Genomic DNA, 56,431 nt, shown 5'->3' on the forward strand with positions numbered 1-56,431 from the left:
CTCTTTGTATTGTAGGCTTAGGTCTACACTTTAAATCATAACCATGATGATGAGTTTTGAACATGAGACGACTGCTGTTATTAGGATTGATGTTCATCTGTAGTGTCGCCGCCGCAGAGCCAGTTCGTATTTGTGTTGGTGATGCGAATGTTTGGCCGCCATTTACCTATTGGCAGGGGAGTTCGCATCAAGAAAAAACCGATTCCTTAACTGGCTCAGCGACAACGCTGGTGTTGGACGCATTAAAATCTCATAACATCGATTACCAGTTTTATTTTATGCCTTGGGCGCGGGTCCAACATGAACTGACGCAAGAGCGCGGTCGCTGCGATCTGACATGGGATGCAAGTTATCGCGCAGAAAGGGCTGAGTACAGCTATTTTTCGGTGCCGCTTTATACGATTCAACTCGGTTATTTTACGCTGCCAGACAACTATGAAAATTTGCAAGACCCATCCGTTGATGGCGTATTATGCGGAGTTAATGGCTTTAATTATGAGAATTTTGCACTGTCTAGAGAGCCCTCTCTCTATTTAAATTCCGTACAGCAAGCGCTGAATATGCTGCAAAAAGAGCGCTGTGACTGGTTTGTGAGTGAAATTGAACCCATTTATGGTGGAATTCAGTTGGGTCTATATCAAATTGATCGGCCAATCGTTCACCATTTGCTCGCTAAAAACAAGCAGTATCATGTGCAAGTTCGTCGCAGTTTAGAAAATTCGATGCCGCTGCTAAATCAGCTCAATGACTATTTTCTCGATGCGCAAAAAACCGGTCGCGCCCAGGCAGTCTTTGATCGCTACCTCTCTTTTAGCCAGCCACAATAATCAAACTAAGGTGTTTGTCGTGTATGGAGCACCTTGTTTGCTTTTCTTTTTAGAAAAATAAGACTTTTCACCTCACTGCAATATCACTGTCGAAAACCCCCTTTACCTTCTTTGTTGAAAGTTTGCGCTTAGTTCAAGTATTTGCTCTAGCTATGCGATGTTGATCTCGATATGAATGGTGAATGTTTTTATCTTTCATTTAAAAACACAACACTGTACGCGCAAATGGAACCAATCCCCTTTATAAACGTGATTTACAACACCTTGCTTACCACTTCGGTTACAGAGCAGGGAAAGAGGTGAACAATGGAATCGACACGAATTAAACCCTTTGGCCGAACATTACTCGCTGCGGCGATAAGCTCCACATTGGCTGTATCAGCTCAAGCTGAGATTATTATTTCTCAGTATGTAGAAGGCAGCAGCTTCAATAAGGCCATCGAAATTGCTAACACTAGCAATGCATCCGTCAGTTTAGACAATTTCATTTTAGCGAAATCAAGCAATGGCGGTGGGAACTGGGATACACAGTTGCCCCTGACTGGGCGAGTAATTGCCGCGAACGATGTGTTAGTGATTTCTCATGCCAGCGCCAATAGTGCTATCCAAGCGGTGAGTGATGAAAATGATGTCTCGGTGATTAATTTTAACGGTGATGATCCGGTGGCGCTGCTAAACAGTGATGGTAGCGTACATGATGTGTTGGGAGTGATGGGCGGCATTAACTGGGGCAAGGACACCACTTTAGTGCGTAATAGCGATAGCCTCACGCCCTCAGCGGCTTATCAAGCTGCGCAGTGGAGCGCGTTAGGCAAGGATAATATTGAAGGGTTAGGCGCACTCGATGCCGTTGAGCCACCGGCTGAATTTACCTGTACTCAAGAGGGATCTGAGCCCGCCTTTACCTCTATTCAAGCGATCCAAGGCGAAGGGCAAACCTCTCCTCTTATTAGTGGCTACCCTTACATCACCGACCAAGAATATTTTGTCAAAGGTGTCGTGAGTGCCATTACCACAGGATTGACTAAAGGTTTTTATCTGCAAGCGTTGGAAGATGATTACAACTTAAATACCTCTGAAGGTTTGTTTGTTTTTACCGATCAATCAAGCTCAAGTTTAAAACCGGGGGATGTGGTTTGTGTGAAAGGTAAAGTACAGGAGTATTACAACCTCACACAGCTTAAAGTCGAAAACAACCAATGGCTAAAACGAGGTGAACAAGAGGCACCACAAGCGACCGCGATAGAGATTTTGCCCACCGATGAGAACTTTGAACACACATTAGAGCGTTATGAAGGCATGTTGGTAAAAACCACACCAGAGCTGGATATGCGTGTGACGCGTACCTTTGGTTATGACTATGCTTCTCGTCGCAATAACATGGTGTTAGCGCAAGGTCGTATTAACATGCAACCGAACCAGCTTTTCGCTGCGGGCTCTGAGCAAGCCAAACAACAGAGCATCGAAAACGCGCAGCGCCGCTTGTTTATTGAATCAGATGCGAAAGCCGCCGATGGCCAAATTCCGTACTACCCAGAGTTTGGTCGCAGTGATATTGATCAAAATGGTTCGACTGAAGATTACATCCGCATTGATGACAGCATCATAGGTTTAGAAGGTGTGCTCTCATACGGTTACAACGAATATCGTCTGATTGTGACCAATTCGCTCAACCAAGAGAATTTCGTGCGCAATGATCCTCGCAGCGAGAAACCGGATATCGATGAAGGCGATCTGCGCATTGCCACATTCAACGTGCTTAACTATTTCAACTCGCCGTTTGGCGGTGATGCAAATCAGCATGGTGATAATCGTGGTGCTAATAACCTTGCAGAATTTGAATTGCAGCAAGCGAAGATCGTTAATGCGATTGTACGTTTGGATGCCGATATTGTCGGTTTGATGGAAATTGAGAATAACGGTTTCGGTGCAGGTTCGGCGATTGCGCAATTGGTCAATCAGATCAACAGCCAGATCTCGGATAAGAAAAAGCATTACCGTTTTGTCGCGATTGACTCAAATAATGATGGTGTGACCGATGAACTTGATTCTATTGGCACGGATGTGATCACCACAGGAGTGATTTATCGTGAAAAAGTAGTGAAGTTGACAGAGAATCGTGTAATTCCAATGCCAAGCCAACAAGCACCAGAAGTGTTGGATGACAAAGGTAAAGTGATTGAAGATGGTAAAAATTACCAGCGTGACACGCTTGCACCGACCTTCAAAGTTAAAGGTGGCAATGAGAAAATTACCGTCGCGGTTAACCATCTAAAATCCAAAGGCTCGGCATGTTGGGAAGATGCCGCACCAGTTGAACAAGGTGGGCAAGGCGGCAAAGATCTTGATTTTCAAGGTGCATGTGAACAATTCCGTGTCGCAGCTGCAGTTGCTTTAGGTGAAGCGTTACAAAAAATAAAAGGGCATAAAGTCATTTTGGGTGATATGAACTCTTACGGTATGGAAGACCCGATGCTCGTATTGACGGACTACAGCCCAGAGAAGTATGGCAAAACCATTCATGCGGCACGTAATACTTACATTGCAGGTACTCCTCAATTTGGTGATGATGGCGCGTTGATTACTCACAATTATGGGTACCTTAACGCCGTGGCCATAAAACACCCAGAGAGCTGGAGTTACTCATTTAATGATGAAGTTGGCGCACTGGATCATTTGCTGGTCAGCAAAAGTTTGAAAGGCAAAGTGGTGGATGCGACCGATTGGCATATCAACGGCGGTGAATCGACACTGTTTGATTACAACAGTGAATTCAAAGGTGATTTACCTAAATATCAAGATCATTTCCGCGCATCTGATCATGATCCTGCCGTGTTAGAACTGAACATCTACGGCGGTTCATTCGGCCTAGGAGCACTCTTCTCATTACTCGGCTTTGGTATGTGGCGACGTCGTCGTTAAGGCTTAAAGTGCGCCCCGTTAACTGACGGGGCGTTTTTGCTCACGCTCGGATTTTTTCAATTAAATAATCAATAAATAGCCTTACTCGTGGCGCAAGGTGGTGACGGCTCGGGTAAAGAATGTTCATGGTGTTATCTGATAGATAATAATCTGGAAAAAGCCTGACGAGGTTAGGATCATTGATTTCGTCAGCGAGAAAATTGGCAATCAAGCCGATCCCCATGCCTTGTTGTACCATTGACATCGCACCAAGCGGCGCATTGCAGATATGTTTAGGGCGGGTTTTGATGTCGCATCTCACTCCCTTTGGATTGATTAGCGTGACTTTATCTTGAGGAAGATTCAATAAAGTTAACGCAACCCATGGGTGCTGCTCTAAATCTCGTAGTTTCCTTAATAAAGGTGCACTAGCTAAGTATTTTTTACTGGCGTATATCCCCATTTTAAAAGGCATTAATTCGCGGCCAACCATTGAGCAAGATGTCAGTTCACCCATTCTGATCAGCACATCTAATTGTGTGGCTACTGGATCTTGTAAACCATCTTCGAGTTGAATATCAAACAGCACATTGGGGTAACTCTCAGAAAATGTTGAAATCAGCGGACTTAAAATATAGCTGCCGACATCAATAGTTGTACCGATCCTAATCACGCCTGCCACATCGGTAGACAAATGCTGGACGGCCCGTAGCGCGTCTTCTGCCAGCGGTAAGAGGCCATTGGTATGTTGATAAAATGCGTGCCCTTCAGTCGTTAGGCTAACTTTACGGGTAGAGCGATGCAGTAAACGTACGTTAAGATGTGATTCTAGCAAGCTAACTTGCTCGCTCACTTTCGATTTTGCTATGCCTAACGATTCACCAGCCGAGGTAAACGAACCGTATTCAACCACTTTATTAAAAATGGCAATACGTTTTAACTCACTCAACATAATTGTTCCCTTATTGGTAACCTTTCGTTCTTGTTTTGTTATCTAGTCAACCTTTGTCATTCATCAAATAATGACAGCTCTAATTAGAGAGATATAAACCATTTTGGTTTCCTTTAAATACGGGCAAATAATAAATTTCTTCTGAATGATGGCACTATTGAGATATCTATTCCTAAATAAACTGGGATTAATAATTAAATTAGCAATGTCAATCTTATAAATATCAATATTGTGTGAATATTTTTAATATTATCCAACCGAATTTTCGAAAATGATGGATGCAATGTTGTTTTATTTCTAACGTTTTATTAAAAATTAATTTAAAGGAACGGGTGATGAATTATCAGGTCACGAAGCTCCACCCTTTTGGAGTAAAAATAGAAGCAAATGGATTAAAAATTCCCATTAGCGAAGTACCAATAGCACTACTGCGTAAACTATTTATTGAGCATCAGTTGGTATTGATACGTGGATTTAAAGCCTTTGAACAGGCCGAGCAATTTGCGGAATATTGCGAGCAATGGGGAGAGATCAGTATTTGGCCATTTGGCAAAGTGTTAGATCTAATTCAAAAAGATCAGCCAAAGGACCATATTTTTGATAGTAGCTATATGCCGCTGCATTGGGATGGCATGTTCCGTCCTCAAGTGCCTGAATATCAGATATTTCAATGTGTTCAGGCGCCATTGCCAGCACAAGGCGGCCGGACGACCTTCACTCATACAACCAAGGCGCTACAGAACGCAACCGAACAGCAGCGCTCATTGTGGCGAAAAGTCACGGGGCACTACCAGCGAGAGATGGAGTTCTATTGCAGTCACACCATTTCCCCGATTATTGCTCAACATCCCTATCTCTCACACGAGGTCATTCGTTACGCCGAACCGCATTTCGCTGAACGTGGTGATCTGCTAAACCCACCAAATGTGACCTTTAGTGGCATTGATAGTGAGCAAATAGCTGAGTTCCACCGTAGCTTGCGTGACGCACTGTATGACCCTCGTCATTTTTATGCTCACGAATGGCAAAATGATGATGTGGTCATTACGGATAACTTTAACTTACTGCATGGTCGAGAAAGCTTTTTATCGCATACCCCACGTCATATCCGTCGAGTTCAGGTGCTAAGCGATCCACCGTTTGATAACCCAAGTTTGGAGTCTTACCGATGAGTGATTACCACACAGATATTATGATCGTTGGAGCCGGCCCTGTCGGGCTTATGTGCCACTATTTAGCGCAGCGCTGCGGTCTGAACTCACAAGTTATTGATAAATCTAATGGGCCACTGGTGGTCGGACGGGCCGATGCACTTAATGCTCGAACTCTGCAGTTACTTGATATAGTTGACTTATTTGAGCCACTTTACGTGCAAGGCAAACCCTGTAATACCAGTTCGGTATGGGCTGATGGTCAATTTTTGTCACGCCAGTCTCATTGGTGGACAGCGCTGCAAGGCTGCTTCTATCCTCACTTTCTGATGTTGGGGCAAGCACATATTGAAAAAGCGTTAGATAGCGCAGTCAAAGCGCAGAACGCGGCCGTGCGCCGTGGTTTATCTGTGGTCGATATCACTGTTGATGAGCAAGGCTGCGTGACGGAACTGAGCAGTGGCGAGCGAGTTCGTTCACGTTACGTGATTGGTGCAGACGGTGGGCGCTCTTTTGTACGTCAGCATTTTTCGATTCCATTTGAAATCGAGAGACCAGAAATTATCTGGGCGGTGATTGATGGTGTTATTGAGTCAGATTTTCCGAAAGTGCCAGAAATCATCGTATTTCAGGCTGAGACGTCAGATGTTGCCTGGATTCCACGTGAAGGTGATTTGGATCGTTTTTATATCCGTATGGACACCGAAGAGTTTACTCAGCAAGAGGTTATCGAGCGCATTAACCGAGCAATGTCGCCGCATTCACTGACGTTTAAGCAGGTTGAGTGGTTTTCTTATTTCTCGGTTAAGGAGTCTGTTGCAGAACGGTATGACCACCAGCAACGGGTCTTTCTAGCAGGAGATGCCTGCCATATACATTCGGTCAATGGCGGCCAAGGGCTCAATACCGGAGTTGCTGACGCGTTCAATTTGATCTGGAAGCTCAATATGGTGTTGCGTGGTCAGGCATCAACTACGCTGCTGGACAGTTATCAGGCTGAGCGCCAACCAGTGGCTCGCAGCGTGATTGAAAGCTCTGGTGCATTGGTACGTGCGACTAAATACTCAGAACGAGGAACCCATGCGGAGGACTATGTACAAATCGTTGAACAGCGAGCTGGTAACATCACAGGTATGGGCATTGGGTATGGCAATGGTGGCTTAAACGGTTCTCGAGTGTATGACTTTGAGATGCATCGTGATCAGCAGAGTTACCGCTTTTACCAATGGCTAGATTACCGCTCCTTTACGCTTCTGTTAACTGGCGATGCGGAGTTACCATCCGAAATGCCTCCGTTTGTGCGTTGCCTTCATCTGTACGATCAGGCGAAGCCTGGGCAGTATTGGAGTGAGAGTTCATTCTACCAGGGGCAGGCTTTACTGATCCGCCCTGATGGTTATATTGCGGCTTTCGCGTCGCTTGCGCACGCTGCTGAATTGTTAGCTGATCTATAAACAAACTTTTTAACCGAGAGTGAAGGCCGAGGGTTTTGCATCATTCCGTCAATGGTCTTCGCCTTTAATAAGGAAACACTATGCTTGATCATCAACAGCAGCAATGTGTGGATAATATTGCTTTTATTTTATTAGACCAATTATTAGCACAAACAGACGCCACTTTTACTGGGTATCAGAAGTTAAAAAAACAGATAGCTCAGTGTGTCATTGAAAACAAAGTCATTACATTATTACTACCTGCCTTTCCATGTAAAACGAATAACCTAGATAAGGTATTAGGTTATAAGCCTGATTTGGGTGAATATCGAGTTTTACAAAAATTTGTTAATGCCATTCGTGATATTCAATCTGTATATTCTCCAGGAGTGATGTTTTACATTTTTTCTGATTATCATACATTTTCTGATTATATTAATGTCGATTTAGAACATCATTACACTTATTCTGATGAATTACGGAATATGGTGGAAAATATGAACGCCAGTGATTGTCTCAAAATTATCAACTTTGAGCACTTCTCTGCGTTTGATGACTTAAATGAATATCAATATTTCAATGGATTAAAGCAGCGCTTTGGTGATGCGGAATATGAGCGTGATTTTGCACGTCTTAAACAGCATGATAATGCAATGCACCATACCTATCTGGGTTTGAAAAAATTCATGCATCAAGATCAGAGATATGCGCTTGCTCCGCTGAGTTATAAGAAACGACGTGAGCGACTAGCCCTTATGGCTAAAGGAATGATGGTGCAAGGACGTGCACTCGATAATTTCCTCAATACTCATTTGAGCCACGCTATCCGTCTCAGCATTCATGAACACCCAATGCAAGGCAAAAAATATTCGCTGTTTCTTTTTGATGAGCGATCGTTTAAAACACCTTGGCATACTTGTGTCTTATTTGATGCTTGCCACGGAGAATTTATTATTGATACGCAGGCCAATCACAAACAACGTGAAGGCGTGATTATTCCCGTAATGCATCAAGGAACGCTGTGGTGTTTACTGCGTTTCAATATCGAAGATGCTAACGAGGCACAGTTGATGCGTGAGGTAAAAGCCACTCTACAAACAGAGCAGTTTGGTTTGACGTTAGAATCACACCATGGATGCTCACTGACCGCGCTACCGCAGGCTCAAGTGAGCCAATTGGTAAAGGCATTCTCTGCTGTCTGTTTAAAAGGCTTTAGCCCGTTGCCTCAAGCTTCATTTTGGTCTTCGTGGTTTGCCGGAAATCATGCTCTGCTTCCGGAAGAATATGTTCGGAGTAGTACATTAGCAGAGCCCAGTTGGTACGGGCTAAAAACACCGTCAACGAGCATAGCGCGTCGCTATTCTTATGCTGACATGACTCCTGATGAATGGGCGATTTACTGTTCATCTGCTCCGCTGAAGGTTAACTTACTCGATGCCTCACTGGCTGCGTTGTGTCTTAATGGTCAAGCAAGTGGTTGGCTGAAAAATACCATTGTGCAGTACGATGATACGGCTGCTTATCCTGTGATTATGCAGGGGGATTGGGGAATGAACTTACGTTGGAGCCCCTCACTGGCGCAGCATATATCGTCGTCGACTGAAATTGACAATATCAATCAAGTAGCCAATGTTTTAACTCCTATTCTTGAATGTTCACAAGTACAGCATGTGTTTGATTTACAACTTGACGATATATTACTGGTAAATAACCACACCGTACTTCGTTATGGCGTGTTATCCGAAACAGAATTAGCGGTGCGTCAGCCTTATTCGGTAAATTCCCCTTGGCAGCCTCATAACAAACAACCAAGTAGTGAGCATTTACAAGAAAGCCCAGCTTAAATAAACGACATTTTTAGGAAATAAGCATGAAGAGCCAAGTAAGCGGATTACTTGGCTTTATTTTTATGGATCATTAACTATGGGATAGATTTATTTTATCGTTGTTTCCATTCTCTTATTCGACCATACGATGAGAAGTGTTACTTTCAAATGAGAGCAAGTAAAATAATGATCACAACCGAACTGGTTACATAATGAACGAATGTGCAAATAGTGTATTTAGTACAGAATCGATAACTTCTTGCCTTTCCAAACCAGTATTGCACAATAGCGCCTCTCGCTGACTTTTACCCAGAGCGTTTTAATTCACATGCTACTTATCATCGATAACTACGATTCCTTTACCTACAACTTGTACCAATACTTCTGTGAGCTGGGAGTTCAAGTGACGGTGGTGCGTAATGATGAAATCGATATCGCTGGCATTGAAGCGCTCAGCCCAACGCATCTGGTTATTTCCCCTGGGCCTTGCACGCCGAATGAGGCGGGAATTTCACTGGCCGCGATTGAACATTTTGCGGGTAAATTACCTATCTTAGGAGTCTGCCTTGGGCATCAAGCCATTGCGCAAGTGTTTGGCGGGCAAGTGGTGCGAGCCAAAAAGGTGATGCATGGTAAAACCTCACCGATCCAACACACCAACCGTGGCCTCTTTCTAGGGCTCAATAACCCGTTAACCGTTACTCGCTACCATTCGTTGGTGGTCAAAGCCGATTCTCTTGCGGACTGTTTTGATCTCACCGCTTGGACTCAACAGGCCGATGGTTCGATGGACGAAATCATGGGTTACCAACATAAAACACTGCCAATTGATGCCGTGCAGTTTCATCCTGAATCAATTAAAACAGAACAGGGTCATCAACTGCTCGCAAATTTTTTGCGCCGTTGAACCATTCTCAACCGGACTGCGATCACCTTTCTTAACATTTTCTTCATCATTTCTGCTGTTTTTTATCTTTGCAATATTATGCACCATACATCCTGTTGGAATGAGGGATGGCTTGTCGCCTCAAGGCCTTGTTGTGCTTATTCATATTATTTATAAAAAAGTGCTTCATAAAAGAGGTGACTTAATGCATAAATAATCATAAGTAGTGACGATTGTCGGTGGTTCTGCCGATCTAAAAGAATAAATCACTATTGAAATGGTTAATAATTTGTAAATACAATGCTGCATTAGCTAAAAAGCGAAACAATATCTTCCACTCAAGCGTTTATTAGGAAGATCGCAATCTGCTTGGCATGCGGTATCAAGAGGGAATGTGTAATGACAGTGGAAAATAATGTAGATCGCAATCTGTTTGATGAGGTGATGGTCCCTTGTTATAACCCGATGGAGATGATTCCAGTTAAAGGGCAGGGCTCTCGAGTGTGGGATCAACAAGGTCATGAATACATCGACTTTGCTGGCGGTATTGCGGTGAGTTGTTTGGGCCATTGCCATCCGGCGATGGTTGATGCGATCACCAAGCAAGCCAATAAGTTGTGGCATCTCAGTAACGTGATGACTAATGAGCCTGCTTTGCGCTTGGCGAAAAAATTAACGCAAGTCAGTTTTGCTGAAAAGGTGTTTTTTGCTAACTCCGGCGCGGAAGCTAATGAAGCGGCGCTCAAACTGGCGCGTCGCTGGGCCGCTGATGTCCATGGTGAACAAAAATCAGAAATCATCGCCTTTAACCAAGGCTTCCACGGCCGCACTTTCTTTACAGTGACGGTTGGGGGGCAAGCGACTTATTCCGATGGATTTGGTCCTAAACCTGCGGATGTTACCCACCTACCGTATAACGATATTGAAGCGTTGCAAGCACACATCTCTGATCGCACTTGTGCGGTAATGATGGAGCCCTTGCAAGGCGAGGGTGGCATTGTGTCGCCTTCGGCTGAGTTTGTCCAAGCCGTGCGTGAATTGTGCAATAAGCACAACGCCCTGTTGATCTTTGATGAAGTGCAAACCGGTAATGGCCGCACTGGTGAGTTCTATGCTTATCAAGGATTGGGCGTCACGCCGGATATTTTAAGTACCGCGAAATCATTAGGTGGCGGTTTCCCTATTGGCGCTATGCTCACCACAAACGAATTGGCCGCGCATTTTAAAGTGGGCACTCACGGCTCTACTTATGGTGGCAACCCACTGGCTTGCGCGGTAGCGGAAGCGGTAGTTAATGTGGTTAGCCAGCCAGAAACCTTGACTGGCGTGAAGGAGCGTGAAGCGCTCTTTCGTGAAGGATTGGCTAACATTAATGAGAAGTACCACATTTTTAGTGAAATCCGTGGTAAAGGTCTACTGCTTGGCGCGGCATTGAATGAGCAGTGGCAAGGTCGCGCTCGCGATATCCTACAAGCCGCGGGCAAGCAAGGTTTACTGGTGTTGGTTGCGGGTATGAACGTGGTTCGTATGACGCCTTCATTAGTGATCACCAAACAAGAAATAGAAGAAGGCTTAGCAAGATTAGATAAAGCTATTGCATCACTCATGTAGTGAAAAAGCCTAGCAGCCCAAGGTAGGATGCCTTGGGCCACTTCAAGCATCTGGAGGGAAGTATTGATGCTAGTTGTTCGCCCTATCGCAATGTCGGACTACGATGCGCTACACACATGCGCTATTGAATCCGGTCACGGGTTTACATCACTACCCGTGAATGAAAAGCTCTTAACCAACCGTATTACTCATTCTGAATACAGCTTCGCTAAACCCGACGTCTCAGAGCCAGGAGATGAAGGTTACCTGATGGTCGGTTTTGATTCTGAAACCGGTGAGGTAGCAGGGACGACTGGCGTTGAAGCATCGATTGGCCATGACGTACCATTTTATTCTTATCACATCAGCACGATAGTGCATTCGTCGCCTAAGCTGAAGGTCAACAATACCGTCAAGTTGCTTACTTTTGGCAATAACTACACTGGATGCAGTGAAATTTGTACGCTTTTTTTACGTCCAGATTTTCGTCAAGGGTTGAATGGGCGTTTGATGTCGAAATGCCGTTTTCTGATGATGGCGGAACACCCACATCGTTTTTCTAAAACCATCTTTGCTGAAATGCGTGGTGTGTCTGATGCCGAAGGCAACTCGCCCTTTTGGCAATGGCTGCAAGAGCATTTTTTCTCGATTGATTTCACTATGGCTGATTATTTAACTGGCATTGGTAAAAAAGGGTTTATTGCTGATCTGATGCCTAAACTGCCGATTTACGTCAACTTATTGAGTAAAGAGGCACAAGCGGTGATTGGTCAAGTGCATGACAATACCCGTCCAGCGTTAACGCTACTAGAGCGTGAAGGATTCACCTGCCGTAACTATGTAGACATTTTTGATGCAGGTCCAACGGTTGAGTGCGATTTGCGCAATATCGAATCCGTACGTCACTCGGTGCGAGCTAAAGTGGAACTGGCCGAGCATTCAAGCTCGCAAGATTATCTTATCTGCAATAGCTCGTTTGAAAACTTTCGTGCTACTGCTGCAAAAGGTGCTTATAACCGCGAAACGGAAACGGTGATCATCTCACCTAAAGTGGCGCAAGCTCTATTGGTTGATAGTGGTGATTTTGTTCGAATTTTGGCGCAGTAAAATAGGTACATTGGAAGGTAAGGATTAACAGATGACTCAGTGGATTGCAGGTGAATGGTTAGCTGGACAAGGCGAGGCAATGCTTTCGCTTAGCCCCTATAACAATGAGACGATTTGGCAGGGCGATAGCGCCACACCCGCGCAAGTAGAAGCTGCGGTAACGGCGGCAAGAGTCGCATTTATAGAGTGGAAAAAACGTCCTTTTGTTGAGCGTGAGCAATATGTCTTAGCCTTCGCTGAAAAAGTGAAACAGCGCAGTGAAGAGCTTGCACAGATCATCGCCAAAGAGACAGGAAAGCCACTCTGGGAAACGCGTACTGAAGCGGCAGCGGTGGCGGGTAAAATCGCTATATCAATTCGAGCTTATCATGATCGCACTGGTGAAAACACACGCGAAGCGGCGGGTAATCAACTGGTATTACGTCATCGTCCATTGGGTGTTCTTGCGGTTTTTGGTCCGTATAATTTTCCTGCCCACCTGCCGAATGGTCATATTGTGCCTGCACTTTTAGCGGGTAATACGGTTGTGTTTAAACCTTCAGAGCAGACTCCGTGGACTGGTGAGTTTGTGATGAAGTTGTGGCAAGAAGCAGGCCTACCTGCGGGTGTACTTAACCTAGTGCAGGGCGCGAAGGAAACGGGTATTGCGCTTGCTCAGGCCAAAGGCATTGATGGCCTTCTCTTTACTGGCAGCGCTAATACAGGTCATTTACTCCATCGCCAGTTTGCTGGGCAGCCGGGGAAAATGCTGGCTTTAGAAATGGGCGGCAACAACCCAATGGTTATCTCTAAGCAGTATGGTGAGCTTGATGCGGCAGTGTATACCATTATTCAATCCGCATTTTTAAGTGCAGGCCAGCGCTGTACCTGTGCGCGGCGTCTTTATGTTCCAGAGGGAAATGAAGGCGATCGATTGCTTGAAAAGCTGGTCAGTGCCACTCAAAAATTGCGTATTGATCACCCCTTTGCCGAGCCAGCACCTTTTATGGGGCCACAAATATCACAAGCGGCGGCGCAGTTCATTCTTGCTGCTCAGGACAATTTACGCGCCTTGGGTGGCGTCAGCTTGCTGGCCGCGACACCTTTGCAGGCGGCGTTTGTCACTCCGGGCATTATTGATGTCACCGCAGTTAGTCAATTGCCTGATGAAGAGTATTTCGGGCCATTGTTACAAGTCGTGCGTTACCAAAGCTTAGATCAAGCGGTGCAACTGGCTAATGAAACTCGCTTTGGTTTATCGGCAGGCTTAGTGTCGACCAATGATGCCGAATGGGATTACTTTGTCGATCATATCCGCGCTGGCATTGTAAATCGTAATCGACAATTAACCGGAGCCAGTGGTGATGCACCGTTTGGTGGGCCGGGAGCGTCGGGAAATTTAAGACCAAGCGCCTATTACGCGGCTGATTACTGCGCATACCCAATGGCATCAATGGAAGGTTGTTCGACAGAACTGCCTGCCACGCTCAGCCCTGGGGTTGAGCTATAGCAGTAAACTTTATCTAAAACCCCATGCCTACTAGCATGGTTTAAACCGAGCACAGACAAGGAGGCGTTATGACGCCAACCGTTTTATTTCAATCATTATGGAATGACTACATTCAGCGCCTTTGCCCTTCTGCCGACAAAGTCCATCACTTGCTTCAAGAAGACGAAGCCTTGATTAATGACCATATTGCGTTGCGAACCTTCAATGTTGCGCCATTAGGTATTGAAACGCTGGCTAAGCCTTTTCTTGCCTTAGGCTACCTTGCCTGTGGTGATTATGTGTTTGAAAGTAAGAAGCTGGTAGCGAAGCACTATGAACACCCTGATCCGACCCAGCCTAAAGTATTCATAAGCGAGCTGAAAGTGGAAGAGTGCTCACCTGCACTCCAAGCCATTGTGGAGAAGCTGGTACATCAAGTCGATAGCAATAAATTAAACAGCAGTGACTTTTTATATGGCGGTCGCCTGTGGCAACTAAGCTACAGCGATTATTTGCAGCTTGCCAACGAAAGTGAATACGCCGCTTGGTTGGCGGCGCATGGTTATGGCGCGAACCATTTCACTGTTAGTGTTAATCAACTGCAGGCGTTTAATGAAGTGAAAGCGGTCAATGATCACTTACGCCAAGCGGGTTTTACCATCAATGAAAATGGTGGAGAAGTGAAAGGTACACCTGATGTGCTGCTTGAGCAGTCGTCGACCATGGCCGATAAAGTATCAGTGCAATTTACGGAAGGAGTGGAGGTGATTCCCGGTGGATTCTATGAATTTGCCAAACGCTATCCAATGGCCAACGGTGAACTCTATAGCGGTTTTGTGGCGGCCTCTGCAGATAAGATATTTGAAAGCACTGACATGCAATAGCCTCTCGTCTTTTTACTTTCGTATCGAAATATCACCAAAGAAAAAGCCACCTGAGTTCCCCAAGGTGGCTTTATGCATTCAATCTCAATCATTTTGATTGAGATTAACGAGTTCCGTACACCACGATAGTTTTACCGTGGGCAGAAATTAAATTCTGCTCTTCGAGCATCTTCAAAATACGTCCCACAGTTTCACGAGAACAGCCTACAATTTGGCCGATCTCTTGACGGGTGATTTTGATTTGCATGCCATCTGGGTGCGTCATTGCATCAGGTTGTTTCGCTAGGTTGAGTAGCGTTTGTGCAATACGACCCGTCACGTCTAGGAAGGCTAAATCACCCACTTTTTGACTGGTGACTTGTAGACGTCGAGAAATTTGTGCAGACAGACGCATTAAGATGTCTGGGTTCACTTGGATAAGCTGACGGAATTTCTTAAATGAAATTTCCGCAACTTCACAAGGAGATTTTGCACGAACCCAAGCAGTACGCTCTTGGTCTTCTTCGAATAGACCAAGTTCACCGATAAAGTCACCTTGGTTTAGGTAAGAGAGGATCATCTCTTTACCTTCTTCGTCTTTAATCAATACCGCTACCGAGCCTTTGACGATGTAGTACAGCGTCTCTGCTTTTTCGCCCGCATGAATCAACGTGCTTTTCGATGGGTATTTATGAATATGACAGTGTGAAAGAAACCACTCTAGTGTTGGATCGGTTTGAGGTTTACCTAGAACCATAATATCTCACTTCCTCTGCAGGGTACGCTTGCCGCTTTCCATATTGTAGCTAAGCCTAAAATAAGCTTACTAGGATAAGAGCACTTTCCAAATGCTGCAAGCTAACTTGTGTTTCGGTTAAGGATAGTATCCTTTTTCAGAAACGATTTCTTGATTTTAATCGTGTCAGTGGCATGATTTTTTAAGCAAAACTGTGCACATGATCACGGTATGAAAAGTAACCGTCAACTTGTCCGATCACTTAGCCAATTTTGCCTGTTTCAATCAATTGCTGCAGGATCGGTCTGACGATCAATTCCATCGCAAAACTCATCTTGCCACCCGGCACCACAATGGTGTTGTGGCGCGACATAAAAGAGCCATCAATCATGGCGAGCAGATAGGGGAAATCAACATTCTTTATACCGCGCAGGCGTATCACGACGAAGCTTTCATCCAAACTAGGGATGCCCTTGGCGTTAAGTGGGTTTGAAGTATCAACCGTCGGTACCCGTTGGAAGTTGATGTGAGTTCGTGAGAATTGGGGGGTGATGTAATTGAGGTAATCATCCATCGAACGGACGATGGAATCCATCACCGCTTCACGTGAATGGCCTCGATCACGAGTATCACGCACGTACTTTTGTATCCACTCAAGGTTAACGATTGGCACCATGCCTATCAAAAAATCGACATGCTGCGCGACGTTTACATCACCATCGACTACACCGCCATGCAGACCTTCGTAAAACATCACATCCGAGTTTTCTGGTAAATCTTGCCAAGGTGTAAAGGTGCCGGGCATTTGATTGTAGGGCACAGCTTCGTCAAAAGAGTGTAGATAGCGGCGAACTTGGCCTGTGCCTAATTTCCCATATTGGCGGAAAAATTCTTCCAATGCAGGAAAATCATTGGCTTGTGGACCAAAGTAACTGATGTGCTTCCCTTGTTCGCGCGCTTTACGAATTTCCACATCCATTTCTGGCCGTGTAAAACGATGGAAGCTATCCCCTTCAACCCATGCTGGTTTAATGTTCATCATATTGAACATTTTGCGAAAGGCTTCTGAGGTCGTAGTTGTACCGGCACCGGACGAGCCGGTGACAGCGATAATTGGATGTTTTGCTGACATGACAAACCCTGTCTGTATGTAACGTACTTGTTATCGATGGCTGCAATATAGCACGAAAAGAGTAGATTGTTTTGAGCTGAAATTATTTACGCAATTGAATATCCACACTTTCATGCAACTCAGAATAGACGATGATCGCCTCCCCTGTTGCGAGCTGTTTCTTTATTTGCTCGATTTTTTGCTGCAATGGTACTTCCTGCTCTCCGTAATCAGTACCTTCGCGTAATACAAACGTTTCAATCAAATTATCCAGTGTTTCAGGCGCAATGTGCTGCCAAGGAATAAGCATGACGACCTCTTAAACTGTCATGGAGAAAAGGGTATCGATTTAAAGCGATATGTGATTAATCATGCGTTGTATTGATGGTCAATAGGGTTGCCGTGACGCAGGTTTTCGTAATAGGTTGGAAGTGCTTCTTCGAGCCAAAATTTAGGCTTAAGCGCGCTACCGCTGAGAAAACCGACATGGCCACCTTGGGTAAATAAGCGGTAATGGATGTTCTCTGGTAAGGAAAATTTGGGGATCACGGCATCCGTCATAAAGGGATCATCTTGCGCTTGAATGATTTGTAGCGGCACGCGAATTTGTGTCAGCTTTGAAAGGCCTGAGCACTGCTGGTAGTAATCCTGCGCATCTTGAAAACCATGCAAAGGCGCGGTGATGAGATCGTCAAATTCGTAAAGTTTTTTGATGTGTTTAATTTGATGGTTAGAAATACCTAACTCATTATGTAAAAGATGCTGTTTCTTTAGTGCATTTTTTTTCAATGATGTCAGTAAGTAAGCGCGATAAACCTTTGAAAATCCCTGTTCAATGCGTGTGGAACACGCTGACAGATCGAGCGGAGCGGAGACAACGGTTGCCGCGCTAACGATCGGGTCGTGATTATATTGCGCTAAGTAATTAACCAACATATTGCCGCCAAGAGAAATACCCACCGCCACGATAGGTCGATTCGGGCATTGCTTGCGTATGTATTCGAGCACAAAGCGTGCATCTTCAACTTCACCAGAATGGTAAGCACGTGCCAGATGGTTCGGTTTGCCGCTACAGCCGCGAAAATGCATCATGACCGATAACCATCCCTGCTGTGCGAAGGCGTACATTAAGCCATTGGCATAAGGGCTATGAAAACTGCCTTCTAAGCCATGAAACAAGACGAATAGGGGTTTATTTTGTACTCGCTCTGAGCGCCAATCATCACTCCAAGCAAGGTCTAAAAAATCACCATCAGGTGTAAACAGCGTTTGCCACATCGGCTCAAAACGTGCGCGTTTGCGCAATAAACGAGGAAGCAGAGTCTGAAGGTGTGGATTTGTTAGTCCAGTAGCAGCGATAAATGGAGTCATAACCATAGCGTATTATTTTTATGAATTGCGACCAGTATACACTGAGAGAGCAATTGATGTAGTTACGGTTTTTGAGAATGAGGCGCTGGGGTTTTAAAGGCGAGATGCAAATGCTCACAGCCAAGCTGGCGACAGTAACGCAGCGTTAATTGTTCACCATGGTTATTCTGCAATGCCAATGCGTTGATACATTCCACAAGGTCAGCTTGCTGCTGCTTTTCAAGCTGCAGCTCAAATTGCAGCGCCTCGCGGTACAGCGTATCTGGCACCATGCTTTTCAAACGTCGTCTTAACTCTCGGTAACTGTGCAGCAGCGCTTCTGAACGACCGATACATTGAGTGACATTTTGCCAGTCAGCATCGGCAACCGTCACTTGTTGCTCATCAAGCCATTTGAGTAGCAGCAATAAGTTGACGTTGCCGTGGAAGTTATTTTGTAAACTTAAGCACGCCTCTTTCACTTCTCGCACGCTGTAGTATTGCAAACTGAATTGCCATAAGCGTTCTAAGGTCAGTGATAATCGTACGTGCTCTTGGCTCATCTTAGCGACTGAATTCCTGCTCTAGTTGTTCGAGTGTCTCTTGTTCCGACATCCATTCCATTTCGATCGCTTCAAGTGCCGATTTACTGCGAGCTTGAAGCGCAATCACTTCGGTAAGTTTAGCTTTGTTTTCGGCTTCATACAGCGAAGTATCAGACAATTGCTCTTCAGTTTGCGCCAGTGCCGCGTTCAATGTGTCCATTTTCGCTTCGAGTTGTGTCAGTTTTTTGCGAATTGGTGCGGTTTGGATGCGAAATTCCGCTTCTCGGCGCTTTTGATCTTTTTTGGCAGCGGCACTGTTGCTGCTGTCTTTGGCAGGTTGCTGAGATTGAACTTCTCTACGTTCCGCTTTCTGTTGTTCTGTCAGCCACTTGTAGTAGTCGGTCAAATCCCCATCGAAAGGCGCGACTTGACGATCGTGCACCAAGTACAAGTCATCGGTGGTTGCGCGCAGTAGATAGCGATCATGGCTGACGATGACCATCGCGCCTTCAAAGGTTTGCAGGGCAAACGTTAGGGCTTGACGCATATCCAAGTCTAAGTGGTTGGTGGGTTCATCAAGCAGCAGCAAGTTCGGTTTTTGCCACACAATTAGCGCAAGCACTAAGCGAGCCTTTTCACCCCCGGAAAACGGAGCGATTTTTTCTAGCGCTTTGTCGCCTTGGAAACCAAAGCTACCCAGATAATTACGCAGCTCAAGTTCGTTTTTATCTGGGGCGATTTGCATCATGTGCTGCAGAGGGGTCTCTTCTGGATGCAGTGTTTCTAACTGATGCTGGGCAAAGTAACCAATTTTTACACCTTGCGAATAAGTGAGATCGCCGCCTTGCGGTTTTAACTCACCGGAGAGCAATTTAATTAATGTTGATTTACCCGCACCGTTACGCCCGAGTAATCCAATACGGCTTCCCGGTACAAGGTTGAGGCGAATTTTTTCTAAAATTAAACGTTCACCATACCCGGCGTAGACTTCGTCCATCATCATGATTGGGTTAGGCAGTGCCGAAGGCTCTCGAAATTCGAAATTAAATGGGTTATCAAATTGAGCTGGCAGCACTTTTTCCATTCGTTCCAACGCTTTGATACGACTTTGTGCTTGGCGAGCTTTGGAGGCCTTGTAGCGGAAACGGTCGATGTAGCTTTGCATGTGCACCATCTGCTTTTGCTGCTTCTGGTACATGGCTTGTTGCAAGATCAGTTTTTGCGCCCGTTGATTTTCAAACGATGAGTAGTTTCCGGTGTATTCATTCATGGTTTGATTTTCGATATGGATGATGCGTCCGACGATCGGATCAAGAAAATCGCGGTCATGGGAAATCAAGATCAAGGTGCCGGGATAGTTTTGTAACCAACGTTCAAGCCACATGACGGCGTCCAAATCCAAGTGGTTGGTTGGTTCATCAAGCAGCAGTAAATCCGAGCGGCACAACAGCGCTTGCGCTAAGTTTAAGCGCATCCGCCAACCACCCGAAAATTGCGTTAAACTCCATCCCATCTGTTCTTGGCTAAACCCCAAACCATCAAGCAGTTCAGAAGCGCGGGCGCGAATACTGTATCCGCCGATGGTTTCAATTTTTCCATGCAGCTCTGCAACCAAGGTTCCTTGGTCTGCCTCTTCAGCAACGCTGAGGCGTCGTTCTAATTCACGATATTCACGATCGCCATCGATGACATATTCAATCGCATTGCGATCAAGAGCCGGAGTTTCTTGGGCAACCCAAGCCAGTTCCCAGTGAGCTGGTTTACTGAAGGAGCCAGCGTCAATAGATAGCTCATCTTTGAGTAGGGCAAAGAGCGTTGATTTGCCACAGCCATTTTTGCCTACTAGGCCAACTTTATCGCCCGGCTGGATAGTTGCAGAGGCCTTTTCAAGGAGCGGTTTACCGCCGCGCAGTAATTGAATATCAGAGAAGGTAATCATAAAAATCTATTTTTCATATCGAGACGTTATCGCGTGGAATAGTAGGGGCAATAAGGATAAATGTCGATCATTATGCAAATTGCGTTATTATGCTTAATAACATATTGATAACTATTGGGAGCGCAGACAAAAATGTCCACCACCGTCATGCCTGACCAAATTACACCTAAAATATTGGTGATTTATGCGCATCCTGAGCCATTAAACTCCATCGCCAATCAAACCATGCTGCACAATATTGCGTCACTTTCCCACGTCACAGTGCATGACTTGTATGCAACTTATCCCGATTTTTTTATCGATGTGCACGCAGAGCAGCAAAAACTACTTGAGCATGATGTGATTGTGTTTCAACACCCTCTTTATATGTATTCCTGCCCAGCGCTACTCAAAGAGTGGTTTGATCGCGTGCTTGCCAAGGGGTTTGCCTTCGGCGGACAGACGGCGTTGCATGGTAAATACTGGCGTAGCGTCATCACCACGGGCGGAAAAAAAGAAGCGTTTGATGAGCGGGGCTACAACAAATACCCATTGGATCAAATTCTCCAACCATTTGAATTAACCGCGGCTCTGTGTTGTATGAACTGGATGGAACCGTTAGTTCTCTACTGGTCACGTAATGTGAGTGATATGGAGCGCTATCAACACGCTGAGCATTATCGACACTGGTTGCAACACCCACTGGCCACACAAGGAGAGCTTGATGGCGTTAAGCGGTGATTTTTTACAAAGCAGCGTGGTGTTTTTAACCGCGGCTGTGGTGGCCGTACCGATTGCTCAGCGTGCAGGGTTGGGTTCGGTGCTCGGCTATTTGTTAGCGGGTGTAGCCATAGGCCCTTGGGGGCTGGGTTTAATCAGTGATGTGCAAGCCATATTACACTTTGCTGAATTTGGCGTGGTGCTGCTGTTGTTTCTGATTGGGCTGGAATTAAACCCCAAAAAATTATGGCAGATGCGTGGGCCGATCCTTGGTTTGGGTGGCGCGCAGGTAGTGGTAAGTACCTTAGTCATTGCCAGTATTGCTTATCTATTAGGCGTTAACTGGCAGAGTAGTTTAGTGATTGGTATGGGCCTTGCGCTCTCTTCTACAGCAATCGCATTACGCGTAATTGAAGAGCAAGGGCTAACGCGCAGTGAAGCTGGCCAGTCTGGTTTTGCAGTACTGCTTTTTCAAGATATCGCTGTCATCCCTATGTTGGCCTTTTTGCCTTTACTGGCAGGCAACGCCGGTGGAAGCTGGTTAGATGTGATTTGGATGTTGGGTGGCATTACCGCTTTGCTGGTCGGGGGGCATTTTCTATTGAGCCCGCTGTTTCGTTATATTGTGACCAGTGGTGTGCGTGAACTTTTTACCGTTGCCGCCTTATTGTTGGTGATTGGGATTGCACTGTTAATGCAGCAGCTTGGCTTGTCAATGGCGCTCGGTACTTTCCTTGCTGGCGTGTTGCTGGCAGAAAGTGAATTTCGCCATGAACTTGAGATCGCGATTGAACCGTTTAAAGGGTTATTGCTCGGGCTATTTTTTATTGCCGTTGGAATGGCGGTTAATTTGGGCTTATTGGCGCAAGCGCCGCTGCAAGTGTTGGCGGCTGTATTAGGTCTAGTGGTGCTGAAAGGAGGAATCCTTTATCTCCTCGCACGTTTATCGGGTACGCGTTCTAAAGCACGCAGCAAAATGGCGGCAATCCTCAGCCAAGGCGGCGAGTTCGCGTTCGTGATTTTCACTGCGGCAAGCGCACAGGGCGTGCTATCACCGGATCAAGTGGCCTTTTTGCTCGTTGTGGTCAGTCTGTCGATGGTCACCACACCTTTATTACTGACGATTCAGGACAAATGGTTTGCGCGAAAATTGAACCTCAGCAGTGACGATGAGATGCATTCCGATGTCGTCAATAAACAGCCGCAAATTATCATTGCGGGTTTTGGCCGTTTTGGGCAAATTGTAGGGCGTTTGATGTACGCCAATAAGATTAAAATTACCGTATTAGAAAGCGATGCCAGTCAAATTAAATTATTGAGAGAGTACGGTTATAACGTTTTTTATGGTGATGCGACTCAACTTGAACTGTTGCGCGCCGCGGGTGCAGAAGAAGCTGAAGCGATCGTCATCTGTACTGATGCGCCCGATGAAGTGATGAAAATTGTCGAGCTTTGTCAGCACCATTTCCCGCAGTTAAAGATCTTAGCTCGCGCTCGTAGCCGGGTAGAGGCGTATCAGTTACTCAGCCATGGGGTCGATAAATACTCGCGGGAAACTTTCTTAGGCGCTTTGGACCTCGGCCGACAAGTACTGGTCGAATTGGGCATGCACCCTTACCAAGCCAAGCGCGCCGAAGCACATTTTAGAAAACTCGATAATGCGATGCTCAAAGAGCTGCTACCGCAACATAACCAAGACAAACAACTCGCACTGCGCGCCAAAGAGGCACGTAAAGAGCTGGAAGAAATATTTGGGCGTGAAATGGATAATGATCGCCAATCTCGTCATTATTGGGAAAAATAACGCCAATCAATATTCAGTTGTAGGATGTAACGTGAAACAGAAAAAACGCTTTATTGCCGGTGCAAAGTGCCCAAGTTGTCAGTCACAAGATACTCTGCGCTGGTGGGTTGAAAATAACATAGAGCTCGTAGAGTGTGTCGAGTGCGACTACCATGAACAGCGAAAGCCCAAATCTGTAGAAAAAAGTGAACATGCTCGGCAAGAGATGATCGGGATTTTTAAACCAGAATAATTGAGTTTCTGGAATAGATCTTCATAATACGTCCCATACCGATCGATTTCTTAGGTTTGAAGATGACAACCTAGGAACAAACCTCCTTGGAGTTGTTATGAAAATTGAAAAGAACGTGGTTGTAAGCCTAGCCTACCAATTAGTATTGGAAGATGGTGCAGTCGTAGACCAATCAACAGTTGATGCACCACTAGATTACCTTCACGGTCACAACAATCTAATCACTGGCCTTGAAAATGAGTTAGAAGGAAAAGTTGTGGGCGATAAGTTCACAGCAACTATCGCTCCTGAAGAAGCGTACGGTGAATACAACGATGAGCTTGTACAACGTGTACCTGCTGAAGTTTTCCAAGGCGTTGATGAAATTGAAGTGGGTATGCGTTTTCTAGCGGATACTGACCAAGGCCAAATTCCAGTTGAAATCACGGAAGTGGATGGTGACGAAGTAGTAGTTGATGGTAACCACATGTTGGCTGGCCAAACATTAACGTTTGATGTAGAAGTCGTTGCGATTCGCGCTGCAACTGAAGAAGAGATCCAACATGGTCACATTCACCAAGCTGGTGGCTGTGGGCATGGCCACGACCATGACCACGATCATGAAGGTGGTTGCTGTGGTGGTGAAGGCCATGACCATGGTGAGAAAAAAGAAGGTTGTTGCGGTGGCGGCAGCTGCGGTTCACATTAATCATTTTTTGGTTGGTTGTGCCAAACTGGCAGCAATAACCGACTGATACAATGAAATGGAAAGCGTTAATCGTCATGCGATTAGCGCTTTTTTGTTGCTTGTTAATTATTACAGTACTCACTTGCCGCCTACCTGCAACTTCAAGTTATTTGGGTATAGTTAATGTGTAGAACAGAAGTGTATTGCCTCTCAATTTATTAAGTTAAGGAATTCTCATGTCACAACCTTTTGCTATAGCAATTCATGGCGGCGCCGGAACCATCATTCGTCAACAAATGAGCGAATCATTAAAGCGCGATATTTTGAACACGCTAGAAAGTGCTGTCCGAGCGGGGCATCAAGTACTGGCACAAGGTGGTGATGCACTGGATGCGGTGGTTGAGGCTGTGAAAATACTTGAGGACTCTCCGTTGTTTAACGCAGGAAAAGGTTCGGTGTTAACGCATCAAGAGATGGTGGAGATGGACGCCTCTGTCATGCATGGCAAAATGATGGACGCAGGCGCGGTCGCTGGGGTTCGGCACATTAAAAATCCGGTGCAGCTCGCGCGTGATGTAATGAAGCACAGTGATCATGTGTTGTTGATTGGTGAGGGCGCAGAAGCGTTTGCTTTTACTCAAGGGCATCAATATACAGAACAAGATTACTTTTTTACTGAGCGTCGTTATGAACAGTTGCTAGCGATGAAAAGCAACAATCAATTTGCTTTGTCGGAATCAAAATTCCCAGATGACAAGAAATTTGGCACTGTTGGCGCAGTTGCATTGGATAAACAAGGCAACCTTGCGTCTGCTACTAGTACCGGTGGCATCACGAATAAAAAATTTGGTCGCGTCGGCGATTCTCCCATCATAGGTGCAGGAACGGTGGCTGAAAATGGTAATGTGGCGGTATCGACAACGGGCATGGGGGAATATTTCATTCGTAAAATGGTTGCCAGTGACGTTGCCGCTCGCATGCGTTATTTAAAAGAAGATGTTCATACCGCATGTGAAACCATTATTCAGGGTGAACTTAAAACGCTCGGTGGTGAGGGTGGATTGATCGCCATTGATGCGCAAGGCGACATTCATTTTGCAATGAACAGTTCTGGTATGTACCGTGCTTGTGTTGATCGCCAAGGAGAGCTGATCGTAAAAATATATTCGGATGAGTAACTTACGTGCCTAATAACTGAATCATTTATTAAGTTATATTTTTATGACATTTTCGTGTTTAAAAAAGGACTGCAAGGAAAAGGATTCGGTGCTAGAATCCTTTTTTAACTAGCAATCAGACTTGGAAAGATGGGAAATAACGTAGTCGTTCTAGGCACCCAATGGGGTGACGAAGGCAAAGGTAAAATCGTAGACCTTTTAACTGAAGATGCAAAATACGTGGTTCGCTACCAAGGCGGCCATAATGCAGGCCACACTTTGGTCATTGACGGTGAAAAAACCGTTCTTCATTTAATTCCATCCGGCATTCTTCGCAATAAAGTGAAATGCATCATCGGTAACGGTGTTGTGCTTTCACCTGACGCACTAATCAATGAAATGAAGCCTCTAGAAGAGCGTGGTATTCCAGTCCGCGAACGTCTTTTCATTTCTGAAGCTTGCCCACTTATTCTTCCTTACCACATTGCGCTTGACCAAGCTCGTGAAACGGCTCGTGGTAAAAAAGCAATTGGTACGACAGGTCGTGGTATCGGTCCTGCTTATGAAGACAAAGTGGCTCGTCGTGGTTTACGCGTTGGTGACTTGTTCGATATGGCTTCATTTGCAGAAAAGCTAAAAGAAGTGATGGAGTTCCATAACTTCCAACTTGAGCATTTCTACAAAGCTGAACCAGTAAGCTACGAATCCGTACTTGAGCAAGCACAAGGCTATGCTGATTTGCTGACTTCGATGGTGATCGACGTGACCGATGAACTTGATGCAGCGCGTAAGCGTGGCGACAAAATCATGTTCGAAGGTGCGCAAGGTACTATGCTTGATATCGACCACGGTACTTACCCATACGTAACGTCTTCTAACACGACTGCTGGTGGTGTTGCTGCAGGTTCTGGTTTCGGCCCTCGTCATCTAGGTTATATTCTAGGTATCGCGAAAGCTTACTGTACTCGCGTTGGTGCAGGTCCATTCCCAACCGAATTGGATGATGAAATCGGTAATCACCTAGGCACGAAAGGCCATGAGTTTGGTGCAACAACAGGCCGTAAGCGCCGTTGTGGTTGGTTTGATGCGGTAGCGATGCGTCGCGCCATTCAAATTAACTCAGTCACAGGCTTCTGCTTGACTAAACTTGACGTACTTGATGGTCTAGAAGAGCTAAAAATCTGTACGGGTTACCAAATGCCAGATGGCTCAGTTGCTCAAGTATCACCAATGGCAGCTGACGCTTTTGAAGCGGTAACACCTATTTACGAAACTATGCCTGGTTGGTCTGAAAATACTTTCGGTGCTAAATCAATTGATGCCCTGCCACAAGCGGCGCTTGATTACATTAAACGTATTGAAGAGTTGACTGGTGTACCTGTTGACATCGTTTCTACAGGTCCAGATCGTAACGAAACCATTATCAAGGTTCACCCATTTTCAGTTTAATGGTTGATTGATAAACGTTTTTAAAACCGGCTTTCAGAGCCGGTTTTTTTATACCTGTATTGATGATATTTTGTCCTTGGTGTGGCAATAAATGGCCGAATAACGGCAAATTTTGTCTAAAGAGTTTGCCGCACTGGTCGATAAAGTTATCAAGCCCAGCCCTAGATGAAACTGAGGCTATAATTTTAAGGCTATCGATAGACATAAAGAGTGCAGGTATGAAGCTACGAACGGTAGCAGCTTCATTGTTTTTAGCGCTGACCTCATCCTTGAGTCATGCCAACGTGGCGGAAGTGGGTGAGCCAGTCCCTATTTACACCGAAGCTGAACTAATCAAGTTAATTGAGCAAAATAAACATTTAGAGCAAGTCAAGGCCGACAACTGCCAATTGGTAGAAGATATTGTTGCGCGTGCTACTCGCATCAGCCTGCCTTCCTACGAGTTTTTGTATGGAGATATGCTAGCGTGGGGGGTCTGTGTAGATCAAGATGTCGAACTTGGCTTGTACTATATGGAGAATGCAGCTCATCAAGGTTTACCCGCTGCGTTAGAGCAGCTTGGGCGTTATTATTCGCGTGGTACTTTAGTACAGCAGGATAAAGAGCGAGCCATTCCCTATCTGCGTGAAGCCGCTGCGATGGGCAATATTAATGCTCGTATCCATCTAGCTGAGCTTCTGCTGCGTGATTATGGTAGCCCGCTTGATTATGAAGATGCTTATCGCTGGCTCTATAATTCGGTGACTATCGATCAAAGAATACATTCTCGGATCTCTATGCTCCGGCAGGGGTTAGAGCAGCGAATGCCACAAAATGTGGTTGCGCGAGCCAAGCGCAGAGACACGTTTTGGTAGCCTTCATTATTGCTTTTTTATTTCGCCCACACGGTTGGGCGAAGTCATTTCTACGCTTTTCCTCTAACGCATTAGCCTATAATAATCAATACGCTGCTGTAGCTTCTGCCGTGAGTCAGTTATACTCTGGCTATCTCTCCTTGCTTTAGCAGGTCTGCCTATGTCTGAAATTATCAATAACGATCCTTTTGCGGATCGAGAATCTAGCAATTACGAAAATCCAATTCCAAGCCGAGAATTCATCCTCGAATTTCTAACCGAAGCCAATGTACCGATGAATCGTAATGATCTTTTTGAGGCATTGGGTTTGTCTGGTGAAGAGCAATACGAAGGGCTACGCCGTCGTTTGCGTGCGATGGAGCGAGATGGCCAATTGGTATTTACTCGTCGCCAATGCTATGCATTGCCAGAAAAACTGGAAATGATCAAAGGTCACGTAATCGGACATAAAGATGGTCATGGGTGGGTTCGTCCTGATGGCAGCGTTGGCAAAGATAACGATGTTTTGCTACCTCATCACCAAATGCGTACCATTATTCATGGCGACTACGTGCTGGTACAACCGACAGGCACGGATAAAAGAGGCCGTAAAGAAGGGCGTTTGGTTCGAGTGTTGGAAGAACGTAAAACCCAACTTGTTGGGCGTTTCTTCCTTGAAAACGGCTACTCTTATGTCGTGCCCGATGATTCACGCATCACTCAAGACATCTTGATCCCTAACGAGCACAAAGGCGGAGCTCGCATGGGGAACGTGGTGGTGATTGAAATTACCGATCGCGGTGCCAGAGCTAGAGGAATGACAGGTCGGGTTGTAGAAGTACTTGGGGAAAATATGGCTCCCGGCATGGAGACACAAATAGCGATCCGCACTCACCAGATCCCTCATGAGTGGCCGCAAGAAGTATTAAAGCAAGTCGAAAACCTGAGAGAAGAAGTTCCAGAAGAGGCGAAGCAAGGGCGCGTGGATCTGTGTCAATTACCTTTAGTGACTATTGATGGTGAAGACGCACGTGACTTTGATGACGCGGTTTATTGCGAAGCCAAAAAAGGTGGTGGCTGGCGTCTCTGGGTTGCGATTGCTGACGTAAGTTATTATGTGCGCCCCGATACCGCTCTTGATAAAGAAGCGATCAACCGTGGTAACTCAGTTTACTTCCCATCGCAAGTCGTTCCTATGCTACCGGAAGTACTGTCGAACGGTCTTTGTTCACTTAATCCACAAGTCGACCGCCTATGCATGGTGTGCGAGATGACAGTCTCTGCAACGGGCAAAATTTCGGGTTACAAACATTACGAAGCCGTGATGAACTCTCATGCCCGTTTAACTTACAACAAAGTACACGCCATTCTTGAAGGGGATGAAGAGCTACGCGAACGTTATCAAGCCGTGGTTCCTCATCTTGAAGAACTCTATTCGATGTATAAGGTGCTAAAAGCAGCGCGTGATGAGCGTGGCGGTATCGAATTTGAAACGATTGAAACTAAGTTTATTTTTAATGCTGAGCGTAAAATCGACAGCATTGAACCTGTTGTACGTAATGATGCGCATAAAATAATCGAAGAGTGCATGATCCTCGCTAATATTGCTTCAGCCTCGCTGGTGGAAAAAGCGAAAGAGCCCGCTCTGTACCGTATCCATGAATCACCGGGAGAAGAGCGTTTGACCGGCTTTAGGGATTTCTTAGGCGAGCTTGGCTTGAACTTAGCGGGTGGGCTAGAGCCTTCGCCAACCGATTACGCTAACTTAATGAAACAGATTGGTGAGCGCCAAGACAAAGAGTTGATCCAAACCATGTTACTGCGTTCCATGAAGCAGGCTGTGTATAACGCGGATAACTGTGGTCACTTTGGTTTAGCGCTCAAACGCTATGCGCACTTTACTTCACCTATTCGTCGCTACCCTGATCTCCTATTGCACCGCGCAATTAAATATTTGATTGCCAAAGAATCGGGCAATCACACCGACCGTTGGACTACCACTGGTGGTTATCACTACTCTTTTGATGACATGGACTTCTATGGTCAGCAATGTTCAATGACAGAACGCCGTGCTGATGATGCGACGCGTGAAGTATCCGATTGGCTCAAGTGTGAATACATGCAAGATCATGTAGGCGAAGAGCTTGATGGAGTCATAGCCAACGTGACAGGTTTCGGTTTCTTTGTTCGTTTGACTGAGCTGCACATTGATGGATTGGTCCACATATCTACGCTCGCGAATGACTACTATCAATTTGATCCCGTTGGGCAACGATTGATCGGCGAAAGTTTTGGCAACATTTATCGCTTAGGTGACGCCGTTAAAGTCAAAGTGTTATCCGTCAACTTGGATGATCGTCAAATTGACTTTGAAATCGTGGGCACTAGCCGTAAGCTGCGCGGAGAAGGTAAAACAGCGAAGAAACGTGCAACCGATGCACGAGAGAAAGCACGTGGCAAGAAGGTGACATCAAGTAAAGGAAAGGCTACTCCTTTAGTTGAAGCGACTAAACGTCCAGATGAAAAAAGTAGTGCAGGCTCAAAACCTGAACGAAAAAAAAGCAAAACAACAAAAGCACGCAAAAAGAAACCTGCGGCTAAAGCAAATAAAGCGCGTGCTGGTAAATAACGATCAATGGGTAAATCATGAGTAACGAATGTATTTATGGTATTCACGCGGTCAGCGCTGTACTTGAAAAAGATCCAGCGCGATTGATTGAAGCGTTTGTACTGAAAGGGCGGCAAGATGATCGCCTGCTTCCACTGTTAAATGAACTGCAACATTGCGGTGTCTCTATTCAACATATGGGACGTAAAACATTGGATGATAAGGCTCAAGGGGCGAATCATCAGGGCATCATTGCTCGTGTAAAACCAGCAAAACAGCTTAATGAACATGATTTAGAAGCAATCATCGCACAGCATGAACAACCGCTATTACTGGTTTTGGATGGTGTTACCGACCCGCATAATCTCGGCGCATGCTTGCGTAACGCTGATGCTGCCGGGGTCGCTGCGGTGATCGTACCGAAAGATAAGTCAGCACCAATGACAGCAACGGTCAGCAAGGTCGCTTGTGGCGCTGCCGAAACAGTGCCTTTAGTTCGAGTGACAAATCTTGCACGTACCATGCGCGCCCTTCAAGAACAAGGCGTATGGTTTGTTGGCACTGCCGGCGAGGCGACGCATGACATTTACCAAGCCAAACTGACAGGGCCCCTTGCGATTGTTATGGGCGCTGAAGGGGATGGTATGCGCCGCTTAACGCGCGAAACCTGCGATGATCTGATCAAAATACCGATGGCGGGCACCGTTTCTAGCCTAAACGTATCAGTAGCGGCTGGGATCTGTCTGTTTGAAGCAGTGAGACAGCGCCAAGCTGTATAATTGTGCATCAGGGATAAAAGGATAGGGTAGTGAGTGCTCACCTCATCTTTCTATCCCTTCTATTACTTCCTCAGTGAAAGAAGAAATAGATAGTTTATAAGTTTAATTTCTACACAGCGCTTGCATGTGTAATGGTGATCTGTATAATGCACCGCACTGGTTAAATCCAGTTGTGAACCAATGAGCAGTGAGGAGTAAACTGACCTAGCTGTTAGTTTAGTAACGTATACTCAGCTTATGTTCGCAGTTAATACAATTAGCTCTGTTGCGTTTAGTAATAGATTAAAGTTAATCGAAAATTAACTGACAATGTGCCTAATTTTGGCACTACGGTTTCACATAAATCAATCGGCATTCTCTCGTTTTAACGAGTTTGAGTGGCGATATTGTTTGTGTAATTTTTAATTATTGGAGCTCTGTCTCATGCAGAACCAACGTATCCGTATCCGCCTAAAAGCGTTCGATTACAAACTAATCGATGCTTCTACAGCGGAAATCGTTGAAACAGCTAAGCGTACCGGCGCACAGGTTCGTGGTCCTATTCCACTTCCTACTCGTAAAGAGCGTTTCACTGTTCTTATCTCTCCACACGTCAACAAAGATGCTCGTGATCAGTACGAAATTCGTACTCACAAACGTCTAATCGACATCGTTGAGCCAACAGATAAAACTGTTGATGCACTGATGCGCCTAGATCTAGCTGCTGGCGTTGACGTACAAATCAGCCTAGGTTAAGGGAGATTAGAAGAATGATTGGTCTAGTCGGACGTAAAGTGGGTATGACCCGCGTATTTACTGAAGAAGGCGTTTCTATCCCAGTAACTGTTGTTGAGGTTGAAGCAAACCGTATTTCTCAAGTGAAAACTCTTGAGACTGACGGCTATGCAGCAATCCAGGTAACTACTGGTACTAAGAAAGCCAACCGTGTAACTAAACCAGAAGCTGGTCACTTTGCGAAAGCAGGTGTAGAAGCTGGTCGCGGTCTTTGGGAATTCCGTTTAGAAAACGGCGAAGAGTTTGAAGTTGGCACTGAGCTAAATGTAGAACTTTTCAACGAAGTTAAAAAAGTAGACGTTACTGGTACATCTAAAGGTAAAGGTTTCCAAGGTGCTGTTAAGCGCTGGAATTTCCGTACCCAAGATATGACTCACGGTAACTCTTTGTCTCACCGTGCACCGGGTTCAATTGGCCAATGTCAAACTCCAGGTCGCGTGTTCAAAGGCAAAAAAATGGCAGGTCACATGGGTGCTGAGCGTGTAACGACTCAAAACCTAGAGATCGTACGTGTTGACGCTGAGCGCAATCTGCTTCTTATTAAAGGTGCAGTACCAGGTGCAACTGGCGCTAACGTGATCGTCAAACCAGCTATTAAAGCATAACGTCTAGGAGTAAGTAATGGAATTGATGGTTAAAGGTGCTAACGCACTAACTGTTTCCGAAACTACTTTCGGACGTGAGTTCAACGAAGCCCTTGTACATCAAGTAGTTGTTGCGTATGCAGCAGGTGCTCGTCAAGGTACTCGTGCTCAAAAGACACGTTCAGAAGTTTCTGGCGGTGGCGCTAAGCCATGGCGTCAAAAAGGTACTGGCCGTGCACGTGCTGGTACAATTCGTAGCCCAATCTGGCGTACAGGTGGTGTTACTTTTGCTGCGAAACCACAAGATCACAGCCAAAAAGTAAACAAAAAAATGTACCGCGGTGCTATGAAGAGCATTCTTTCTGAATTAGTTCGTCAAGAGCGTTTAATCGTTGTTGATAACTTCTCAGTAGAAGCACCAAAAACTAAAGAGCTATTAGCTAAGCTTAAAGAACTTGAGCTTAACGATGTACTCATCGTTACTGGCGAAGTAGACGAGAATCTATTCTTAGCTGCTCGCAACCTATATAAAGTTGACGCACGTGACGTAGCGGGTCTTGACCCAGTTAGCCTAATTGCGTTTGACAAGGTTCTAATGACTGCAGAAGCAGTTAAGCAAGTTGAGGAGATGCTGGCATGATCAGTGAAGAGCGTCTACTAAAAGTTCTACGTGCACCGCACATCTCTGAAAAAGCAACTATGACTGCTGAGAAAGCGAACACTATCGTTTTCAAAGTAGCAAAAGATGCAACTAAGAAAGAGATCAAAGCAGCTGTAGAAAAGCTATTTGAAGTTGAAGTTAAGTCTGTAAATACTCTTATCACTAAGGGTAAGACCAAACGTCAAGGTCTACGCCAAGGTCGCCGCAGCGACGTTAAAAAAGCGTATGTGACTTTGAAAGAAGGTCAAGATCTTGACTTTGTTGGCGGCGCGGAATAACAGGAGTAGTTGAATAATGGCTATTGTTAAATGTAAGCCGACTTCCCCTGGTCGTCGTCACGTCGTTAAAGTTGTTAACGCTGACCTACACAAGGGTAAGCCATACGCACCTCTTCTAGAGAAAAACTCTAAGAATGGTGGTCGTAACAACAACGGTCGTATCACAGTACGTCATATCGGTGGTGGTCATAAGCAACACTATCGTTTGGTTGACTTCAAACGTACTAAAGATGGCATCCCAGCGAAAGTTGAGCGTCTAGAATACGATCCAAACCGTAGCGCAAATATCGCTCTAGTTCTGTACGCAGACGGCGAGCGTCGTTACATTATCGCACCTAAAGGTGTTCAAGCTGGTGATACAATCCAGTCTGGTGTTGATGCGCCAATTAAAGCAGGTAACACTCTGCCAATGCGCAACATCCCAGTGGGTTCTACTATTCACTGTGTTGAACTTAAGCCTGGTAAAGGTGCACAGCTAGCTCGTTCGGCTGGTGCATATGCTCAACTTGTCGCTCGCGACGGTACTTATGCAACTATCCGCCTACGTTCTGGTGAAATGCGCAAAGTACTTTCTGAAGGCCGTGCAACAATCGGTGAAGTTGGTAACTCTGAGCACATGCTACGTGAACTAGGTAAAGCTGGTGCTTCACGCTGGCGCGGCGTACGTCCAACTGTACGTGGTGTAGTAATGAACCCGGTTGACCACCCACACGGTGGTGGTGAAGGCCGCACATCTGGTGGTCGTCACCCAGTATCTCCTTGGGGTATGCCTACTAAGGGCTTCAAGACTCGTAGCAACAAACGCACCGACAAGTACATCGTACGTCGTCGTAATAAGTAATCTATATAAGAGGATAAGCCATGCCACGTTCTCTCAAGAAAGGTCCATTTATTGACCTACACTTGCTGAAGAAGGTAGAGAAAGCGGTGGAAAGCGGAGACAAAAAGCCTATTAAGACTTGGTCCCGTCGTTCAATGATCATTCCATCAATGATTGGTTTGACCATCGCTGTCCATAATGGTCGTCAGCACGTTCCAGTATTTGTCACTGATGAAATGATCGGTCACAAACTGGGCGAATTCGCACCAACTCGTACTTACCGTGGTCACGCTGCGGATAAGAAAGCTAAGAAGCGCTAAGGAGTAAATGATGGAAGCTATTGCTAAACATAACTTTGCTCGCATTTCTCCTCAGAAAGCTCGCTTAGTTGCAGATCTAATCCGTGGTAAATCTGTGGATCAGGCTCTTGAAATCCTAACTTTCAGCAACAAAAAAGCGGCTGTATTAGTTAAGAAAGTTCTAGAGTCAGCTATCGCTAACGCAGAACACAACGAAGGTGCAGATATCGACGATCTTAATGTCGCTAAAATCTTCGTAGATGAGGGCCCGGTCATGAAGCGTATTATGCCTCGTGCAAAAGGCCGTGCGGATCGTATCTTGAAGCGTTCAAGCCACATCACTGTTGTTGTAGCAGACCGCTAAGAGACTAGGAGAGTAAGCAATGGGTCAGAAAGTACATCCTAATGGTATTCGTCTTGGCATCGTTAAGCCTTGGAATGCTACATGGTTTGCTAACACCAAAGATTTCGCTGACAACCTAGACGGCGACTTCAAGGTACGTCAGTTCCTTACTAAGGAACTTTCAAAAGCGTCTCTATCACGCATCGTTATCGAGCGTCCTGCTAAGAGCATTCGTGTGACTATCCACACTGCTCGCCCAGGCGTTGTTATCGGTAAGAAAGGTGAAGACGTTGAGAAGCTACGCGCAGCTGTAGCTAAAATTGCAGGTGTACCAGCGCAAATTAACATCGCTGAAGTACGTAAGCCTGAGCTAGACGGCCAATTAGTGGCTGATAGCATCGCGTCTCAACTAGAGCGTCGCGTTATGTTCCGTCGTGCTATGAAGCGTGCGGTACAAAATGCTATGCGTCTAGGCGCTAAAGGTATCAAAGTGGAAGTAAGCGGTCGTCTTGGCGGCGCTGAAATTGCACGTTCTGAGTGGTACCGTGAAGGCCGTGTGCCTCTACACACTCTACGTGCTGACATTGATTACGCAACTTCTTCGGCTCACACTCAATACGGTGTGATCGGCGTTAAAGTTTGGATCTTCAAGGGTGAAATCCTTGGTGGTATGCCAGCTGCAAACGCTGTTGAGCCAAAGGCTGACAAGCCTAAGAAGCAGCGTAAAGGCCGTAAGTAAGGAGTCGACTGATGCTACAACCTAAACGCACTAAGTTCCGTAAGGTTCATACTGGTCGCAACCGCGGTCTAGCTAAAGGTACTGACGTAAGCTTCGGTACATTTGGTCTTAAAGCCGTTGGACGTGGTCGTCTAACTGCTCGTCAGATCGAAGCGGCACGTCGTGCAATGACACGTCACGTTAAGCGTCAAGGTAAAATCTGGATCCGTGTGTTCCCAGATAAGCCAATCACTGAAAAACCACTAGAAGTTCGTCAAGGTAAGGGTAAAGGTAACGTTGAGTACTGGGTAGCCCAAATCCAACCTGGTAAGGTTATGTACGAAATGGACGGTGTACCTGAAGAATTGGCACGTGAAGCGTTCCGCCTAGCGGCTCGTAAACTGCCATTCAAAACTACATTCGTAATTAAACAGGTGATGTGATGAAAGCACTAGATCTACGCGCAAAAAGCGCTGAAGAGCTTAACGCTGAGCTATTGAATTTGCTACGTGAACAGTTCAACTTGCGCATGCAAGCAGCAACTGGTCAACTGCAGCAAACTCATACTTTGAAAGCTGTACGCCGTGATATCGCACGCGTTAAAACTGTTTTGACTGAGAAGGCAGGCGAATAATGAGCGACAAAATTCGTACTCAACTAGGTCGTGTTATTAGTGACAAGATGGATAAATCTATCACTGTTGCTATCGAGCGCATGGTGAAACACCCAATTTACGGTAAATTCGTAAAGCGTACGACTAAAGTACACGCACATGACGAAAACAACGAGTGTGGCCTAGGCGATACCGTTGAGATTCGTGAGTGTCGTCCTCTGTCTAAGACTAAGTCTTGGACATTGGTTAAAGTTATAGAAAAAGCGAAGATGTAATCATCGTTATTCTATGATTTTAAACGGCTCCAAAGTTTTTTTGGAGCCGTTTATTTTTTGTCTACCCAATCTTAGGAAAGGGTGGTACAATTCGCGTCCCTTTTAAAGAGGCAGCCCGACCCGAGAGGGTCTAGTTTTAATATTTAGCGGAGCACTAACAATGATCCAAATGCAAAGTACACTTGATGCAGCTGATAACTCAGGCGCGCGCAAGGTAATGTGTATTAAGGTTCTGGGTGGCTCTCACCGCCGTTATGCACATATCGGTGACATCATCAAAGTTACAGTGAAGGAAGCAATTCCTCGCGGTAAAGTTAAAAAAGGTGATGTACTGAAGGCGGTGGTAGTTCGCACCCGTAAAGGCGTACGTCGTCCAGACGGTTCTGTCATTCGCTTCGACCGTAATGCTTGCGTATTGTTGAACAATAATACAGAGCAACCTATCGGTACACGTATCTTTGGTCCAGTGACTCGTGAACTTCGCAATGCGAAATTTATGAAAATCGTGTCACTAGCACCTGAAGTTCTGTAAGGAGCGGCACACATGGCAGCTAAAATCCGTCGTAATGACGAAGTAATCGTTCTTGCTGGTAAAGATAAAGGCAAGAAAGGTAAAGTAACTAAGGTTCTCGTAACTGGTAAAGTTATCGTTGAAGGTATCAACCTTGTTAAAAAACACCAAAAGCCGGTTCCGGCTCTAGGTCAACAAGGTGGCATCGTTGAACAAGAAGCAGCTATTGATGCTTCTAACGTTGCAATCTTTAACGCAGCAACTGGTAAAGCGGACCGTATCGGTTTCCGTTTTGAAGACGGCAAAAAAGTTCGTTTCTTCAAATCTAACGGTGAAATCGTTTCTAACTAATTAGAAGTAATTTGGAGTTCTACTATGGCGAAACTGCATGATTACTACAAGTCGTCTGTAGTGACTGAACTGACCAAACAGTTCGGTTACACAAGCGTCATGCAAGTCCCTAGGATTGATAAAATCACCCTAAACATGGGCGTTGGTGAAGCTATCAACGATAAGAAACTATTAGAAAATGCAGCAGCTGATATGGCTACGATCTCTGGTCAAAAACCACTGATCACTAAAGCTCGTAAATCTGTTGCAGGTTTCAAAATTCGTGAAGGCTACCCAATTGGTTGTAAAGTAACCTTGCGTGGCGAACGTATGTGGGATTTTTTAGAGCGTTTAATCTCTATTGCACTTCCACGTGTACGTGACTTCCGTGGTGTTAGCGCTAAGTCTTTTGACGGACGCGGTAACTACAGCATGGGCGTTCGCGAGCAAATCATCTTCCCAGAAATCGACTACGATAAAGTCGATCGTGTACGCGGTCTTGATATCACTATCACGACTTCTGCTGGTACCGATGAGGAAGGCCGTGCTCTGCTGGCTGCCTTTAACTTCCCATTCCGTAAGTAAGGTGAAGGGTTACTGTTATGGCTAAACAATCAATGAAAGCACGTGAAGTAAAACGTGCAAAGCTAGTAGCTAAGTTCGCAGAAAAGCGTGCAATGCTAAAAGCTACCATCAGCGATGTAAACGCATCTGAAGAAGATCGTTGGAACGCAGTTCTTAAACTGCAAGCTCTTCCACGTGATTCAAGTGCTTCACGTCAGCGCAACCGTTGCAACCAAACTGGTCGTCCACACGGTTTCCTACGTAAGTTCGGTCTAAGCCGCATCAAAGTTCGCGAAGCTTGCATGAAAGGCGAGATTCCTGGACTTCGTAAGGCTAGCTGGTAATTGCCACTTAATCATTTGGAGTAAATCTTATGAGCATGCAAGATCCGATTTCGGATATGCTGACCCGCATTCGTAACGGTCAGGCAGCAAATAAAGTTGCTGTAAAAATGCCTTCTTCAAAGCTTAAAGTTGCAATTGCTGCACTGCTAAAAGCTGAAGGTTATATCGCAGATTTCGCTGTTGAAGGCGAAGTAAAACCTGAGCTAGAAGTTACTCTTAAGTACTTCCAAGCTAAACCAGTAATCGAGCAAATCCAACGTGTTTCACGTCCTGGTCTACGCGTTTATAAGAAAAAAGACGCGTTACCAACAGTGATGGGCGGTATGGGTGTTGCTGTGGTGTCCACTTCCAAGGGTCTGATGTCTGACCGTGCTGCTCGCAAAGCAGGTCTTGGCGGTGAAATCATTTGCTACGTAGCGTAAGGAGTAGGATATGTCTCGTGTTGCTAAAGCACCTGTCGCTATTCCAGCTGGCGTAGAGGTGAAACTAAACGGCCAAGAAATCACTGTAAAAGGTGGTAAAGGTGAGCTGACTCGCGTCCTGAATAAAGGCGTAGTTATTGCACAGGAAGAAAACAACCTTACTTTCGGTCCTCGTGAAGGTGTTGCTAACGCTTGGGCACAAGCAGGTACTGCTCGTGCACTAGTAAACAACATGGTTGTTGGTGTTACTGCAGGCTTTACTAAGAAGCTTGTTCTTAAAGGTGTTGGTTACCGTGCTGCTATTAAAGGCAACTCAGTAAGTCTTACTTTAGGCTTCTCACACCCTGTAGAGCATGAACTACCAGCGGGTATCAATGCTGAATGTCCTAGCCAAACTGAAATTGTCCTAACTGGTTGCGATAAGCAAGTAGTGGGTCAAGTTGCGGCTGACATCCGTTCTTACCGTGAGCCAGAACCTTATAAAGGTAAAGGCGTCCGTTACGCAGATGAAAATGTGCGTAGTAAAGAAGCTAAGAAGAAGTAAGGTAACACTATGGATAAGAAAGCATCTCGCATCCGTCGTGCTACACGCGCACGTCGTAAGATTGCTGAACTGGGTGCAACTCGCCTAGTAGTACACCGTACTCCTCGTCACGTGTACGCTCAGGTTATCGCATCAAACGGCTCTGAGGTTATCGCAGCAGCTTCTACTGTAGAAAAAGCGATCCGTGAGCTAGTTAAGAACACCGGTAACGTAGACGCAGCTAAAGCGGTAGGTAAAGCTATTGCAGAACGCGCTCTTGAAAAAGGCGTATCAGCTGTTGCGTTTGATCGTTCTGGTTTCCAATACCACGGTCGAGTAGCGGCGCTAGCAGAATCTGCTCGCGAAGCTGGTCTGAAATTCTAAGGTAGGGTTGGAAGATGGCTAAAGAACAACAACAAGCTAGTGATTTGCAAGAAAAATTAATCGCAGTTAACCGTGTTTCTAAAACGGTTAAAGGTGGTCGAATCATGAGCTTTACTGCACTAACTGTAGTTGGTGACGGTAATGGTCGCGTAGGTTTCGGATACGGCAAAGCTCGTGAAGTACCTGCAGCGATTCAAAAAGCAATGGAAAAAGCGCGTCGTAACATGGTTACTATCGCTCTTAACGAAGGCACTCTTCACCACGCGGTGAAAGGTCGTCACTCGGGCTCTAAAGTTTACATGCAGCCAGCTGCAGAAGGTACAGGTGTTATCGCCGGTGGTGCGATGCGTGCTGTACTAGAAGTTGCCGGTGTACATAACGTACTTGCGAAAGCGTACGGTTCTACTAACCCAATCAACGTTGTTCGTGCAACAGTTGCTGGTCTAGTAGATGTGAAGTCACCAGAAATGGTTGCAGCTAAACGTGGTCTCACTGTTGAAGCGATTTCGGAGTAAGCACCATGGCAACTATTAAAGTAACTCAAACTAAAAGCTCAATTGGTCGTCTACCAAAGCACAAAGCTACTTTGCGTGGTCTAGGCCTTCGTCGTATCAACCATACAGTAGAACTTGAAGATACACCGTGTGTACGCGGTATGATCAACAAGGTTTACTACATGGTTAAAGTTGAGGAGTAATCAGAATGCGTTTGAATACTCTATCACCGGCTGCTGGTTCTAAGCACGCTCCTAAGCGTCTAGGCCGTGGTATCGGTTCTGGCCTTGGTAAAACAGGTGGCCGCGGTCACAAAGGTCAAAAGTCACGTTCTGGCGGTACAGTTCGTCCAGGTTTTGAAGGCGGTCAAATGCCTCTAAAACAACGTCTACCTAAATTTGGTTTCACTTCTCGTAAGAGCCTAGTGTCTGCTGAAATTCGTCTAGCTGAGCTAGCGAAAGTTACGGGTGACGTGGTCGATCTAAACAGCTTGAAAGCAGCTAACCTAATCACTAAGAACATCGAAAATGTTAAAGTTGTTCTTTCTGGTGAGATTAGCAAAGCAGTGACTGTGAAAGGTCTTCGCGTGACTAAAGGCGCTAAAGCTGCAATCGAAGCTGCAGGCGGTAAAATCGAGGAATAATCTCGAGGAACGAGGTACAGATGGCTAAGAAACCAGGACAAGATTTTCGTAGTGCTCAGAGCGGCTTAAGTGAGCTAAAGTCGCGCTTATTATTCGTAATTGGTGCACTTTTAGTATTCCGAGCCGGTTCTTTTGTGCCGATTCCTGGTATTGACGCAGCTGTACTTGCCGATTTGTTCGAACAGCAAAAAGGTACCATCGTTGAAATGTTTAACATGTTCTCCGGTGGTGCTCTTTCGCGTGCATCTATCTTAGCATTGGGCATCATGCCGTATATTTCGGCGTCAATTGTTGTCCAATTGCTAACTGTAGTTCATCCAGCGTTAGCCGAACTCAAGAAAGAGGGTGAGGCAGGGCGTCGTAAGATTAGCCAATATACGCGTTATGGCACGCTTGTACTTGCAATATTCCAAGCTATTGGTATCGCAACAGGCTTACCAAACATGGTCAACAATCTGGTTGTTATCGACCAAACCATGTTTACCCTGATTGCTACCGTGAGTTTAGTAACTGGCACCATGTTCTTAATGTGGTTAGGTGAACAAATTACTGAGCGTGGAATAGGAAATGGTATTTCCATTTTGATTTTTGCAGGTATTGTTGCTGGATTGCCTTCGGCAATCGGACAAACGATTGAGCAAGCGCGTCAAGGTGAATTGCATGTGCTTCTTCTGTTGTTAATTGCGGTACTTTCTTTTGCTGTAATTTATTTCGTTGTTTTCATGGAACGTGGTCAGCGTCGTATTGTCGTTAACTATGCAAAGCGTCAACAAGGTCGTAAAGTGTTTGCAGCGCAAAGTACTCACTTGCCATTGAAAATTAATATGGCGGGTGTAATACCTGCAATTTTTGCATCGAGTATTATTTTGTTCCCAGGAACATTAGCTCAGTGGTTTGGTCAAAATGGTGAGAGCAGCACATTCGGTTGGTTAACTGATGTGTCTTTGGCTCTTAGCCCTGGTCAACCTCTGTACGTTATGCTTTATGCAGCAGCGATTATTTTCTTCTGTTTCTTTTACACAGCGTTGGTGTTTAACCCTCGTGAAACAGCGGATAACTTGAAGAAGTCCGGTGCGTTCGTACCCGGCATCCGCCCAGGTGAGCAGACAGCGAGATACATTGATAAAGTAATGACCAGACTAACCTTAGCGGGCGCTCTCTACATTACCTTTATCTGTCTGATTCCCGAGTTCATGATGGTCGCGTGGAACGTACGTTTCTACTTCGGCGGCACATCACTACTTATCGTAGTGGTTGTGATTATGGACTTTATGGCACAGGTACAGACTCATATGATGTCCCAACAGTATGATTCTGTGTTGAAAAAAGCAAATCTGAAGGGCTACGGCCGTTAATTCAGATTTCACTTACGGAGTTTAGCAATGAAAGTTCGTGCTTCCGTTAAAAAAATCTGTCGTAACTGTAAAGTAATCAAGCGTAACGGTGTCGTTCGCGTGATTTGCAGTGAGCCAAAGCACAAGCAGCGCCAAGGCTAATTAGCAGAAATTTTTACTTGAAATATAAAGGTCGGTCGAGTATATTCCTCGGCCTACCTTTTGTGTGCAAAAGAAGTAGTATGCCGCAGCGTATCCTCGACGGGCTTTGCTGCGGATAATTTCTTATATAAGTACTAGGAGTGAATAGTGGCCCGTATAGCAGGCATTAACATTCCTGATCAGAAGCATGCTGTAATTGCATTAACTGCAATCTACGGCATCGGCAAGACCCGTTCGAAAGCTATCTTAGCTGATTTGGGTATTGCTGAAAGTGTTAAGATCAGTGAACTAACTGAAGAGCAGATCGATCTACTGCGTGATGGTGTAGCTAAATACACTGTAGAGGGTGATCTTCGTCGTGAAGTTTCCATGAACATCAAGCGTCTTATGGACCTTGGCTGTTACCGTGGTCTTCGTCATCGTCGCAGTCTACCACTACGTGGACAGCGTACTAAAACCAACGCTCGTACCCGTAAGGGTCCGCGTAAACCGATCAAGAAATAGTCGGAAGGGTATAGAGTACAATGGCAAAACAACCAACTCGCGCACGTAAGCGTGTACGCAAGCAAGTTGCTGATGGCGTAGCGCACATCCATGCATCTTTCAATAACACAATCGTAACTATCACAGACCGTCAAGGTAATGCTCTAGCTTGGGCAACTGCTGGTGGTTCTGGTTTCCGCGGTTCTCGTAAGTCTACTCCGTTCGCTGCACAGGTTGCTGCTGAGCGTTGTGCTGAAATGGCTAAAGAATACGGCCTTAAGAACCTAGAGGTTATGGTTAAGGGTCCAGGTCCAGGTCGTGAATCAACTGTTCGCGCACTGAACGCTGCTGGTTTCCGTATCACTAACATTGTTGATGCGACACCAATCCCTCATAACGGTTGTCGTCCACCTAAGAAACGCCGCGTATAACGTTTCTAGGAAGATTGGAGAAAGATCATGGCAAGATATTTGGGTCCTAAGCTGAAGCTTAGCCGCCGCGAAGGTACTGACTTGTTCCTTAAGTCAGGCATTCGTGCGATTGATACCAAGTGTAAAATTGACAACGCACCAGGTGTACACGGCGCTCGTCGCGGTCGTCTATCTGAGTACGGTGTTCAGCTTCGTGAGAAGCAAAAAGTTCGTCGTATTTATGGCGTTCTAGAAAAACAATTCCGTAACTACTACAAAGAAGCTGCACGTCTTAAAGGCAATACTGGTGAAAACCTACTTCAGCTTCTTGAAGGTCGTCTTGATAACGTAGTTTACCGCATGGGCTTTGGCGCTACTCGCGCAGAAGCACGTCAGCTAGTAAGCCACAAAGCTATCCTAGTTAACGGTAAAGTTGTAAACGTTCCTTCTTTCAATGTTGCGGTTAACGACGTTGTTGCAATCCGTGAGAAAGCTAAAAAGCAATCTCGCATTAAAGCAGCTCTAGAAGTTGCTGAACAACGCGAAAAACCAACTTGGATTGAAGTAGATGGCGGCCAAATGGAAGGTACATTCAAGCGTATGCCTGAGCGTTCTGACCTGTCAGCTGACATCAACGAACAATTGATCGTCGAGCTTTACTCTAAGTAAGGTTAAACTAAAGAGAGGACACAATGCAGGGTTCTGTAACAGAATTTCTTAAGCCACGTCTTGTTGATATCGAACAGATTAGCACGACACACGCAAAAGTAACTCTTGAGCCGTTAGAGCGTGGTTTCGGCCATACTCTGGGTAATGCACTTCGCCGTATTCTTCTATCTTCAATGCCAGGTTGTGCTGTAACTGAAGTGGAGATTGAAGGCGTACTACACGAGTACAGCACCAAAGAAGGCATTCAAGAAGATATCCTTGAGATCCTTCTGAACCTAAAAGGTTTGGCTGTTCGCGTTGCCGAAGGCAAAGATGAAGTGTTCATTACGCTGAACAAATCAGGCTCGGGCCCTGTTGTTGCAGGTGACATCACCCATGATGGTGATGTAGAGATCACTAACCCTGAGCACGTGATTTGTCATCTAACGGATGACAACGCTGAGATCGCTATGCGTATCAAAGTAGAACGTGGTCGTGGTTATGTTCCAGCTTCAGCTCGTATCCATACTGAAGAAGATGAGCGTCCAATCGGTCGTCTACTTGTAGATGCTACTTACAGCCCAGTAGACAAAATTGCCTACTCTGTGGAAGCCGCTCGCGTAGAACAACGTACTGATTTAGATAAGCTCGTTATCGATATGGAAACGAACGGTACTCTAGAACCTGAGGAAGCAATCCGTCGTGCAGCAACTATTCTTGCTGAACAATTGGATGCGTTCGTAGATCTTCGTGATGTACGTGTACCTGAGGAGAAGGAAGAGAAGCCAGAATTCGATCCAATCCTACTGCGTCCTGTAGACGATCTTGAACTAACAGTTCGCTCTGCTAACTGTTTGAAAGCAGAAGCGATTCACTACATCGGTGATCTAGTACAGCGCACTGAGGTTGAGCTACTTAAAACGCCAAACCTTGGTAAGAAATCTCTTACAGAGATTAAAGACGTGCTTGCATCACGTGGTCTATCTTTGGGCATGCGCCTAGAGAACTGGCCGCCAGCGTCTATCGCTGAAGATTAATCGATACTAGTTAGAAGGATTAGGTCATGCGCCATCGTAAGAGTGGTCGTCAACTCAACCGCAACAGCAGTCATCGCAAAGCGATGTTCAGCAACATGGCTAGCTCTCTAGTACGTCATGAAGTTATCAAGACTACTTTGCCAAAAGCAAAAGAGCTACGTCGCGTCGTTGAGCCTTTGATTACACTAGCTAAGACTGACAGTGTTGCAAACCGTCGTCTAGCATTTGCTCGCACTCGTGATAACGAAGTTGTGGCAAAACTATTTAACGAACTAGGTCCACGTTTTGCAGCTCGCCAAGGCGGCTACACACGTATCCTAAAGTGCGGTTTCCGTACTGGTGATAAAGCTCCAATGGCATACATTGAGCTTGTCGATCGCCCAGAAGTAGCTGTAGAAGCTGCTGCTGAGTAATCAGTTCGTATAATTAAAAAAGCCGAGTAGTAATACTCGGCTTTTTTGTATGCGTAGATTTTATCTTTGAACACAGGCTAACCAGATAATTATGCGTAGTGTCGTTTTTGATAGATGCTAAGTAAGAAATACTAATAAAAAAAGGTCAGCGAATGCCAACCTTCTCACTATCAATTCTATTTATAGAATATCGAGTAGCTCTACTTCAAATACTAGAGCTGCAAAAGGAGGAATTGCAGCGCCAGCGCCACGCTCACCGTAGGCAAGATCTTGTGGAATATAGAGTTTCCATTTTGAACCCACAGGCATCAGTTGTAGTGCTTCTACCCAACCTTTGATTACACCTGTTACTGGGAATTCAGCTGGTTGACCGCGAGATACAGAGCTATCAAATACTGTACCGTCAGTCAATTCACCGTGGTAATGAACACGTACTTGCTTGTCAGATGTCGGGATATCCCCCGTACCTTCTGTAAGAATTTCGTACTGTAGACCAGATTCAAGCACGGTCACTTCAGGGCGTAGTGCGTTATCTGTTAAGAATACTTCACCGTCGGCTGCGGCTGCTTTGGCAGCTTCTTGGCGCAGAGATTCTGCACGCATGTGCAACTCTTGCAGTGCATTATTGATTTCATCAATTTCAATTGATGGCATGTCGCCTACTAATGCGGTTGCGATACCTGCGGCGATGGCGTCAACGTTAAGTCCTTCTAGACCACTACCCGCAAGTTGTTGGCCCATTTGTAGACCGATACCGTAGCTTGCTTTTTGCTCTACAGTGTCAAATTTTACTTCAGACATAAACAGTCACTCTTTTTATGTAAATAAACAAGTGCCAAAGGATATCAGTTTCAAGCATGGGATGAAATGCTAATGGGAAATATCCAATATTGAACCTTCAGGTTGTGACAAATCGCAGATCCCAAAGAAAAATGTTCAAGATTGTGTCAACGTTTACGTTATCGCCACCTTGGCTCTATACTGATCCCTCTTGAGTTTTTATACTGTAGCTCGACAGAAAAGGAGACGGGTTAAGATGAATCGTCGTCACAAGAAGAAACCGCAAACTGATTATTTAGCGTTTATCCAACAGAAGTGGCATGCATTCGATTGGCGTGGCCTTATTTTACGTGTTCGCACAGTTTGGCTGGCGCTGCCTAAGCTTCACCAGCGCGCTTTATTAGCGATCGTTCCAGTAGTGTGTTTGCTCATTATTATTCCTTTTCCTGAGCGAACAGAGCAGGCCGCTCTACCGAAAAGTAATGAGCGTGTGGAAATCAGCATTAATACGGTTGGGTTGAGTGAACAAAAAACGCCTCAACAAACCGATCGTAAATCTGAGTTCTGGCGAGAGTACACGGTTAAAAACGGGGACACTTTGTCGCAGGTTTTTCGGGCAAATGATTTACCGATGTCTGATCTTAATGCCTTAGTCAAAATTGAAGGCAGTGACAAACCGCTCAGCCAAATTACCCAAGGCCAATTAGTTCGCTTCAAACTCGCGGCTGATGGGCAACTCGATGTCCTGCAACTTGAGAAAAACGATCAATCAGTGATGTTTTTCAGGCGCTCAGATGGCGGATTTGGCCGTAGTAAATAACACGCTTTGATCAAGAGGGTTATTTACTTGCTGAGCTGCATGTCGATATGCGGGATATCATCTTCTAGATACATCGCCGACGTTTGTTGAAAACCATAACTTTGATAGAAGCTAGCAAGATAGTGCTGTGCACCAATTTCAATATCTTGATTGGGCCACAGCTTCTGGCATTCGGCTAATGCTTGCTGCATTAATTGGTGTCCAAGGCCATTTCCTCTCGCTTCTTTTTGGGTTGCAATGCGACCAATACTGACACTTGGGTAGCTAATCCCCGCAGGGAGTAAGCGCGCGCAGGCAACAATCTGCTGATCCTGTTCACCAATTAAATGAAAAACACCCGGCTGAATATCCTTATTATCCAATTCAGGGTAAGGACAGGTTTGTTCGACCACAAAGACATCGACGCGCAGTTTAAGTAGCGCATAAAGTTGATGAGTGGTTAATTGTGAGAATGAAAGACAGTGCCAAGTAATCATCGTAGTGCCCCTTTAAAAATGGATGTCGTTACTCTATCAAGCTTAAGTGCATGATTCATTAACAAAGGTTAAGAGTGAGCTACAAACTTGATGAATGATAAATAAAGATTCACTAGCCACACGAGGTTAAATAACGATAATAGGCGTTTAATTTTCGTCTAACGAAAGGACGGTCTCTTGAGTAATCTCTCTTTTTCAACGGTAAATCTACAACCAGAACTTCTTTCTAACCTCGATACTTTGGGATACACCAAGATGACGCCGATTCAGGCGTTAAGCTTGCCAACCATTTTGGCGGGTAAGGATGTGATTGGCCAAGGAAAAACAGGCTCAGGAAAAACAGCAGCGTTTGGTTTAGGCGTATTATCTAACCTCAACGTTAAGCGTTTTCGCGTTCAAGCTTTGGTGCTATGCCCAACGCGGGAGTTAGCCGATCAAGTCGCAACGGATATTCGCACACTCGGCCGCGCCATTCATAATATTAAAGTGCTCACCTTGTGTGGCGGCATGCCAATGGGGCCACAAATTGGTTCGTTAGAGCACGGTGCACATATTTTGGTTGGTACTCCGGGGCGTATTCTTGACCATTTAGACAAAGGTCGTATCGATCTCTCTGAGCTCAATACGTTAGTGCTTGATGAAGCGGACCGAATGCTCGAAATGGGTTTCCAAGAAGCGCTGGATGCGATCATCAATGAAACGCCAACCAGCCGTCAAACATTGCTGTTTAGTGCTACGTTCCCAAATCAAATCAAACAAATTGCGCAGCGGATTATGCGTGAGCCTGAAATGGTCAAAGTTGAATCCACCCATGATACGTCCAGCATTCAGCAATATTTTTATAAAGTAGAGGGTACAGAGGCGCGTGATCGCGCGTTAGAACTGCTGCTTTTACACCATCAGCCTGAATCTGCCGTGGTGTTCTGTAATACAAAGAAAGAAGTACAAAGTGTTGCTGAAGATCTACATCACAAGGGCTTTAGTGTGGTGGAACTGCATGGTGATTTAGAGCAGCGTGACCGTGACCAAGCTTTGGTGCAGTTTGCTAATAAAAGTATCTCCATTTTAGTTGCAACCGATGTGGCGGCACGTGGCCTTGATGTCGATAACTTAGATGCGGTATTTAACTTTGAGTTATCACGTGATCCTGAAGTGCACGTGCACCGCATTGGGCGTACTGGCCGAGCGGGCAGTAAAGGTTTAGCTTTTAGCTTCTTCAGTGACAGTGAAATGCACCGAGTGGCGATGATTGATGAATATATGGATATGCCCATCGAACCTGCTAAATTGCCTGATGCCAGTGCGCTAAACAACGCGCCTTATCAAGCCAATATGGTCACTATCCAGATTGATGGCGGTAAAAAGCAGAAAGTGCGCCCGGGAGATATTCTAGGGGCGTTGACCAGTAACGACGGTATTGACGGTCAATATGTCGGTAAAATTAACATGTTACCGATGCGCAGCTACGTTGCAGTCCATAAATCGGTGGCGAAAAAAGCACTGAAGAAAATGGAAAGCGGTAAGATGAAAGGACGCCAATTTAGAGCACGCCTTCTAAAATAAGCCCCTTCATTTAGAATTAAAGCCAGCGAACAACTCGCTGGCTTTTGCGTTTATGAGGGCTTTGAACTGAAAGGTGTCGAATTCAAATAAGCGCTGGCTTGCTCCTTACCCATGTATTTTGCCAGTGTATGCAGCGGAACTTGTTTCAAGTTCACTACAATTAAGCCATCTAACGCATTGTTAAACGCGGGGTCGACATTAAAACAGACGAGCTTGCCATTCATCCCTAAATATTGGCGCAGCAATACAGGAAGGCCCTTGCCATTTTCCATTTTTGCTAACACTTTCGACAGCAGAGAAATGCTTGCCAAAGAGGAGAGCAAGTTGGTTTGCCAAAATGTGTTCCCATTGCACCGTAGTGGAGTGGAAGGTGAAACCAAGGTTGCCTTTTCATGATCATAATGATGAATAGAGAGTGTGGCGGCCATTAATTGTCGCGCGGTGTGGCTGTAATCGTTGCTAATGCTTACTGGGCCAAACAAGTGCGTATATTGTGGATGACGCGCGACAAACGCAGCAATACCTTTCCACAGCATTAACAGTGAGTTGAGGTTGCGCTGGTATTTCGAGGAAACCACCGAGCGGCCTAGCTCAATACTGGTATCTAGTGTGTTGATGAAGGCTTCATCATACTGAAATAAGCTACGGGAATATAGCCCTGCTAACCCTTGCTTCGCTATCAGTTTATCCACTAACCCCAATCGATAAGCTCCAACAATTTGACGGTCTTTCTTGTGCCAAACAAAGAGTTGGTAGTAATGGCGATCATACTCATCAAGATCACAAGCTAAGCCGCTTCCTTCACCTACGGCGCGAAAACTCTCTTCACGAATTCGACCAATCTCTTGCAGTATGTGGGGTAACTGCTCGCTTGCGGCGCAATAGACAATCCAATCACCTTGCTCTAAGAGCTTGCTTTCGCTTGGCAGCGCGGCGAGATCTTGCTCAAGCTTCTCTACAATAAGCGCATCAATAATAGGAAGGGGCGATGTCACTAACTCTGGTGAGGATGGCGTTGCAGTGGGTGCTGCACTCATTAAATAGGTATTGAGACGCAGATAATGAACAATGTCTCGTTCCTGTTCAAATGCTTTCACTTCAGAATAGGGGATGGGATTGCCGATGGAAATCTCAATGTTGTGTGCCTGCTTATTCAGTAGCTCGCGGCCGAGCAATGCCGTTCGCAGTAGTGGATGAATTCGCCCCGCTTGATAAAACAGAGTGCTATTTTTACCATTAATAAAGATTGGGACGGTGGTGGCTTGGGCGCGTTTAACAAATTTGGCGACGGATTGACTCCATTCGATATCCGACAGTGTTTGCGATCCTTTGGGGTAAGTAGATACCTCACCAGCGGGGAAGATAATCAATAAGCCACCTTGAGCCAAATGAAGGTTCGCATCTCGAATGGCTTGCGCATTGGTGCTGCGAGCACTTTTGCTATTGAACACATCGACACCGATAAAGAGTTCACTAATTTCAGGCAGGCGCTTTAGCAACTGATTCGCCAGCACTTTAATATCGGTGCGTACTGAACCAATTAAATCGGCTAATATCACCCCTTCAATTGCGCCCAGCGGGTGGTTAGCGACGATCACCACTGGGCCTGTTTGTGGAATGTTATCGATGCTGCCTAAAGCAAGGCGATATTCGATATTGAGTGCCGCTAGCGTGTAGCGCATAAACTCAAAGCAAGAGGGTTTGGCAGGACGCTGCTGATACAGTTTATCCAGTGTTGCAAGACCAGAGGCCCATTCAACAATCGATTCTGCGACGCCAAATGGAGTGTGTCGTGGTAAACGAAAAGGACTGGCTAGCATATAATTACACTCCTTTATTCAGCCACTGGTGCAATAAACCATCACCGTTTTTGAGATCACGCCGCACCAAAAAAGCCGCACACAACCAAACAAGACAAGCCATCGCAAATAGCAGGCCGCTATCATTGCCGACCACTTCTCCTACTTGGTTAAACTCTGGCATCACAATGCCAAGAGGCGTAAATAAATGAAAGAAAATCGCACCACTCATAATGCCGACGCTCATCAGTGCACCAAGGCCATGCCAGCGGCTAAACAGCAAAATAGAGGCTATCAGTTCAGCCGTTCCGATTAAATACCCGCCATACACAGCAAACCAACCGAGGCCAGACCACGCACCTAAGGTGCCAAAAATATAGTTGGTTTCGTAAGAGCCGGAAAATTTAAAGACAAGCGATTGAATAAAAACAAACGCAATCAAGAGTGAGGGAAGATGTTGGCTAGCTTTAAACGTCATGGTGTAGCTCCTACTTAATTAAATTGGGCCAATTTTTATCGGCCTGTTGGATGTGCACCGCTTGGTTGGCATCCCATAATGTTTTGATCTTTTTGTCGTAATTGAGATAGAGCTTGCCGTCGACAATCGCCCATTGATTGGGATCTCCCGGAGCAAAATCGTTCTTTTCAGAGACGGCCCAAGCGCAGTAGCCGCCATATTGCGGCGCATATTGGTTAGGGTTATTCAGAAACAGTTCAAGGTTCTCTTTTGAAGAAAAATACCACTGAGCATTTTTATAAAGGGTCGAAAAATCGGAGGAGCCTTTTACTGGCTCTCCTTTGGTGAAGTAGGCGACGGTGTCATAGCCACTCAGCGCTTTATTGCTCAGAAAGCTGGTGTAAATTTCATCCTCAGCGAGGCTCACGCTGCTGACAAACAGCAGTAATAGTCCTAGTAAACGTTTCATTGTTGATTCCTCATAAATTGGCGACCCAAGGCGTGGTTTTGTCGATCTCATTACGCTGCTGGTGGAGTGATGTCTCACTGAGCTGTAAGCAAGGTGAACCTGAGATATAGGTCATATACTGCTGCTGTTGTGTGACGCGTAAATAGGTAAAGCTAACGGTGTGCGCATCTTGACGATGCATACAGGGTGCCCAATGTGGATGGGCGACATGGTGGTGGGCGTGAAACTTTAGTCGCTGTTGCACACTATCTTCCTCGGCGATTAAAGCTTGATAGAGCTGCGAGCGGTAGTGTTGCACCTGTTCTAAATCGACACTGGATGAAAATAGAGGCGATTGCGTCACCGCGATTTGGCTCTGTTCACCATTCCACGCCAGAGCCATTACATTGCCTTGTACATCAGTTAAATTAGGGTCGAAAGCAAGCAAAGTGAATGGTGCAAATTGCTGAAGGTTGAGCTGTGCAAACGCTTGGATAACCTTCTCAACACTGATTTGACTGGATAAATGCTTAAGCAATTGACCGCGGCTCACTAAGCGTTCGGCATCGGCTCCTTGGGGGATTTTACCTTGGTAATTATTGAGCAAGCACAAAGCCAAACCGCATTCATTAAGGCTGATCCAACTGCCTCCACCGGCAGGATCAATCGGCATCAACACTTCAACACCAGCTTGCGTGTATTGTTTAGGCGGCAACGCTAATGGGCGGTTTTTTTGTTCATCACGGTTAAAAAACAGATGATAGCCGTGTTTGTCGAGTAACCAAGAAACTGAGCACATGTTATTGCCCCCGAATGAAGGAGGCCGTGGCTGGCGCTAAGCCGAAAGCGGCATCAGTTTCTACATGCAGCAAATGAGCAACCACTTTAGCCATCGCAAAATGGTGCTGTGCATGCAAAGTGGCGAAGCTTAACTCTCGCTCCCATGTTGATGATAAAGAGCACACTTGCGTTTCCTGCAATGAGGTTTCAACAAGTACCGTAACGGATTTTTGGAGTGAGGCCGAGCACTGCGTTAACCATTGAATTAAATACTCAATTTCGGCCAAGGCCGCAGCGCGGGACGTCTCAACGAGGTGGCCCCGACGGCGTTGGTTGTAATCAATAGTGCTAGTTGAGTTAGCCAGCGCATGAAACAGATCCAACCAATGACGAAAATGTTGCCCCACTGAACTGGCGACAATTGGCGTGGCTAAGTGGGTGTAGTGCCTATCTTCTAACTGTTCGAGAAACTGGTGTGCTTGTTCCAGTGTTTCAATGCCGCCTTGGATCACGGGGGCATGATTAGGCTGCGATGCGCTTTGTTGTGAACTTGTGGTGATTGCAAACATATTTCTATCCCTATGATTGTTCTTATGGATAAAGTTAATCCGTGCTTGGGTAGTGTTCGGTTAAGGCCTTTTCTTTGCGCCAAGCGTTCAGCAGTTCAGCCATTTTGGGTGTTTGATGGCCTAACTTTCGCTGCTGCGCGCCAATGTCGAATAAGATTCGGTACTGTCTGAGTAAGGTTGAGAAGATCTCACGCAGCGGTGTTTCTCTATCCCAAATATGAGCGGCTTCACTGCTTGCGCCATTGATTTCCAAAATCGTGAACTGTTCTCCAGCCATCAATTGGTGAATATTGGCAAACTTGATATCGAGCCGCCCATAATGAAACCCGTCAACGTTGTTAAAAATCTCATCTAACTTGTTGGTGAGAGCGCGAGTAATGTAACGGTTACCATTGCGGAAAATCGATCCGCGACTATGGCTGCCCGCAAAGGCGAGTTGAAACTCCTGCCCTGCTTCAAGAACCTGATCGAGCTTCTCAAGGTGGCGAGGAAAATAGAGGTGAGGGAGTTGCCCTGCGCGTGGGCAGCGTTCAATTAACTGCTTTAAAGTGTGAATGCCATCCCCAGTGACAAACGGGGCATACTTAAGTGTGATGGAAATAATGTTGCCTTGAGCCTCACCGGGATAGCGCACATAAAATACGCCAGCTTCAGCCTGATACGGCGCTTTTTGTTGCAGTAAAAAACGGGCGTTAATCGGGAATGATTGGATGTAGTCACTCAGTTGCTGTTCATTTTGCAGCAGTTTGACGCCTACGCCGCGGCAGCCTAAATCTGGTTTAGCGACAAGAGGGAAATCCAACGATGCTTGTTGCATTGCAGACAGAGCCTGTGCTGTTTGCTGCTGAGCGGTTTGATGGCTTTTCGTTCGGGTGATAAAGGGCGATATCCACTGCTGAGCGTATTCGCCGGCTAGATTAAGAATGTCGTGTTTTGACTCTCCAACCATGCCGCTGAGCTTGATGCCAGGGTTTGCAATTAAGGGTAAGCCCCAGTTGCCATAACGCAGCCCTTGCAGCAGGCTTTGAATCACCACCGGAGTGTAGAAAAACCAACTGGGCAGAAATTCATAAGGAGAAATGCTGCGTTTGGTGTCTTGCTCTAAAAGCGGCATACCCGCGTTGATTTTGCCATGTGCAATGCAAGGCATTTCTAATTTGGCGTTCATGACAATCCTTTAGAAAATGATTTGTTGAGAAGACGATTGGTGAGCATTAATAGCCCAACCGCGATAGGAATAATGATCCATTGATAAGGAGAGGACTGTTGCCAAACCTGACTCCCTAGGTAATAAAGCGTTGAAAAAACGATCAGTGTCCACAGTGCTGTGGCCGTCAGTACGGAGCACAGAAATAGCGCCAACGGAATAGAAAAAAAGCCGCTCAAAGTAAAGCCCACCGTTCTTAGGCCGGGGACAAAGCGAATAATAAACAGATTTAAAAAAGTATGATGGTGCAGTTTGCGACGGACGGTTCGAAAATGTTTATTGGTCAGCGCTTGATAACGAAGCGGACGAACGCGTTGTGCCACTTGGCCTAAGTAATACAAACCGAGATCGCCACTGACAATGCCGACAAAAATAGCCAACAACGCCAAGCCGGGGGCATGAGATTTTGCAAAGCCAGTGTGGCGGCGGTGACAATAGCGACATCCTCTAACAAATAGGAAAGCAAAATTACGCCGATGAATAGTAAAGTCAGTGAATGACTTTCGGCTGTTAGAAAGGTTTGAATGTCGATAGCAAGCCCCACACTTCCTCCTTAGCAAATTATGATCAAGTATAGAATAAGGCGCTGATTGCGCTTTTATTCTCATTACGAGGACAAAGACCTGCCAAAGAATAGAAAAATTGCATATTTGATGATTTTTTATAATTAAATTTAATCAAACTAATGTTTGAAAATTAAACAGAGGTTGTAACGAGCCTTAAATGAAGCGTGGATAGTCAAGAACCATCAAGATCAGAGTTAGGGTTGTCGAGCGGGAAATAAAAAACGCAGCGAAAGGCTGCGTTTGTGGGGTGAAAGCGCCTTAACTCATAGGCCTCTTTCAATCGATTTGAGTGGGGGTTTATTGGGTAAGGTCAATCTTGTAAACCGCAAAACCAACCTCATCGTTTTCCACCAAAGTCATTGGGTATTGGCCTTTCTCTTTGATGAACTGTGCTGCTTTCTCGCTTGGAGAGGTTTCAAAACGAATATCTAACGCGGTATTGGTTTTAATCGGAGCAAACGACCAGTTGTTATCAGCACTTGGCGTAACTTGACCTTTTTCTTTACTCACGCGCGAAATGTAGTTGGCGACGGCCGTGCGGTTTTCGTCGGGTGAGTCAAAGGCAACAAATTGTGCGCCCGTGCCTGCAAATTTATTACTATAAGCGCGGTAGTTATTGGTGGCGACAATAAAGGTCTGTTTTACATCGATAGGTTTACCTTGATAAGTTAAGCCTACAATGCGCTCAGCATCTTTATGCGCCACTTTACAATCACCATCGTATTTGGCGGGTTGAGTCACATCGATTTGGTAATTCACCCCATCCATCACATCAAAGTTATACGTGCGGAAATCAGCCCAATTGATCAAGGATTGTGGTTGAGTGCTGTGCGGATCAATCTGATTAAACTGCCCCGCACTGCATTCCAACCATTCCTTCACTTCTTTACCCGTCATTTTCAGCGCGACTAATGTATTAGGGTAAAGATAGAGATCCGCTGCGTTACGAAATGTCAGTTGGCCAGCTTCGACTTCAGTGAAACCGGCAGGATCATCTTTACGGCCACCGACTTTAAAAGGTGCCGCGGCCGATAACACCGGCAAACCATCAAGATCAGGGTCGCCTTGAATAAAGCGTTCCACATAATCTTTTTGTGCAAGGTTAACGATTTGCACGGTTGGGTCATCTTGTACCAAGGCTAAAAAGCTGTACATCACATCATTCGCTTGGCCAATCGGTTGATTCACGAAATCTCGCGTGCCTTTATGGTCCGACTCTAAGGCTTTCACTATGCCTGTATCGGCTGCTGCCAGTGATTTCTTATTGGCTTTATCGAAGATTGGGCGAGCTTGGGATTGACCATTCACGACTGACCATTGGCCATCTTTGCTTTGCAAAGTCAGATCCATCACACCAACATGGCTACCCCAGCGCCCTGGCATGACAGCGGTTACGCCATTAATGGTGCCTTTAGTTACATCTGCTCCTGGCAGTTTGGCAAAATCTTGGCTAGGGAATACCGCGTGAGAGTGACCAAAAGCAATCGCGTCAATGCCTTCTACTTGGGTGAGGTAGTAAACCGAGTTTTCTGCACCAACGGAATATGGGTTAGCTGAGACACCAGAGTGCGGGATTGCCACGATCACATCGGCACCCTCTTTTTTCATCTGCGGGATCAGCTCCTCGGCTGTTTGTTTGATGTCTTTGGCAAACACTTTGCCATCAAGGTTTTTCTTATCCCACACCATGATTTGTGGTGGGACAAAACCAATGTAACCCACTTTAATTTGGTGCTCTTTGCCATCGGTATCTTTGAACGTGTGCGTTTTAATGAGATAGGGATTGAAGAGGTGTTTGCCCGTTTGTTGGTCATAGACGTTGGCATTGACATACGGGAATGCGGCGTCGTTAATACTCTCCTTTAAAAAGGACAAACCGTAGTTAAATTCATGATTACCAATGTTACCCACATCGTAGCCGAGCTGATTCATCGCTTTGTAAACTGGGTGAACCTCACCAACCTTGATGCCTTTGGCGGCCATATA

At 45.7% G+C, this 56,431-nt stretch carries 65 protein-coding genes and 1 pseudogene (1 of these 66 cut by a window edge); 49 read left to right on the forward strand and 17 right to left on the reverse strand.

Annotated features, from left to right (window positions below; genetic code table 11):
- The first annotated feature begins 62 nt into the window (after positions 1-62).
- Positions 63-827: a substrate-binding periplasmic protein gene (locus AACU59_RS14770; RefSeq protein WP_176428592.1), complete on the forward strand. Its 765-nt coding sequence runs from the start codon at positions 63-65 to the stop codon at positions 825-827.
- Between the two features lie 306 nt (positions 828-1,133).
- Positions 1,134-3,749 (forward strand): ExeM/NucH family extracellular endonuclease, encoded by a 2,616-nt coding sequence (locus tag AACU59_RS14775; RefSeq protein ID WP_094145762.1) that lies wholly within the window; start codon positions 1,134-1,136, stop codon positions 3,747-3,749.
- A gap of 40 nt (positions 3,750-3,789) precedes the next feature.
- Here the strand turns inward: AACU59_RS14775 and AACU59_RS14780 are convergent, their stop codons facing one another.
- Positions 3,790-4,680 (reverse strand): LysR family transcriptional regulator, encoded by an 891-nt coding sequence (locus AACU59_RS14780; RefSeq protein WP_017046755.1) that lies wholly within the window; start codon positions 4,678-4,680, stop codon positions 3,790-3,792.
- 335 nt (positions 4,681-5,015) lie between these two features.
- Here AACU59_RS14780 and AACU59_RS14785 point away from each other — a divergent pair, with 335 nt between their 5' ends.
- The 8 genes from AACU59_RS14785 (at position 5,016) to AACU59_RS14820 (ending at position 15,025) form a co-directional block, all read left to right on the forward strand.
- Positions 5,016-5,852 (forward strand): TauD/TfdA dioxygenase family protein, encoded by an 837-nt coding sequence (locus AACU59_RS14785; RefSeq protein ID WP_064625957.1) that lies wholly within the window; start codon positions 5,016-5,018, stop codon positions 5,850-5,852.
- Positions 5,849-7,285: an FAD-binding protein gene (locus AACU59_RS14790; protein WP_094144885.1), complete on the forward strand. Its 1,437-nt coding sequence runs from the start codon at positions 5,849-5,851 to the stop codon at positions 7,283-7,285. The genes AACU59_RS14785 and AACU59_RS14790 overlap by 4 nt, the downstream gene beginning before the upstream one ends.
- 80 nt (positions 7,286-7,365) lie before the next feature.
- Complete coding sequence (locus AACU59_RS14795; protein ID WP_161437772.1) at positions 7,366-9,108, forward strand: L-tyrosine/L-tryptophan isonitrile synthase family protein; 1,743 nt, start codon at positions 7,366-7,368, stop codon at positions 9,106-9,108.
- A 310-nt stretch (positions 9,109-9,418) separates the two neighbouring features.
- Positions 9,419-9,997, forward strand: a complete 579-nt coding sequence (locus AACU59_RS14800) for an aminodeoxychorismate/anthranilate synthase component II (protein WP_094145771.1) — start codon at positions 9,419-9,421, stop codon at positions 9,995-9,997.
- A gap of 378 nt (positions 9,998-10,375) precedes the next feature.
- Positions 10,376-11,587: an aspartate aminotransferase family protein gene (locus AACU59_RS14805; protein ID WP_094145359.1), complete on the forward strand. Its 1,212-nt coding sequence runs from the start codon at positions 10,376-10,378 to the stop codon at positions 11,585-11,587.
- Positions 11,588-11,653: 66 nt separating this feature from the next.
- The gene (gene astA, locus AACU59_RS14810) at positions 11,654-12,673 is read left to right on the forward strand and encodes an arginine N-succinyltransferase (RefSeq protein WP_094145361.1); all 1,020 of its coding nucleotides are present in this window, start codon (positions 11,654-11,656) and stop codon (positions 12,671-12,673) included.
- 31 nt (positions 12,674-12,704) lie between these two features.
- Positions 12,705-14,162, forward strand: a complete 1,458-nt coding sequence (gene astD / locus AACU59_RS14815) for a succinylglutamate-semialdehyde dehydrogenase (RefSeq protein ID WP_094145362.1) — start codon at positions 12,705-12,707, stop codon at positions 14,160-14,162.
- 68 nt (positions 14,163-14,230) lie between these two features.
- Positions 14,231-15,025, forward strand: a complete 795-nt coding sequence (locus AACU59_RS14820) for a DUF1338 domain-containing protein (protein WP_094145364.1) — start codon at positions 14,231-14,233, stop codon at positions 15,023-15,025.
- A 103-nt stretch (positions 15,026-15,128) separates the two neighbouring features.
- Here the strand turns inward: AACU59_RS14820 and crp are convergent, their stop codons facing one another.
- The 6 genes from crp to AACU59_RS14850 form a co-directional block, all read right to left on the reverse strand.
- Positions 15,129-15,761 carry a cAMP-activated global transcriptional regulator CRP gene (crp, locus tag AACU59_RS14825; protein WP_010318741.1) on the reverse strand — a complete coding sequence of 211 codons (633 nt, stop codon included), beginning with the start codon at positions 15,759-15,761 and terminating at the stop codon, positions 15,129-15,131.
- A gap of 241 nt (positions 15,762-16,002) precedes the next feature.
- Positions 16,003-16,872: a phosphoribulokinase gene (locus AACU59_RS14830; protein ID WP_010318742.1), complete on the reverse strand. Its 870-nt coding sequence runs from the start codon at positions 16,870-16,872 to the stop codon at positions 16,003-16,005.
- Positions 16,873-16,954: 82 nt separating this feature from the next.
- Positions 16,955-17,161: a YheU family protein gene (locus AACU59_RS14835; protein WP_010318743.1), complete on the reverse strand. Its 207-nt coding sequence runs from the start codon at positions 17,159-17,161 to the stop codon at positions 16,955-16,957.
- A 59-nt stretch (positions 17,162-17,220) separates the two neighbouring features.
- Positions 17,221-18,228: a hydrolase gene (locus tag AACU59_RS14840; protein ID WP_094145366.1), complete on the reverse strand. Its 1,008-nt coding sequence runs from the start codon at positions 18,226-18,228 to the stop codon at positions 17,221-17,223.
- A 56-nt stretch (positions 18,229-18,284) separates the two neighbouring features.
- Complete coding sequence (locus AACU59_RS14845) at positions 18,285-18,764, reverse strand: TIGR02444 family protein (RefSeq protein WP_010318745.1); 480 nt, start codon at positions 18,762-18,764, stop codon at positions 18,285-18,287.
- A gap of 1 nt (position 18,765) precedes the next feature.
- Positions 18,766-20,685, reverse strand: a complete 1,920-nt coding sequence (locus AACU59_RS14850; protein ID WP_017049199.1) for an ABC transporter ATP-binding protein — start codon at positions 20,683-20,685, stop codon at positions 18,766-18,768.
- Between the two features lie 132 nt (positions 20,686-20,817).
- Here AACU59_RS14850 and kefG point away from each other — a divergent pair, with 132 nt between their 5' ends.
- From kefG to rplQ, 37 genes are all read left to right on the forward strand, one after another.
- On the forward strand, positions 20,818-21,405 hold the full coding sequence (gene kefG, locus AACU59_RS14855) for a glutathione-regulated potassium-efflux system ancillary protein KefG (protein ID WP_174223808.1): 588 nt from the start codon (positions 20,818-20,820) through the stop codon (positions 21,403-21,405).
- Positions 21,389-23,188 (forward strand): glutathione-regulated potassium-efflux system protein KefB, encoded by a 1,800-nt coding sequence (kefB, locus tag AACU59_RS14860; RefSeq protein ID WP_013855911.1) that lies wholly within the window; start codon positions 21,389-21,391, stop codon positions 23,186-23,188. The genes kefG and kefB overlap by 17 nt, the downstream gene beginning before the upstream one ends.
- 31 nt (positions 23,189-23,219) lie before the next feature.
- Entirely contained in the window at positions 23,220-23,420 is a 201-nt protein-coding gene (locus AACU59_RS14865) for a YheV family putative zinc ribbon protein (RefSeq protein ID WP_010318749.1), read from the forward strand.
- Between the two features lie 97 nt (positions 23,421-23,517).
- Positions 23,518-24,108 (forward strand): peptidylprolyl isomerase, encoded by a 591-nt coding sequence (gene slyD / locus AACU59_RS14870; RefSeq protein ID WP_088732892.1) that lies wholly within the window; start codon positions 23,518-23,520, stop codon positions 24,106-24,108.
- A gap of 215 nt (positions 24,109-24,323) precedes the next feature.
- A complete protein-coding gene (locus tag AACU59_RS14875; protein WP_013855914.1) occupies positions 24,324-25,265 on the forward strand; it encodes an isoaspartyl peptidase/L-asparaginase family protein in 942 nt (313 codons plus the stop codon).
- Positions 25,266-25,394: 129 nt separating this feature from the next.
- Positions 25,395-26,693 carry an adenylosuccinate synthase gene (locus tag AACU59_RS14880; RefSeq protein WP_094145368.1) on the forward strand — a complete coding sequence of 433 codons (1,299 nt, stop codon included), beginning with the start codon at positions 25,395-25,397 and terminating at the stop codon, positions 26,691-26,693.
- A gap of 218 nt (positions 26,694-26,911) precedes the next feature.
- Positions 26,912-27,547 (forward strand): flagellar protein MotX, encoded by a 636-nt coding sequence (gene motX, locus AACU59_RS14885; RefSeq protein WP_013855917.1) that lies wholly within the window; start codon positions 26,912-26,914, stop codon positions 27,545-27,547.
- A gap of 160 nt (positions 27,548-27,707) precedes the next feature.
- The gene (rnr, locus tag AACU59_RS14890; RefSeq protein WP_094145370.1) at positions 27,708-30,155 is read left to right on the forward strand and encodes a ribonuclease R; all 2,448 of its coding nucleotides are present in this window, start codon (positions 27,708-27,710) and stop codon (positions 30,153-30,155) included.
- Positions 30,156-30,172: 17 nt separating this feature from the next.
- Positions 30,173-30,913, forward strand: coding sequence for a 23S rRNA (guanosine(2251)-2'-O)-methyltransferase RlmB (rlmB, locus tag AACU59_RS14895; RefSeq protein ID WP_010318756.1), 741 nt, complete (start codon positions 30,173-30,175; stop codon positions 30,911-30,913).
- Positions 30,914-31,336: 423 nt separating this feature from the next.
- Complete coding sequence (rpsJ, locus tag AACU59_RS14900; protein WP_001181007.1) at positions 31,337-31,648, forward strand: 30S ribosomal protein S10; 312 nt, start codon at positions 31,337-31,339, stop codon at positions 31,646-31,648.
- A 14-nt stretch (positions 31,649-31,662) separates the two neighbouring features.
- A complete protein-coding gene (gene rplC / locus AACU59_RS14905; protein ID WP_013855921.1) occupies positions 31,663-32,292 on the forward strand; it encodes a 50S ribosomal protein L3 in 630 nt (209 codons plus the stop codon).
- 16 nt (positions 32,293-32,308) lie between these two features.
- Entirely contained in the window at positions 32,309-32,911 is a 603-nt protein-coding gene (gene rplD / locus AACU59_RS14910; protein WP_010318759.1) for a 50S ribosomal protein L4, read from the forward strand.
- Complete coding sequence (gene rplW, locus AACU59_RS14915) at positions 32,908-33,210, forward strand: 50S ribosomal protein L23 (protein WP_010318760.1); 303 nt, start codon at positions 32,908-32,910, stop codon at positions 33,208-33,210. The genes rplD and rplW overlap by 4 nt, the downstream gene beginning before the upstream one ends.
- Before the next feature lie 16 nt (positions 33,211-33,226).
- Positions 33,227-34,051 (forward strand): 50S ribosomal protein L2, encoded by an 825-nt coding sequence (gene rplB / locus AACU59_RS14920; RefSeq protein WP_013855922.1) that lies wholly within the window; start codon positions 33,227-33,229, stop codon positions 34,049-34,051.
- A gap of 20 nt (positions 34,052-34,071) precedes the next feature.
- Positions 34,072-34,350: a 30S ribosomal protein S19 gene (gene rpsS / locus AACU59_RS14925; protein WP_010318762.1), complete on the forward strand. Its 279-nt coding sequence runs from the start codon at positions 34,072-34,074 to the stop codon at positions 34,348-34,350.
- Between the two features lie 10 nt (positions 34,351-34,360).
- Positions 34,361-34,693 carry a 50S ribosomal protein L22 gene (gene rplV / locus AACU59_RS14930; RefSeq protein ID WP_026027327.1) on the forward strand — a complete coding sequence of 111 codons (333 nt, stop codon included), beginning with the start codon at positions 34,361-34,363 and terminating at the stop codon, positions 34,691-34,693.
- Between the two features lie 19 nt (positions 34,694-34,712).
- Positions 34,713-35,411 (forward strand): 30S ribosomal protein S3, encoded by a 699-nt coding sequence (gene rpsC / locus AACU59_RS14935; protein WP_010318764.1) that lies wholly within the window; start codon positions 34,713-34,715, stop codon positions 35,409-35,411.
- 11 nt (positions 35,412-35,422) lie between these two features.
- Positions 35,423-35,833, forward strand: coding sequence for a 50S ribosomal protein L16 (gene rplP / locus AACU59_RS14940; RefSeq protein WP_010318765.1), 411 nt, complete (start codon positions 35,423-35,425; stop codon positions 35,831-35,833).
- The gene (gene rpmC, locus AACU59_RS14945; protein ID WP_010318766.1) at positions 35,833-36,024 is read left to right on the forward strand and encodes a 50S ribosomal protein L29; all 192 of its coding nucleotides are present in this window, start codon (positions 35,833-35,835) and stop codon (positions 36,022-36,024) included. Before rplP ends, rpmC begins: the two co-directional genes overlap by 1 nt.
- Positions 36,024-36,278, forward strand: coding sequence for a 30S ribosomal protein S17 (gene rpsQ / locus AACU59_RS14950; protein ID WP_013855925.1), 255 nt, complete (start codon positions 36,024-36,026; stop codon positions 36,276-36,278). The genes rpmC and rpsQ overlap by 1 nt, the downstream gene beginning before the upstream one ends.
- Positions 36,279-36,438: 160 nt before the next feature.
- Positions 36,439-36,810: a 50S ribosomal protein L14 gene (gene rplN, locus AACU59_RS14955; protein ID WP_010318768.1), complete on the forward strand. Its 372-nt coding sequence runs from the start codon at positions 36,439-36,441 to the stop codon at positions 36,808-36,810.
- A gap of 12 nt (positions 36,811-36,822) precedes the next feature.
- The gene (gene rplX, locus AACU59_RS14960; RefSeq protein ID WP_010318769.1) at positions 36,823-37,140 is read left to right on the forward strand and encodes a 50S ribosomal protein L24; all 318 of its coding nucleotides are present in this window, start codon (positions 36,823-36,825) and stop codon (positions 37,138-37,140) included.
- A 24-nt stretch (positions 37,141-37,164) separates the two neighbouring features.
- The gene (gene rplE / locus AACU59_RS14965; RefSeq protein WP_010318770.1) at positions 37,165-37,704 is read left to right on the forward strand and encodes a 50S ribosomal protein L5; all 540 of its coding nucleotides are present in this window, start codon (positions 37,165-37,167) and stop codon (positions 37,702-37,704) included.
- A gap of 17 nt (positions 37,705-37,721) precedes the next feature.
- Entirely contained in the window at positions 37,722-38,027 is a 306-nt protein-coding gene (rpsN, locus tag AACU59_RS14970; protein WP_010318771.1) for a 30S ribosomal protein S14, read from the forward strand.
- Positions 38,028-38,056: 29 nt separating this feature from the next.
- The gene (rpsH, locus tag AACU59_RS14975) at positions 38,057-38,449 is read left to right on the forward strand and encodes a 30S ribosomal protein S8 (protein WP_010318772.1); all 393 of its coding nucleotides are present in this window, start codon (positions 38,057-38,059) and stop codon (positions 38,447-38,449) included.
- Between the two features lie 10 nt (positions 38,450-38,459).
- Positions 38,460-38,993 (forward strand): 50S ribosomal protein L6, encoded by a 534-nt coding sequence (rplF, locus tag AACU59_RS14980; protein WP_010318773.1) that lies wholly within the window; start codon positions 38,460-38,462, stop codon positions 38,991-38,993.
- Between the two features lie 9 nt (positions 38,994-39,002).
- Positions 39,003-39,356 carry a 50S ribosomal protein L18 gene (rplR, locus tag AACU59_RS14985; RefSeq protein WP_013855926.1) on the forward strand — a complete coding sequence of 118 codons (354 nt, stop codon included), beginning with the start codon at positions 39,003-39,005 and terminating at the stop codon, positions 39,354-39,356.
- Positions 39,357-39,370: 14 nt separating this feature from the next.
- Entirely contained in the window at positions 39,371-39,871 is a 501-nt protein-coding gene (rpsE, locus tag AACU59_RS14990) for a 30S ribosomal protein S5 (RefSeq protein ID WP_010318775.1), read from the forward strand.
- Positions 39,872-39,876: 5 nt separating this feature from the next.
- Positions 39,877-40,053 carry a 50S ribosomal protein L30 gene (gene rpmD / locus AACU59_RS14995; protein WP_004398455.1) on the forward strand — a complete coding sequence of 59 codons (177 nt, stop codon included), beginning with the start codon at positions 39,877-39,879 and terminating at the stop codon, positions 40,051-40,053.
- A gap of 5 nt (positions 40,054-40,058) precedes the next feature.
- Complete coding sequence (gene rplO, locus AACU59_RS15000) at positions 40,059-40,493, forward strand: 50S ribosomal protein L15 (protein ID WP_010318777.1); 435 nt, start codon at positions 40,059-40,061, stop codon at positions 40,491-40,493.
- 20 nt (positions 40,494-40,513) lie between these two features.
- Positions 40,514-41,848, forward strand: coding sequence for a preprotein translocase subunit SecY (gene secY, locus AACU59_RS15005; protein ID WP_017046739.1), 1,335 nt, complete (start codon positions 40,514-40,516; stop codon positions 41,846-41,848).
- Positions 41,849-41,875: 27 nt separating this feature from the next.
- Positions 41,876-41,989: a 50S ribosomal protein L36 gene (gene rpmJ, locus AACU59_RS15010; protein ID WP_000868186.1), complete on the forward strand. Its 114-nt coding sequence runs from the start codon at positions 41,876-41,878 to the stop codon at positions 41,987-41,989.
- 147 nt (positions 41,990-42,136) lie between these two features.
- Complete coding sequence (rpsM, locus tag AACU59_RS15015) at positions 42,137-42,493, forward strand: 30S ribosomal protein S13 (RefSeq protein ID WP_010318779.1); 357 nt, start codon at positions 42,137-42,139, stop codon at positions 42,491-42,493.
- Positions 42,494-42,513: 20 nt separating this feature from the next.
- The gene (gene rpsK / locus AACU59_RS15020) at positions 42,514-42,903 is read left to right on the forward strand and encodes a 30S ribosomal protein S11 (RefSeq protein WP_001118870.1); all 390 of its coding nucleotides are present in this window, start codon (positions 42,514-42,516) and stop codon (positions 42,901-42,903) included.
- Between the two features lie 27 nt (positions 42,904-42,930).
- The gene (rpsD, locus tag AACU59_RS15025; RefSeq protein ID WP_013855928.1) at positions 42,931-43,551 is read left to right on the forward strand and encodes a 30S ribosomal protein S4; all 621 of its coding nucleotides are present in this window, start codon (positions 42,931-42,933) and stop codon (positions 43,549-43,551) included.
- A gap of 23 nt (positions 43,552-43,574) precedes the next feature.
- Complete coding sequence (locus AACU59_RS15030; protein WP_010318781.1) at positions 43,575-44,567, forward strand: DNA-directed RNA polymerase subunit alpha; 993 nt, start codon at positions 43,575-43,577, stop codon at positions 44,565-44,567.
- A gap of 26 nt (positions 44,568-44,593) precedes the next feature.
- Positions 44,594-44,980: a 50S ribosomal protein L17 gene (gene rplQ / locus AACU59_RS15035; RefSeq protein WP_017042856.1), complete on the forward strand. Its 387-nt coding sequence runs from the start codon at positions 44,594-44,596 to the stop codon at positions 44,978-44,980.
- 180 nt (positions 44,981-45,160) lie between these two features.
- Here the strand turns inward: rplQ and AACU59_RS15040 are convergent, their stop codons facing one another.
- Positions 45,161-45,781, reverse strand: coding sequence for an FKBP-type peptidyl-prolyl cis-trans isomerase (locus tag AACU59_RS15040; protein ID WP_010318783.1), 621 nt, complete (start codon positions 45,779-45,781; stop codon positions 45,161-45,163).
- 235 nt (positions 45,782-46,016) lie between these two features.
- Here AACU59_RS15040 and AACU59_RS15045 point away from each other — a divergent pair, with 235 nt between their 5' ends.
- Positions 46,017-46,580: a LysM-like peptidoglycan-binding domain-containing protein gene (locus AACU59_RS15045; RefSeq protein WP_161437774.1), complete on the forward strand. Its 564-nt coding sequence runs from the start codon at positions 46,017-46,019 to the stop codon at positions 46,578-46,580.
- Positions 46,581-46,603: 23 nt separating this feature from the next.
- Here the strand turns inward: AACU59_RS15045 and AACU59_RS15050 are convergent, their stop codons facing one another.
- Positions 46,604-47,056: a GNAT family N-acetyltransferase gene (locus AACU59_RS15050; protein WP_013855931.1), complete on the reverse strand. Its 453-nt coding sequence runs from the start codon at positions 47,054-47,056 to the stop codon at positions 46,604-46,606.
- Positions 47,057-47,233: 177 nt separating this feature from the next.
- On the opposite strand from AACU59_RS15050, the gene dbpA reads away from it, so the two are divergent.
- Positions 47,234-48,619, forward strand: coding sequence for an ATP-dependent RNA helicase DbpA (gene dbpA, locus AACU59_RS15055; protein ID WP_017042859.1), 1,386 nt, complete (start codon positions 47,234-47,236; stop codon positions 48,617-48,619).
- Between the two features lie 50 nt (positions 48,620-48,669).
- On the opposite strand, the gene AACU59_RS15060 is transcribed toward dbpA, so the two are convergent.
- From AACU59_RS15060 to cpdB, 8 genes and pseudogenes are all read right to left on the reverse strand, one after another.
- Entirely contained in the window at positions 48,670-50,439 is a 1,770-nt protein-coding gene (locus AACU59_RS15060) for a lysophospholipid acyltransferase family protein (protein ID WP_094145496.1), read from the reverse strand.
- A 4-nt stretch (positions 50,440-50,443) separates the two neighbouring features.
- Positions 50,444-50,896: a hypothetical protein gene (locus AACU59_RS15065; RefSeq protein WP_013855934.1), complete on the reverse strand. Its 453-nt coding sequence runs from the start codon at positions 50,894-50,896 to the stop codon at positions 50,444-50,446.
- 10 nt (positions 50,897-50,906) lie between these two features.
- Positions 50,907-51,344 (reverse strand): YHS domain-containing (seleno)protein, encoded by a 438-nt coding sequence (locus AACU59_RS15070; RefSeq protein WP_019282416.1) that lies wholly within the window; start codon positions 51,342-51,344, stop codon positions 50,907-50,909.
- A 10-nt stretch (positions 51,345-51,354) separates the two neighbouring features.
- Positions 51,355-52,122, reverse strand: a complete 768-nt coding sequence (locus AACU59_RS15075; protein ID WP_094133344.1) for an NRDE family protein — start codon at positions 52,120-52,122, stop codon at positions 51,355-51,357.
- A 1-nt stretch (position 52,123) separates the two neighbouring features.
- Entirely contained in the window at positions 52,124-52,672 is a 549-nt protein-coding gene (locus tag AACU59_RS15080) for a hypothetical protein (protein ID WP_013855937.1), read from the reverse strand.
- A gap of 34 nt (positions 52,673-52,706) precedes the next feature.
- On the reverse strand, positions 52,707-53,840 hold the full coding sequence (locus AACU59_RS15085; RefSeq protein WP_094145495.1) for a D-alanine--D-alanine ligase: 1,134 nt from the start codon (positions 53,838-53,840) through the stop codon (positions 52,707-52,709).
- Positions 53,837-54,423, reverse strand: a pseudogene (locus AACU59_RS15090) (DedA family protein). The gene AACU59_RS15085 and the pseudogene AACU59_RS15090 overlap by 4 nt, the downstream one beginning before the upstream one ends.
- A gap of 319 nt (positions 54,424-54,742) precedes the next feature.
- Positions 54,743-56,431, reverse strand: the 3' portion of a protein-coding gene (gene cpdB / locus AACU59_RS15095) for a 2',3'-cyclic-nucleotide 2'-phosphodiesterase (RefSeq protein WP_017049186.1). Its footprint extends 273 nt past the window's final position; only the last 1,689 of its 1,962 coding nucleotides appear in the window; its start codon lies beyond the right edge, outside the window; its stop codon occupies positions 54,743-54,745.

This window comes from Vibrio sp. V23_P3S9T160 (assembly GCF_963886625.1).
GTDB classification, from domain to species: Bacteria; Pseudomonadota; Gammaproteobacteria; order Enterobacterales; family Vibrionaceae; genus Vibrio; species Vibrio anguillarum.

Coding starts and splice junctions, on each gene's coding strand:
- AACU59_RS14770 (WP_176428592.1), top strand. CDS start 63: ATGAGACGACTGCTGTTATTAGGATTGATGTTCATCTGTAGTGTCGCC.
- AACU59_RS14775 (WP_094145762.1), top strand. CDS start 1,134: ATGGAATCGACACGAATTAAACCCTTTGGCCGAACATTACTCGCTGCG.
- AACU59_RS14780 (WP_017046755.1), bottom strand. CDS start 4,680: ATGTTGAGTGAGTTAAAACGTATTGCCATTTTTAATAAAGTGGTTGAA.
- AACU59_RS14785 (WP_064625957.1), top strand. CDS start 5,016: ATGAATTATCAGGTCACGAAGCTCCACCCTTTTGGAGTAAAAATAGAA.
- AACU59_RS14790 (WP_094144885.1), top strand. CDS start 5,849: ATGAGTGATTACCACACAGATATTATGATCGTTGGAGCCGGCCCTGTC.
- AACU59_RS14795 (WP_161437772.1), top strand. CDS start 7,366: ATGCTTGATCATCAACAGCAGCAATGTGTGGATAATATTGCTTTTATT.
- AACU59_RS14800 (WP_094145771.1), top strand. CDS start 9,419: ATGCTACTTATCATCGATAACTACGATTCCTTTACCTACAACTTGTAC.
- AACU59_RS14805 (WP_094145359.1), top strand. CDS start 10,376: ATGACAGTGGAAAATAATGTAGATCGCAATCTGTTTGATGAGGTGATG.
- astA (WP_094145361.1), top strand. CDS start 11,654: ATGCTAGTTGTTCGCCCTATCGCAATGTCGGACTACGATGCGCTACAC.
- astD (WP_094145362.1), top strand. CDS start 12,705: ATGACTCAGTGGATTGCAGGTGAATGGTTAGCTGGACAAGGCGAGGCA.
- AACU59_RS14820 (WP_094145364.1), top strand. CDS start 14,231: ATGACGCCAACCGTTTTATTTCAATCATTATGGAATGACTACATTCAG.
- crp (WP_010318741.1), bottom strand. CDS start 15,761: ATGGTTCTAGGTAAACCTCAAACCGATCCAACACTAGAGTGGTTTCTT.
- AACU59_RS14830 (WP_010318742.1), bottom strand. CDS start 16,872: ATGTCAGCAAAACATCCAATTATCGCTGTCACCGGCTCGTCCGGTGCC.
- AACU59_RS14835 (WP_010318743.1), bottom strand. CDS start 17,161: ATGCTTATTCCTTGGCAGCACATTGCGCCTGAAACACTGGATAATTTG.
- AACU59_RS14840 (WP_094145366.1), bottom strand. CDS start 18,228: ATGGTTATGACTCCATTTATCGCTGCTACTGGACTAACAAATCCACAC.
- AACU59_RS14845 (WP_010318745.1), bottom strand. CDS start 18,764: ATGAGCCAAGAGCACGTACGATTATCACTGACCTTAGAACGCTTATGG.
- AACU59_RS14850 (WP_017049199.1), bottom strand. CDS start 20,685: ATGATTACCTTCTCTGATATTCAATTACTGCGCGGCGGTAAACCGCTC.
- kefG (WP_174223808.1), top strand. CDS start 20,818: ATGTCCACCACCGTCATGCCTGACCAAATTACACCTAAAATATTGGTG.
- kefB (WP_013855911.1), top strand. CDS start 21,389: ATGGCGTTAAGCGGTGATTTTTTACAAAGCAGCGTGGTGTTTTTAACC.
- slyD (WP_088732892.1), top strand. CDS start 23,518: ATGAAAATTGAAAAGAACGTGGTTGTAAGCCTAGCCTACCAATTAGTA.
- AACU59_RS14875 (WP_013855914.1), top strand. CDS start 24,324: ATGTCACAACCTTTTGCTATAGCAATTCATGGCGGCGCCGGAACCATC.
- AACU59_RS14880 (WP_094145368.1), top strand. CDS start 25,395: ATGGGAAATAACGTAGTCGTTCTAGGCACCCAATGGGGTGACGAAGGC.
- motX (WP_013855917.1), top strand. CDS start 26,912: ATGAAGCTACGAACGGTAGCAGCTTCATTGTTTTTAGCGCTGACCTCA.
- rnr (WP_094145370.1), top strand. CDS start 27,708: ATGTCTGAAATTATCAATAACGATCCTTTTGCGGATCGAGAATCTAGC.
- rlmB (WP_010318756.1), top strand. CDS start 30,173: ATGAGTAACGAATGTATTTATGGTATTCACGCGGTCAGCGCTGTACTT.
- rpsJ (WP_001181007.1), top strand. CDS start 31,337: ATGCAGAACCAACGTATCCGTATCCGCCTAAAAGCGTTCGATTACAAA.
- rplC (WP_013855921.1), top strand. CDS start 31,663: ATGATTGGTCTAGTCGGACGTAAAGTGGGTATGACCCGCGTATTTACT.
- rplD (WP_010318759.1), top strand. CDS start 32,309: ATGGAATTGATGGTTAAAGGTGCTAACGCACTAACTGTTTCCGAAACT.
- rplW (WP_010318760.1), top strand. CDS start 32,908: ATGATCAGTGAAGAGCGTCTACTAAAAGTTCTACGTGCACCGCACATC.
- rplB (WP_013855922.1), top strand. CDS start 33,227: ATGGCTATTGTTAAATGTAAGCCGACTTCCCCTGGTCGTCGTCACGTC.
- rpsS (WP_010318762.1), top strand. CDS start 34,072: ATGCCACGTTCTCTCAAGAAAGGTCCATTTATTGACCTACACTTGCTG.
- rplV (WP_026027327.1), top strand. CDS start 34,361: ATGGAAGCTATTGCTAAACATAACTTTGCTCGCATTTCTCCTCAGAAA.
- rpsC (WP_010318764.1), top strand. CDS start 34,713: ATGGGTCAGAAAGTACATCCTAATGGTATTCGTCTTGGCATCGTTAAG.
- rplP (WP_010318765.1), top strand. CDS start 35,423: ATGCTACAACCTAAACGCACTAAGTTCCGTAAGGTTCATACTGGTCGC.
- rpmC (WP_010318766.1), top strand. CDS start 35,833: ATGAAAGCACTAGATCTACGCGCAAAAAGCGCTGAAGAGCTTAACGCT.
- rpsQ (WP_013855925.1), top strand. CDS start 36,024: ATGAGCGACAAAATTCGTACTCAACTAGGTCGTGTTATTAGTGACAAG.
- rplN (WP_010318768.1), top strand. CDS start 36,439: ATGATCCAAATGCAAAGTACACTTGATGCAGCTGATAACTCAGGCGCG.
- rplX (WP_010318769.1), top strand. CDS start 36,823: ATGGCAGCTAAAATCCGTCGTAATGACGAAGTAATCGTTCTTGCTGGT.
- rplE (WP_010318770.1), top strand. CDS start 37,165: ATGGCGAAACTGCATGATTACTACAAGTCGTCTGTAGTGACTGAACTG.
- rpsN (WP_010318771.1), top strand. CDS start 37,722: ATGGCTAAACAATCAATGAAAGCACGTGAAGTAAAACGTGCAAAGCTA.
- rpsH (WP_010318772.1), top strand. CDS start 38,057: ATGAGCATGCAAGATCCGATTTCGGATATGCTGACCCGCATTCGTAAC.
- rplF (WP_010318773.1), top strand. CDS start 38,460: ATGTCTCGTGTTGCTAAAGCACCTGTCGCTATTCCAGCTGGCGTAGAG.
- rplR (WP_013855926.1), top strand. CDS start 39,003: ATGGATAAGAAAGCATCTCGCATCCGTCGTGCTACACGCGCACGTCGT.
- rpsE (WP_010318775.1), top strand. CDS start 39,371: ATGGCTAAAGAACAACAACAAGCTAGTGATTTGCAAGAAAAATTAATC.
- rpmD (WP_004398455.1), top strand. CDS start 39,877: ATGGCAACTATTAAAGTAACTCAAACTAAAAGCTCAATTGGTCGTCTA.
- rplO (WP_010318777.1), top strand. CDS start 40,059: ATGCGTTTGAATACTCTATCACCGGCTGCTGGTTCTAAGCACGCTCCT.
- secY (WP_017046739.1), top strand. CDS start 40,514: ATGGCTAAGAAACCAGGACAAGATTTTCGTAGTGCTCAGAGCGGCTTA.
- rpmJ (WP_000868186.1), top strand. CDS start 41,876: ATGAAAGTTCGTGCTTCCGTTAAAAAAATCTGTCGTAACTGTAAAGTA.
- rpsK (WP_001118870.1), top strand. CDS start 42,514: ATGGCAAAACAACCAACTCGCGCACGTAAGCGTGTACGCAAGCAAGTT.
- rpsD (WP_013855928.1), top strand. CDS start 42,931: ATGGCAAGATATTTGGGTCCTAAGCTGAAGCTTAGCCGCCGCGAAGGT.
- AACU59_RS15030 (WP_010318781.1), top strand. CDS start 43,575: ATGCAGGGTTCTGTAACAGAATTTCTTAAGCCACGTCTTGTTGATATC.
- rplQ (WP_017042856.1), top strand. CDS start 44,594: ATGCGCCATCGTAAGAGTGGTCGTCAACTCAACCGCAACAGCAGTCAT.
- AACU59_RS15040 (WP_010318783.1), bottom strand. CDS start 45,781: ATGTCTGAAGTAAAATTTGACACTGTAGAGCAAAAAGCAAGCTACGGT.
- AACU59_RS15045 (WP_161437774.1), top strand. CDS start 46,017: ATGAATCGTCGTCACAAGAAGAAACCGCAAACTGATTATTTAGCGTTT.
- AACU59_RS15050 (WP_013855931.1), bottom strand. CDS start 47,056: ATGATTACTTGGCACTGTCTTTCATTCTCACAATTAACCACTCATCAA.
- AACU59_RS15060 (WP_094145496.1), bottom strand. CDS start 50,439: ATGCTAGCCAGTCCTTTTCGTTTACCACGACACACTCCATTTGGCGTC.
- AACU59_RS15065 (WP_013855934.1), bottom strand. CDS start 50,896: ATGACGTTTAAAGCTAGCCAACATCTTCCCTCACTCTTGATTGCGTTT.
- AACU59_RS15070 (WP_019282416.1), bottom strand. CDS start 51,344: ATGAAACGTTTACTAGGACTATTACTGCTGTTTGTCAGCAGCGTGAGC.
- AACU59_RS15075 (WP_094133344.1), bottom strand. CDS start 52,122: ATGTGCTCAGTTTCTTGGTTACTCGACAAACACGGCTATCATCTGTTT.
- AACU59_RS15080 (WP_013855937.1), bottom strand. CDS start 52,672: ATGTTTGCAATCACCACAAGTTCACAACAAAGCGCATCGCAGCCTAAT.
- AACU59_RS15085 (WP_094145495.1), bottom strand. CDS start 53,840: ATGAACGCCAAATTAGAAATGCCTTGCATTGCACATGGCAAAATCAAC.